General features: G+C 70.6%; 54 protein-coding genes, 4 tRNA genes, 1 pseudogene and 1 riboswitch (2 of these 60 cut by a window edge). Of the genes and pseudogenes, 26 read left to right on the top strand and 33 right to left on the bottom strand.

What is annotated here, in order from left to right; genetic code table 11:
* The 5 genes from QMK30_RS05350 to QMK30_RS05330 all read left to right on the top strand — a co-directional run.
* A protein-coding gene (locus QMK30_RS05350) for a 2-aminoethylphosphonate ABC transporter substrate-binding protein (protein WP_283515975.1) crosses the window boundary here: on the top strand, positions 1 to 106 show its end. Its footprint begins 956 nt before the window's first position; 106 of the gene's 1,062 nt are visible here — the last part of the coding sequence; its start codon lies off the left edge, out of view; the stop codon is at positions 104 to 106.
* A gap of 134 nt (positions 107 to 240) precedes the next feature.
* A complete protein-coding gene (locus tag QMK30_RS05345) occupies positions 241 to 1,776 on the top strand; it encodes an alkaline phosphatase family protein (RefSeq protein ID WP_283515974.1) in 1,536 nt (511 codons plus the stop codon).
* A 76-nt stretch (positions 1,777 to 1,852) separates the two neighbouring features.
* On the top strand, positions 1,853 to 2,632 hold the full coding sequence (locus tag QMK30_RS05340; RefSeq protein WP_283515973.1) for an HAD-IIA family hydrolase: 780 nt from the start codon (positions 1,853 to 1,855) through the stop codon (positions 2,630 to 2,632).
* Positions 2,633 to 2,777: 145 nt separating this feature from the next.
* Positions 2,778 to 3,329: a hypothetical protein gene (locus QMK30_RS05335; RefSeq protein WP_283515972.1), complete on the top strand. Its 552-nt coding sequence runs from the start codon at positions 2,778 to 2,780 to the stop codon at positions 3,327 to 3,329.
* A gap of 73 nt (positions 3,330 to 3,402) precedes the next feature.
* Positions 3,403 to 4,020: a class F sortase gene (locus QMK30_RS05330; RefSeq protein ID WP_283516115.1), complete on the top strand. Its 618-nt coding sequence runs from the start codon at positions 3,403 to 3,405 to the stop codon at positions 4,018 to 4,020.
* A 49-nt stretch (positions 4,021 to 4,069) separates the two neighbouring features.
* On the opposite strand, the gene QMK30_RS05325 is transcribed toward QMK30_RS05330, so the two are convergent.
* Positions 4,070 to 4,843, bottom strand: coding sequence for a CbtA family protein (locus QMK30_RS05325; RefSeq protein ID WP_283515971.1), 774 nt, complete (start codon positions 4,841 to 4,843; stop codon positions 4,070 to 4,072).
* A 17-nt stretch (positions 4,844 to 4,860) separates the two neighbouring features.
* Positions 4,861 to 5,079 (bottom strand): CbtB domain-containing protein, encoded by a 219-nt coding sequence (locus QMK30_RS05320; protein WP_283515970.1) that lies wholly within the window; start codon positions 5,077 to 5,079, stop codon positions 4,861 to 4,863.
* Between the two features lie 33 nt (positions 5,080 to 5,112).
* Positions 5,113 to 5,240: riboswitch (cobalamin riboswitch) on the bottom strand.
* 482 nt (positions 5,241 to 5,722) lie between these two features.
* Here QMK30_RS05320 and QMK30_RS05315 point away from each other — a divergent pair.
* On the top strand, positions 5,723 to 6,745 hold the full coding sequence (locus tag QMK30_RS05315; protein ID WP_283515969.1) for a glycoside hydrolase family 6 protein: 1,023 nt from the start codon (positions 5,723 to 5,725) through the stop codon (positions 6,743 to 6,745).
* A 71-nt stretch (positions 6,746 to 6,816) separates the two neighbouring features.
* On the opposite strand, the gene glxA is transcribed toward QMK30_RS05315, so the two are convergent.
* The 3 genes from glxA to QMK30_RS05300 form a co-directional block, all read right to left on the bottom strand.
* Positions 6,817 to 8,751, bottom strand: a complete 1,935-nt coding sequence (gene glxA, locus QMK30_RS05310) for a radical copper oxidase GlxA (protein WP_283515968.1) — start codon at positions 8,749 to 8,751, stop codon at positions 6,817 to 6,819.
* Positions 8,748 to 10,691, bottom strand: coding sequence for a glycosyltransferase family 2 protein (locus tag QMK30_RS05305; RefSeq protein ID WP_283515967.1), 1,944 nt, complete (start codon positions 10,689 to 10,691; stop codon positions 8,748 to 8,750). Before QMK30_RS05305 ends, glxA begins: the two co-directional genes overlap by 4 nt.
* A 436-nt stretch (positions 10,692 to 11,127) precedes the next feature.
* Positions 11,128 to 11,201 (bottom strand) — tRNA-Lys (locus tag QMK30_RS05300).
* A gap of 167 nt (positions 11,202 to 11,368) precedes the next feature.
* Here QMK30_RS05300 and QMK30_RS05295 point away from each other — a divergent pair.
* The 5 genes and pseudogenes from QMK30_RS05295 (at position 11,369) to QMK30_RS38695 (ending at position 15,415) form a co-directional block, all read left to right on the top strand.
* Positions 11,369 to 12,661: a peptidoglycan-binding protein gene (locus QMK30_RS05295; RefSeq protein ID WP_283516114.1), complete on the top strand. Its 1,293-nt coding sequence runs from the start codon at positions 11,369 to 11,371 to the stop codon at positions 12,659 to 12,661.
* 11 nt (positions 12,662 to 12,672) lie between these two features.
* Positions 12,673 to 13,968 (top strand): SPFH domain-containing protein, encoded by a 1,296-nt coding sequence (locus QMK30_RS05290; RefSeq protein ID WP_502963068.1) that lies wholly within the window; start codon positions 12,673 to 12,675, stop codon positions 13,966 to 13,968.
* A 136-nt stretch (positions 13,969 to 14,104) separates the two neighbouring features.
* On the top strand, positions 14,105 to 14,695 hold the full coding sequence (locus QMK30_RS05285) for a lytic polysaccharide monooxygenase auxiliary activity family 9 protein (protein WP_283515966.1): 591 nt from the start codon (positions 14,105 to 14,107) through the stop codon (positions 14,693 to 14,695).
* A gap of 26 nt (positions 14,696 to 14,721) precedes the next feature.
* Positions 14,722 to 14,904 (top strand): annotated as a pseudogene (locus tag QMK30_RS05280) (acyl-CoA synthetase); the annotation flags it as partial.
* A 43-nt stretch (positions 14,905 to 14,947) separates the two neighbouring features.
* Entirely contained in the window at positions 14,948 to 15,415 is a 468-nt protein-coding gene (locus QMK30_RS38695; protein ID WP_502963074.1) for a sensor domain-containing protein, read from the top strand.
* On the opposite strand, the gene QMK30_RS05270 is transcribed toward QMK30_RS38695, so the two are convergent.
* The 6 genes from QMK30_RS05270 to ehuB form a co-directional block, all read right to left on the bottom strand.
* Positions 15,377 to 15,450: transfer RNA gene (locus QMK30_RS05270), tRNA-Lys, on the bottom strand. The genes QMK30_RS38695 and QMK30_RS05270 overlap by 39 nt on opposite strands.
* A gap of 56 nt (positions 15,451 to 15,506) precedes the next feature.
* On the bottom strand, positions 15,507 to 16,265 hold the full coding sequence (locus QMK30_RS05265) for an IclR family transcriptional regulator domain-containing protein (RefSeq protein WP_283516113.1): 759 nt from the start codon (positions 16,263 to 16,265) through the stop codon (positions 15,507 to 15,509).
* A gap of 170 nt (positions 16,266 to 16,435) precedes the next feature.
* Entirely contained in the window at positions 16,436 to 17,260 is an 825-nt protein-coding gene (ehuA, locus tag QMK30_RS05260; protein WP_283515965.1) for an ectoine/hydroxyectoine ABC transporter ATP-binding protein EhuA, read from the bottom strand.
* Positions 17,250 to 17,900, bottom strand: coding sequence for an ectoine/hydroxyectoine ABC transporter permease subunit EhuD (gene ehuD / locus QMK30_RS05255; RefSeq protein WP_283515964.1), 651 nt, complete (start codon positions 17,898 to 17,900; stop codon positions 17,250 to 17,252). Before ehuD ends, ehuA begins: the two co-directional genes overlap by 11 nt.
* Positions 17,900 to 18,640: an ectoine/hydroxyectoine ABC transporter permease subunit EhuC gene (gene ehuC / locus QMK30_RS05250; protein WP_283515963.1), complete on the bottom strand. Its 741-nt coding sequence runs from the start codon at positions 18,638 to 18,640 to the stop codon at positions 17,900 to 17,902. Before ehuC ends, ehuD begins: the two co-directional genes overlap by 1 nt.
* Positions 18,637 to 19,560 carry an ectoine/hydroxyectoine ABC transporter substrate-binding protein EhuB gene (ehuB, locus tag QMK30_RS05245; protein WP_502963067.1) on the bottom strand — a complete coding sequence of 308 codons (924 nt, stop codon included), beginning with the start codon at positions 19,558 to 19,560 and terminating at the stop codon, positions 18,637 to 18,639. The genes ehuC and ehuB overlap by 4 nt, the downstream gene beginning before the upstream one ends.
* 150 nt (positions 19,561 to 19,710) lie before the next feature.
* Between ehuB and QMK30_RS05240 the strand changes: the two genes are divergently transcribed.
* Positions 19,711 to 20,223, top strand: a complete 513-nt coding sequence (locus QMK30_RS05240; protein ID WP_283515961.1) for a DUF3830 family protein — start codon at positions 19,711 to 19,713, stop codon at positions 20,221 to 20,223.
* On the opposite strand, the gene QMK30_RS05235 is transcribed toward QMK30_RS05240, so the two are convergent.
* Together QMK30_RS05235 and QMK30_RS05230 are read right to left on the bottom strand one after the other, a co-directional pair.
* The gene (locus QMK30_RS05235) at positions 20,198 to 21,607 is read right to left on the bottom strand and encodes an amidase (protein WP_283515960.1); all 1,410 of its coding nucleotides are present in this window, start codon (positions 21,605 to 21,607) and stop codon (positions 20,198 to 20,200) included. The genes QMK30_RS05240 and QMK30_RS05235 overlap by 26 nt on opposite strands.
* Positions 21,600 to 22,550, bottom strand: coding sequence for a D-2-hydroxyacid dehydrogenase (locus tag QMK30_RS05230; RefSeq protein WP_283515959.1), 951 nt, complete (start codon positions 22,548 to 22,550; stop codon positions 21,600 to 21,602). The genes QMK30_RS05235 and QMK30_RS05230 overlap by 8 nt, the downstream gene beginning before the upstream one ends.
* Before the next feature lie 98 nt (positions 22,551 to 22,648).
* Here QMK30_RS05230 and QMK30_RS05225 point away from each other — a divergent pair, with 98 nt between their 5' ends.
* The 3 genes from QMK30_RS05225 (at position 22,649) to QMK30_RS05215 (ending at position 25,347) form a co-directional block, all read left to right on the top strand.
* Entirely contained in the window at positions 22,649 to 23,476 is an 828-nt protein-coding gene (locus QMK30_RS05225; RefSeq protein ID WP_283515958.1) for a maleate cis-trans isomerase family protein, read from the top strand.
* Positions 23,473 to 24,192, top strand: a complete 720-nt coding sequence (locus tag QMK30_RS05220; RefSeq protein ID WP_283515957.1) for a maleate cis-trans isomerase family protein — start codon at positions 23,473 to 23,475, stop codon at positions 24,190 to 24,192. Before QMK30_RS05225 ends, QMK30_RS05220 begins: the two co-directional genes overlap by 4 nt.
* A gap of 84 nt (positions 24,193 to 24,276) precedes the next feature.
* Positions 24,277 to 25,347, top strand: a complete 1,071-nt coding sequence (locus tag QMK30_RS05215; protein ID WP_283515956.1) for an LLM class flavin-dependent oxidoreductase — start codon at positions 24,277 to 24,279, stop codon at positions 25,345 to 25,347.
* 57 nt (positions 25,348 to 25,404) lie between these two features.
* Here QMK30_RS05215 and QMK30_RS05210 read toward each other — a convergent pair whose 3' ends face one another.
* Positions 25,405 to 27,219 carry a putative bifunctional diguanylate cyclase/phosphodiesterase gene (locus QMK30_RS05210; RefSeq protein WP_283515955.1) on the bottom strand — a complete coding sequence of 605 codons (1,815 nt, stop codon included), beginning with the start codon at positions 27,217 to 27,219 and terminating at the stop codon, positions 25,405 to 25,407.
* A gap of 315 nt (positions 27,220 to 27,534) precedes the next feature.
* On the opposite strand from QMK30_RS05210, the gene QMK30_RS05205 reads away from it, so the two are divergent.
* Complete coding sequence (locus tag QMK30_RS05205) at positions 27,535 to 28,815, top strand: M6 family metalloprotease domain-containing protein (protein WP_283515954.1); 1,281 nt, start codon at positions 27,535 to 27,537, stop codon at positions 28,813 to 28,815.
* A 76-nt stretch (positions 28,816 to 28,891) separates the two neighbouring features.
* On the opposite strand, the gene QMK30_RS05200 is transcribed toward QMK30_RS05205, so the two are convergent.
* The 6 genes from QMK30_RS05200 to QMK30_RS05175 all read right to left on the bottom strand — a co-directional run bounded on the left by QMK30_RS05200 (position 28,892) and on the right by QMK30_RS05175 (position 34,557).
* Positions 28,892 to 28,965, bottom strand: a tRNA-Lys gene (locus QMK30_RS05200).
* Positions 28,956 to 29,648: a hypothetical protein gene (locus tag QMK30_RS05195; RefSeq protein ID WP_283515953.1), complete on the bottom strand. Its 693-nt coding sequence runs from the start codon at positions 29,646 to 29,648 to the stop codon at positions 28,956 to 28,958. The genes QMK30_RS05200 and QMK30_RS05195 overlap by 10 nt, the downstream gene beginning before the upstream one ends.
* A gap of 214 nt (positions 29,649 to 29,862) precedes the next feature.
* On the bottom strand, positions 29,863 to 30,204 hold the full coding sequence (locus QMK30_RS05190; RefSeq protein WP_283515952.1) for a DUF8844 domain-containing protein: 342 nt from the start codon (positions 30,202 to 30,204) through the stop codon (positions 29,863 to 29,865).
* Positions 30,205 to 30,362: 158 nt separating this feature from the next.
* On the bottom strand, positions 30,363 to 31,721 hold the full coding sequence (locus QMK30_RS05185) for an AAA domain-containing protein (RefSeq protein WP_283516112.1): 1,359 nt from the start codon (positions 31,719 to 31,721) through the stop codon (positions 30,363 to 30,365).
* Positions 31,721 to 33,310, bottom strand: a complete 1,590-nt coding sequence (locus QMK30_RS05180) for a hypothetical protein (protein ID WP_283515951.1) — start codon at positions 33,308 to 33,310, stop codon at positions 31,721 to 31,723. Before QMK30_RS05180 ends, QMK30_RS05185 begins: the two co-directional genes overlap by 1 nt.
* Entirely contained in the window at positions 33,301 to 34,557 is a 1,257-nt protein-coding gene (locus QMK30_RS05175; RefSeq protein ID WP_502963066.1) for a hypothetical protein, read from the bottom strand. The genes QMK30_RS05180 and QMK30_RS05175 overlap by 10 nt, the downstream gene beginning before the upstream one ends.
* Before the next feature lie 351 nt (positions 34,558 to 34,908).
* Between QMK30_RS05175 and QMK30_RS05170 the strand changes: the two genes are divergently transcribed.
* Positions 34,909 to 35,505 carry a histidine phosphatase family protein gene (locus QMK30_RS05170; RefSeq protein ID WP_283515950.1) on the top strand — a complete coding sequence of 199 codons (597 nt, stop codon included), beginning with the start codon at positions 34,909 to 34,911 and terminating at the stop codon, positions 35,503 to 35,505.
* A 70-nt stretch (positions 35,506 to 35,575) separates the two neighbouring features.
* Here QMK30_RS05170 and QMK30_RS05165 read toward each other — a convergent pair whose 3' ends face one another.
* A complete protein-coding gene (locus QMK30_RS05165; protein ID WP_502963065.1) occupies positions 35,576 to 36,955 on the bottom strand; it encodes an NsdA family TPR-like regulatory protein in 1,380 nt (459 codons plus the stop codon).
* Between the two features lie 280 nt (positions 36,956 to 37,235).
* Here QMK30_RS05165 and QMK30_RS05160 point away from each other — a divergent pair, with 280 nt between their 5' ends.
* Complete coding sequence (locus QMK30_RS05160; protein ID WP_283516110.1) at positions 37,236 to 37,733, top strand: hypothetical protein; 498 nt, start codon at positions 37,236 to 37,238, stop codon at positions 37,731 to 37,733.
* Between the two features lie 15 nt (positions 37,734 to 37,748).
* Positions 37,749 to 38,618 carry a spermidine synthase gene (locus QMK30_RS05155; RefSeq protein ID WP_283515948.1) on the top strand — a complete coding sequence of 290 codons (870 nt, stop codon included), beginning with the start codon at positions 37,749 to 37,751 and terminating at the stop codon, positions 38,616 to 38,618.
* 25 nt (positions 38,619 to 38,643) lie between these two features.
* On the opposite strand, the gene QMK30_RS05150 is transcribed toward QMK30_RS05155, so the two are convergent.
* Positions 38,644 to 39,201 carry an RAD23 family protein gene (locus QMK30_RS05150; protein WP_283515947.1) on the bottom strand — a complete coding sequence of 186 codons (558 nt, stop codon included), beginning with the start codon at positions 39,199 to 39,201 and terminating at the stop codon, positions 38,644 to 38,646.
* A gap of 78 nt (positions 39,202 to 39,279) precedes the next feature.
* Here QMK30_RS05150 and QMK30_RS05145 point away from each other — a divergent pair, with 78 nt between their 5' ends.
* The 3 genes from QMK30_RS05145 to QMK30_RS05135 all read left to right on the top strand — a co-directional run bounded on the left by QMK30_RS05145 (position 39,280) and on the right by QMK30_RS05135 (position 41,817).
* A complete protein-coding gene (locus tag QMK30_RS05145; RefSeq protein WP_283515946.1) occupies positions 39,280 to 39,969 on the top strand; it encodes a response regulator transcription factor in 690 nt (229 codons plus the stop codon).
* The gene (locus QMK30_RS05140) at positions 39,966 to 41,390 is read left to right on the top strand and encodes a sensor histidine kinase (protein ID WP_283515945.1); all 1,425 of its coding nucleotides are present in this window, start codon (positions 39,966 to 39,968) and stop codon (positions 41,388 to 41,390) included. The genes QMK30_RS05145 and QMK30_RS05140 overlap by 4 nt, the downstream gene beginning before the upstream one ends.
* Before the next feature lie 133 nt (positions 41,391 to 41,523).
* Positions 41,524 to 41,817 (top strand): DUF3303 family protein, encoded by a 294-nt coding sequence (locus QMK30_RS05135; RefSeq protein WP_283515944.1) that lies wholly within the window; start codon positions 41,524 to 41,526, stop codon positions 41,815 to 41,817.
* Positions 41,818 to 41,891: 74 nt separating this feature from the next.
* Here QMK30_RS05135 and QMK30_RS05130 read toward each other — a convergent pair whose 3' ends face one another.
* The 6 genes from QMK30_RS05130 to QMK30_RS05105 form a co-directional block, all read right to left on the bottom strand.
* A complete protein-coding gene (locus QMK30_RS05130; protein WP_283515943.1) occupies positions 41,892 to 42,338 on the bottom strand; it encodes a CBS domain-containing protein in 447 nt (148 codons plus the stop codon).
* A gap of 92 nt (positions 42,339 to 42,430) precedes the next feature.
* The gene (locus QMK30_RS05125; protein ID WP_283515942.1) at positions 42,431 to 42,799 is read right to left on the bottom strand and encodes a cupin domain-containing protein; all 369 of its coding nucleotides are present in this window, start codon (positions 42,797 to 42,799) and stop codon (positions 42,431 to 42,433) included.
* Between the two features lie 578 nt (positions 42,800 to 43,377).
* Entirely contained in the window at positions 43,378 to 44,796 is a 1,419-nt protein-coding gene (locus QMK30_RS05120; protein WP_283515941.1) for a glycoside hydrolase family 1 protein, read from the bottom strand.
* 32 nt (positions 44,797 to 44,828) lie between these two features.
* Entirely contained in the window at positions 44,829 to 45,641 is an 813-nt protein-coding gene (locus QMK30_RS05115; protein WP_283516109.1) for a carbohydrate ABC transporter permease, read from the bottom strand.
* Positions 45,642 to 45,745: 104 nt separating this feature from the next.
* Positions 45,746 to 46,765 carry a carbohydrate ABC transporter permease gene (locus QMK30_RS05110; RefSeq protein ID WP_283515940.1) on the bottom strand — a complete coding sequence of 340 codons (1,020 nt, stop codon included), beginning with the start codon at positions 46,763 to 46,765 and terminating at the stop codon, positions 45,746 to 45,748.
* Positions 46,765 to 48,096, bottom strand: coding sequence for an ABC transporter substrate-binding protein (locus QMK30_RS05105; RefSeq protein WP_283515939.1), 1,332 nt, complete (start codon positions 48,094 to 48,096; stop codon positions 46,765 to 46,767). Before QMK30_RS05105 ends, QMK30_RS05110 begins: the two co-directional genes overlap by 1 nt.
* Before the next feature lie 260 nt (positions 48,097 to 48,356).
* On the opposite strand from QMK30_RS05105, the gene QMK30_RS05100 reads away from it, so the two are divergent.
* Positions 48,357 to 49,412, top strand: coding sequence for a LacI family DNA-binding transcriptional regulator (locus tag QMK30_RS05100; protein WP_283515938.1), 1,056 nt, complete (start codon positions 48,357 to 48,359; stop codon positions 49,410 to 49,412).
* 114 nt (positions 49,413 to 49,526) lie between these two features.
* A complete protein-coding gene (locus tag QMK30_RS05095; protein ID WP_283515937.1) occupies positions 49,527 to 49,739 on the top strand; it encodes a hypothetical protein in 213 nt (70 codons plus the stop codon).
* A 90-nt stretch (positions 49,740 to 49,829) separates the two neighbouring features.
* On the opposite strand, the gene QMK30_RS05090 is transcribed toward QMK30_RS05095, so the two are convergent.
* The 4 genes from QMK30_RS05090 to QMK30_RS05075 all read right to left on the bottom strand — a co-directional run bounded on the left by QMK30_RS05090 (position 49,830) and on the right by QMK30_RS05075 (position 52,669).
* Positions 49,830 to 49,902 (bottom strand) — tRNA-His (locus QMK30_RS05090).
* A 93-nt stretch (positions 49,903 to 49,995) separates the two neighbouring features.
* Positions 49,996 to 50,598: an oligoribonuclease gene (gene orn / locus QMK30_RS05085; protein WP_283515936.1), complete on the bottom strand. Its 603-nt coding sequence runs from the start codon at positions 50,596 to 50,598 to the stop codon at positions 49,996 to 49,998.
* A gap of 5 nt (positions 50,599 to 50,603) precedes the next feature.
* Positions 50,604 to 51,839: a helix-turn-helix domain-containing protein gene (locus QMK30_RS05080; RefSeq protein WP_283515935.1), complete on the bottom strand. Its 1,236-nt coding sequence runs from the start codon at positions 51,837 to 51,839 to the stop codon at positions 50,604 to 50,606.
* Positions 51,840 to 52,207: 368 nt separating this feature from the next.
* Positions 52,208 to 52,669 (bottom strand): hypothetical protein, encoded by a 462-nt coding sequence (locus QMK30_RS05075; protein WP_502963064.1) that lies wholly within the window; start codon positions 52,667 to 52,669, stop codon positions 52,208 to 52,210.
* Positions 52,670 to 52,988: 319 nt separating this feature from the next.
* Here QMK30_RS05075 and QMK30_RS05070 point away from each other — a divergent pair, with 319 nt between their 5' ends.
* Complete coding sequence (locus QMK30_RS05070) at positions 52,989 to 53,510, top strand: universal stress protein (protein ID WP_283515934.1); 522 nt, start codon at positions 52,989 to 52,991, stop codon at positions 53,508 to 53,510.
* Positions 53,511 to 53,682: 172 nt separating this feature from the next.
* On the top strand, positions 53,683 to 54,264 hold the full coding sequence (locus QMK30_RS05065; protein ID WP_283515933.1) for an acetate uptake transporter: 582 nt from the start codon (positions 53,683 to 53,685) through the stop codon (positions 54,262 to 54,264).
* A 124-nt stretch (positions 54,265 to 54,388) separates the two neighbouring features.
* Here QMK30_RS05065 and glmS read toward each other — a convergent pair whose 3' ends face one another.
* Positions 54,389 to 54,719, bottom strand: the 3' portion of a protein-coding gene (gene glmS / locus QMK30_RS05060; protein WP_283515932.1) for a glutamine--fructose-6-phosphate transaminase (isomerizing). It continues 1,487 nt past the right edge of the window; only the last 331 of its 1,818 coding nucleotides appear in the window; its start codon lies off the right edge, out of view — the gene reads right to left on this strand; the stop codon is at positions 54,389 to 54,391.

Here is a 54,719-nt window from a genome sequence, read left to right as displayed (position 1 = left end):
GGCCAAGCTCATCAAGGGTGTTGAGGTCTTCGAGCCGGACTGGAAGGACGTCGGTACCAACCTCGACGACTACATCGATGCCTGGAAGTCCGCGACAGGCAGCTAAGAGTTCACCGCTGCGGCGTATCCGTCGAGGATCTGTTGCGGAAGGATAACGAGTATGGACCAACGCCCCTGAGTAGTCAGGGGCGTTGGCCGTGTCCAGCCCCTCGCCCATCTCCCCTCGACGGAGGAATCCCGATGCCGCTCAACGGCATATCCCGACGCACCGTGCTCGCCGCCGGCGCTGCGACAGCCGCGATCACCGCGACCGGTGCCCTCGCCGCCCCCGCCCAGGCCGCCCCCACCCTGCCGAACGGCACCAGCAACGACAAAGTCCTGGTCATCGGGATGGACGGGCTGCGCCACGACAGAATCGACGCGGCGAGCGCGCCCCACCTCAAGTCACTGATGACGAACGGGACGTTCGGCGTCTCGCTGCTGTACGCGCTCCCGATGGCCGCCACTTCCTCCGGCCCCGGCTGGTCCACGATCTCCACCGGTGTCTGGCCCGACAAGCACGGCGTCAAGGACAACTCCTTCGCCGGCAAGGACTACGCCAAGTACCCCGGCTTCCTCGCCCGTCTCGCCCAGGTGCGGCCCGACCTGTCGACGTACGCCGCCCTCGACTGGAAGCCCCTGGACACCCAGGGCACTGTCACCCCCGGCGCCGACGCCAAGCTTGTCCTCGACGGCGACGCGGACGGCTACACCGGCCACGACGCGACCATCGCCACCGAGACCGAGGCGATCCTGCGTCACCAGAACCCGGATGTCGTCTTCGCCTACTTCGGCAACACGGACATCGTGGCGCACAGTTCCGGCACCGGGCAGAAGTACCTCGACGCCATCGCCGTGCAGGACGGTTACGTCGGCCGGCTCCAGGCGGCCATCAAGGCCCGCCCCACCTACTCGGGCGAGCGCTGGACGGTGATCGTGACCACCGACCACGGGCACGTCGACGCGGGCGGCCACGGTGGCAGCGCCATCGAGGAGCGGCGTACGTTCGTCCTCGCCCAGGGCCCCGGCATCGCGGCCGGCGCACGCCCCACCGACACCCGGCTCGTCGATGTCGCCGCCACCGTTTTCCACCAGCTCGGGATCACCCCCGACCCCGCCTGGGGACTGGACGGCAAGCCCGTCCAGCAGCGCTCCACCGACCCCTTCGACAGCCTGCAGTCCTCCCTCGGCGCGCGGGTCGACGAGACCGGCATCCCGGCCGGGATTCTCGGCTTCACCCACACCGCGCCCAGCGGCTGGTCCGTCATCAACAGCGCGATGGGCACCGGCGGCATGACGGAGTGGCGCGGCTGGGCCTTCGCCACCGACGAGTTCTGGAGCCGCACGCAGCGGGACCAGTCCCGTGAGGTCAATGTCCGCTCCCGCGGAGTCTTCGCGGTCGCCGACTCCGACGAATGGGCCGACCGGGCCACCTCGGGAACGTACGACTCGACGCTGGTCACCCCGGCGTACGGCGTCAGCGGCAGGACGAAGACGCGGCTCGACTTCACGACCCTGTACCGCCAGGAGGGCAGCCAGAGCGCCGAGGTGCTCGCCTCCTTCAACGGGCAGACACCCGTCGTCGTCAAGCGCTACACGGCCGACGTCATCTCCCAGCCGCAGTCGCTGACCGTGGATGTCCCGCCCGGGGCCTCCAGCGTCAGCTTCCGTTTCCGCTACACCGGCTCGAACAACTGGTACTGGACCATCGACGGGGTCAAGATCACCGCAAGCTGATTAGGGTAGGGGCGCACGGACGGTGTGGTTCGGGCGCCCCTACTCAGCGTTATCGCGTACGGCAGGAGTCCGGCACATGGCAGAGCGCAAGCCGATCGAATCATGGCTCACCGACATGGACGGTGTTCTCATCCACGAGGGCACGCCCATTCCTGGCGCCGATGCCTTCATCAAGCGGCTGCGCGAGTCCGGCAGGCCGTTCCTGGTGCTCACCAACAATTCCATCTACACGGCCCGCGACCTGCACGCCCGGCTCGCCAGGATGGGTCTGGACGTGCCCGTCGAGAACATCTGGACCTCGGCGCTCGCCACCGCGCGGTTCCTGGACGACCAGCGGCCCGGCGGCACGGCGTACGTCATCGGTGAGGCCGGTCTGACGACCGCGCTGCACGACATCGGTTACGTCCTGACCGACCACGACCCGGACTACGTCGTCCTGGGCGAGACCCGTACGTACAGCTTCGAGGCCCTCACGAAGGCGATCCGGCTGATCAACGCCGGTGCGCGCTTCATCTGCACCAACCCGGACGAGACGGGCCCCAGCGCCGAGGGTCCGCTGCCCGCCACCGGCTCGGTCGCCGCGCTGATCACCAAGGCGACCGGCCGTGACCCGTACTTCGCGGGCAAGCCCAACCCGCTGATGATGCGGACTGGCCTCAACGCCATCGGCGCGCACTCCGAGACCAGCGCGATGATCGGCGACCGGATGGACACCGACGTGCTGGCCGGTCTGGAGGCGGGCATGGAGACCTTCCTGGTCCTCACCGGCCTGACCGGGCCCGCCGACGTCGACCGCTACCCGTTCAGGCCCTCCACGATCGTCGACTCGATCGCGGACCTCGTCGAACGGATCTGAGCCCCGTACGGCACCCCCGGGGGGCCCGCGCAGCACCCCGGGGTGCCCGCAAGCACCCCGGGGTGCCCGTACGGCTCAGTGGCGGGCCCCTGGGGATGCGGAAATGACCGTGTCCGTGGATCTTCGGAGTACCAGGAGGTTCACGATGCGTTCAGCTCTGCTCGCTCTGCGTGCCGCAGGAGTGGCCGCCGTACTGGTGGCCGCCCCGGCCACCGCGGCGTACGCCCACGATTCCGTCTCGATCCAGGTCACCCCGTCGACCATCGCACCCGGTGGCGAGGTGGAGCTGCGCGTATCGGACTGCAAGGGCACCACCGGCGTCGCCCGTTCCAGCGCCTTCAGTCGGGGTGAGACCAACCTCAACGGCAAGGACGGACGCGAGAACCCGCTCTACGGGGAGGCGAGGATCAACTCGTCGATCGGCGCCGGCACCTACGAGATCAGCGTCGACTGCGACGGCCACAACCACCACAAGGTGGGCACGGTCAGGGTCGTCCACCACCAGCCCACCCACCACGCCACGCCCGTCTCGCCCGTGCACGCGGGCGGCGGCGGTACGGCGCAGCTCGCTTCGGAGTCCGCCGGGGGCGGGGGTCCGGGCACCCGGCACACCGTGATCGGCCTGGTGCTCGCCGGCGTGGCCGCGGTCGCCGTGGCGTTCCGCAGCGTCCGCCGCCGCCGTACGGACGCTGACTGACGTGTCTGCCGAGGATGCTCCCGCGAGCCGTCCCGGCGGCTCCGGGCGGCTGCTGACCGGGGTCGCGTGGGCGATGCTGCTGCTCGGCCTGTCGCTGTGGGGGCGTGGGCTCACCGAAGGATCCGGCGGCAGCTCCGCCCCGACCACCGGCGACGTGGCCGCGGTCGGCCGTCCGCCGGGGGTCCCGCTGCCGCCCGCGCACGAGCCGCAGAAGGGCACGCGACCGCAGCGCGTCGACGTGCCCTCGATGGGTGTGACGGCGCCCGTCGTGGAGAGAGGCCTCGACGCGTCCGGCGCGGTCGCCCCCCCGCCGTACGACCGGCCGTCCACCGTCGGCTGGTACGGCAGCGGAACCCGGCCGGGCGCGGCCGGCGTGGCCCTGCTCGTCGGCCATGTCGACACGGAGAGCAAACCGGCCGTCTTCTACGGCCTGAGCGCCACCCGCCCCGGGGAGCGGATCCGCGTGACGGGCACGGACGGCTCGGATTTGGAGTTCACCGTCGACGACGTCCAGGTCTTCACCCGCGAACGCTTCGACCCCCAGAAGGTGTACGGCCCCCGCGAGAGCGACCGGGCGGAGCTGCGCCTGATCACCTGCGGGGGCACGTACGACAAGAAGGCCCGCACCTACACGGCGAACGTAGTGGTTTCGGCCTACCTGACGGGGACGGGGAACTCGGGAAAGACCTGACCTGGGCCGCGCCCCACAGCCGAGGGGGACCTCGGGGGAGAGCCGGCCGTTACGCCGTCACTCCCGCGGTCGGGGCCGTCGCCGCGGGCGCGCCGCGGGCCACCGCACGCAGACCGAGCGCGCCGAACACTCCGGCGAACACCGCCCACAGCAGCGCGTGCGAGGCCAGCGAGAGCACCCGGAAGTCCCACAGCAGCGTCGCCGCCACCGGAACCTCGTCCGGGTTGCCCGGCAGCGCGAAGAGGATCGCCAGCGTCGCGACCGCGGTGACGGCCACCGCGACCTGGCGCACGGGCACCGACCGGTCGGCGAGGCGTACGTACACCTGCCAGGCCAGGAGCATGCCGAGGATGCCGATCACGACGGCGGCCAGCCACAACGACTGGCGGTCGGTGACCGTGCCGGAGTCGCCGACACCCGGCGGGTTGGCGGGGTAGCGCAGACCGGGCAGCAGGGAGACGGCCACGAAGGCCGCCGAGCAGAAGACCAGGGCGCGTGACCACGGGCGGTCGCCCGGGGCGGTGCGGCGGTTGATCAGGGCGTAGGCGACGGCGAAGAGCACGCCGAGCGCGAGGCCGGCGACCACCGCGGTGACCACCAGACCGAAGTGCTGGGTGGTGCGGGTGAACAGTTCCTCGTGGTGCGCGACGGCCGTGCCGGCCGCGTCGTGCGCGTGCTCCTTGGCGGAGCGTGCCTCTTCGAGGCGTATCGCGCGGTCCATCAGCGGCTCGGCGAGGAGCAGCGAGAAGAGCCCGGCGGCAAGGCCGGCCACCCCGCCCGCCGCGAGAGAGCGTCCGAGCAGGGGGAGTACGGGTGTCGACATGGTGCTTACGGCCCCGATCAGTGGCAAGGGGCACCGAAAAGGTGCCGGCCGTCGTGCGAGAACTCGTGCAGGTAGTCGCCGGTCGCGGAGACAACGGTCCCGTTGTCCATGAAGACGGCGTAGAGCGCGACCAGGGCGATGATCGCCGCGGCGGCCAGAATCAGCCAGTCGCGGGTGCTGGTCGCGGCGGACGCTCCCGCTGCGGTGTCGGTGTGCGGCGCGATGTGCGAGGACATGCCGGTGGACCTCCTTCTGGGGTTTCCACGCCCCATGGCAGGAGAACGACGGGTCAGTTCCTGGCTTCCGTGCGGGCGTCGAGCCTGCCCGTACGGTCACAGTGGCGGGACCGCCCCGGAATGGCACCGGGTTCCTGTCCACCGTCGTCTCGTTGTGTGGAGTTGTCATCGGAGAGTCCCAGGCCTGGCCGGACACTGTCAACAGGGTCGACGGGCGGCGGAGTCGCCGGACGTCACCTGGACACCGGCTACCTGGCCCGGTCGACGGCCCGCTCCCCCCGGAGCCGCCGACCGGGCTGATCCTCGACCGTCGGTGCGCGGACTGCGGGAGAAGTCCGGCGCCGATGCGGGAGGCACGGATGTGTCGGGGGAGACTGGGGCCCGGGGACTTGGGCCTGTACTTGCCACTCTAGAACGGGCACACGGATGTTCCTAGGGGCACTTTGACGTCAAGTCACGGCTCTGTAGCCCACAGTGCACCGTATGTACACGCGGTACGTACCTACGCGCCGTAACAGCTCACCCACGAAGCGCGGAGAGCTCCTGGCGCTGTGTACGTGTGTGTCACGATGGTTTCGACCGGTTGTGTCCGGGGAGGCGCCGGGGGGTCCTCACACATTTCAGGTGCACCAAGGGGGAGTGGATGTACGGCAGTTACAGCGGCCGTCGGCGTGTGGGTGTCCGGATGGCCGCGGCGGCGGCGGGGACCGCGCTGCTGTTGACGGGCTGTTCCTCGTCGGACGGTGACGGCGGGTCGAAGCAGGACCCCGTGAAGCAGCAGCCCAAGGACGCCGATCCGTACTGGGTCAATCCGGAAGGAAACGCGGCCAAGCAGGTCTCCACGTACGCCAAGGACCGCGACGACGACAAGGCCGACCAGATCAGGAAGATCGCCGAACAGCCCGTCGGCGAGTGGATCGGGCCGGAGAACGCCGAGGCGGAGGCCAAGGGCTTCACCGAGGCGGCGGCCAAGGCCGACCGGGACGCGCTGCTGGTCCTCTACAACATTCCGCACCGCGACTGCGGGCAGTTCTCCAAGGGCGGCGCCGCCGACGGCAACGCCTACCGCGGCTGGGTCGATCAAGTGGCCAAGGGTATCGGTGACCGCCGCGCCACGGTGATCCTGGAGCCGGACGCGCTGCTGCACCTGGTGGACGGCTGCACGCCCGAGGAGTTCCACGAGGAGCGCTTCGACCTGCTCAAGGGCGCCGTCGAGAGGCTGAAGCAGCAGCCCGCGACCAAGGTGTACCTGGACGCGGGCAACGCGGGGTGGCAGTCGCCCGACGCGCTCTACGATCCGCTCCAGCGGGCGGGCGTAGGGCAGGCCGACGGGTTCTCGGTGAACGTCTCCAACTTCCAGACCACGAGGACGAGCACGGACTTCGGCAAGAAGCTCTCGCAGAAGATCGGCAACAAGCCCTTCGTGATCGACACCAGCCGCAACGGCAACGGGCCGTACACCGCGGGTGATCCCAAGGAGAACTGGTGCAACCCGCCCGGCCGCGCGCTCGGTGAGCCGCCGACCACGAAGACGGGCGACGACCTGGTCGACGCCTATCTGTGGGTGAAGCGCCCCGGCGAGTCGGACGGCGACTGCAAGGGCGCGCCGACGGCGGGCAAGTGGTACCCGGAGTACGCGCTCGAACTGGCCCGCAACACGAAGTAGCGGACCGCGTACGTACGAGGTGGGGGCGCCAGGCCGGGCGCCCCCACCTCGTGTCTCAGCCGGTCACGGGGCTACGGGACCTCGATCCAAGTGCCCTTGGACGGCGTGCCCTGGTCGTCCGTGACGAACAGCATGTAGTAGCCGGACGGCACCAGCGCCCGGTTCTTCGGCACGGTGACCGAGATGCCGCCCTTCGTCTTCTTCAGGTCCAGCGCGACGGTGCGCTGGTCGGTGTCGGTGACATGGGTGACCGCGCTCGGCCGCATCAGCTTGGCGTCCTTGATGGCCGTGGAATGCTCGGACTTGAACGTCGCCGTCCCGCCGCGCCTGACGCTCTTGGGCCCACCGGTGAGCGTCGGCCGCGCGTCCCTGAACAGGTACGGCGGGGTGTAGATCTCGACGCGCTGCTCGAAGACGCCGGGCCTGGTGTTGGCCTTGTCGGAGTACAGCGAGTCGGAGCCGAAGATCATCACGCGTCCGTCGGGCAGCAGCAGCGAGCCCGAGTGGTAGTTGCGGCCCACCGCCGGGTCGGCCACCCTGCGGTACTTGTCGGCCTTGGGGTCGTACATCCGCGCTTCGAGTACGTCGGAGCCGCCGCGGCCCCGGTAGTCGTGCGAGCCGCCGGTGACCAGAACGCTGTCGTCGGGCAGCAGCGAGGCACTCGGGTAGCGGGTGCCCTCGGCGAGCGAATCGCCGTCCTTGAAGCGCGGGTTGGGCTGCTTCAGGTCGACCAGCCGGGACTTCTCGCTGGACTTCTCGGACTCGCCGACCCCGCCGCCGCCGATGACCATGTACTTCTCGTCCTGGGCGGGAGGCAGCCGGACGGTGGCCGAGGTCTCCATCCTGTCCGGGTCGCTCAGGCCGGGGATCTTCTTGAACTTATTGGTGGCCAGGTCCCACACGCCGGGCTTTCGGCCCTCGTCGGCGGGCCCGTAACCGGCGTTGGAGCCCGAGTAGAAGAGCTTGCCGTTGTTCATCAGGAAGATCGCCGGGTACGTCGGGAACTTCCGGATGACGCCGGTGTACTCCCACTTCTTGGTCTCGGGGTCGTAGACCTCGTCCTTGCCGGGGACGATCTGCCCGATCTCGTCCAGGCCGGACAGCGAGAGGACCTTGCCGTCCTTGAGCGTGGTCAGTGTCGGATACCAGCGGGCCTCGTTCATCGGGTCGACGGTGATGTACTTCTCCGCGACCGGATCGAACTCGTAGGCCTCCTTGATGCCCTGGAAGTCCTTCTTGTCGAGCGCGAGCTTCTGGGCGATGCCGTAGACGTTCTTGGCGTCGGTGCCCTGGAGGCCGTGGATCCGGTAGTTGTCCTCGGTGCCCGACTCGAACTTCTTGCCCGAGGCCTTGGCCTCGACATAGATCCGGCCGAGCCCCGCCTCCGTGCGCAGGAATCTGCCGGTCTGCTTGTCGAAGATCTTCTTGGCCTTCTCCACCAGGACCGGGTCCTTGGAGACGTACGTCTTCCCGTTCTTCTTGCCCGTGAAGATCGTGCCCGCGGGCAGCGTCTTGGGGGCGTCCGGGTCCTCGTTGTGGATGACCATCAGGCCGCCGGCCTTGGAGACGTCACCCTGGAGCTTCTCGTAGCGCTTGGTGCCGCCCGCCACCAGGAGTTTGCCGTCGGGCAGTTGGGTGTGCCCGGCGCAGAACATGTCCTTGGGGGTGGGGATCATCTTGTACTTGTTGGTCTCGGGGTCCCACAGCACCGACTCGAACTTCTTGGCGTCGAAGTTCTTCTGGTTGTTGCCCGAGCCCGCGATCAGCAGCACCTTGCCGGTGTGCAGCAGGGCGGCATGGATCGTGTTGATCCGGAACTCGGCCGGTATGTCGAGGAAGTCCCAGTGGCCGTTGTCGGCCTTGTACTCGGGCCTGTTGATCTTGTAGTCGTGGTACTGGTCGGAGCCGAAGCGGTAGAGCGCGGGCCCGTTCATCCCCGCCAGAGCTACCACCACCGCCGCACCGATCGCCAGGCGACGGGTGCGGCGGCTCGGTCGGTAATTCATTTCTTACGTCCCCCAAGGGCGATCTGCATGGTCTGGTCGTTCGCTGCCCAACTGGGCTTGTGCTGCGGTGGGTGGGCCTCCGGCGGGGGGGCGGCCGGGGGCTGCGCGGAGGGAGATGCCGAGGACGGCGGCGCGTCGCGCCTGCGCTTCTTGTCCTGACGCATGCTGAGGCGCCAGACGATGATCGGCGCCGCGGTGATCAGCAGAGCCAGTGAGGCCCAGGTGATCATCGCGGGGTGGTTGTGCCCGAAGTAGAAGGAGGAGCCGAGGGATCCGCCGAAGATCAGGATGAAGAACAGGTGGATGCGGAAGGTGCCGAACAGCGTGTCCGGGCTGGACGAGTCGCCCTTGGGCGTGACCACGAAGCTCGACTTGCGGCGCAGGGCGGCGTCGAGCAGCGAGCGCGCGTAGATCGGCGCGGAGAGCGCGGACATCGCCATGCCGGCCAGACCGCCGGAGCCCTCGGGCTCGTGCGGGGAGACATTGTGGCGGCGGTTCCAGATGTAGAGGCCGATCTGGAGCGCGGAGGCGTTGCCGTAGAGCATCATCCAGATCGCCGGGTCGATCTGCACACCCGATGCGCCCATGCCCAGGAACAGGGCGCAGCTGAGCGCCGCGAGGATCCAGTTCATGGCGGACATCGGGTAGAAGATGATCATCATCGTGTAGTTGAAGAGCTTGCCCGCGGGGAGCGTGCCGAAGCCTCGCCAGTACTGCTTGAGTATCGTCTCGTACGTACCGCGCGACCAGCGCAGCTGCTGGGTGAAGAAGTCGGTCCAGGCGGTCGGGCCCTCGCCGACGGCCAGCACGTCCGGGGTGTAGACCGAGCGCCACTTATTGCCCGTCGCCGGGTTCTTGGCGCGGTGGATCTCGAAGCCCGTCGCCATGTCCTCGGTGATCGAGTCGTACAGGCCGCCGATCTGTTTGAGCGTCCTGATGCGTACGGCGTTGCTGGTGCCGACGAACATCGGGGCGCCGTAGCGGTTGCCCGCGCGCTGGATCAAGGCGTGGAAGAGGAACTGCTGCGACTCGGCGGCCTTGGTCACGAAGGTGTCGTAGTTGCCGTAGACCTGCGGGCCTATCACGAAGCCGATGTCCGGGTCGCGGAAGTAGCCGAGCATCCGCTCCAGGTAGTTCGGCAGGGGCACGTGGTCGGTGTCCACCGAGGCGAAGATGTCGTAGTCGTCACCGTGCGCGTCGAGCCAGGCGTTGTAGTTGCCGTGCTTCGTCTTGGCGCGGTGCGGGCCCTTGGGCTGGTTCCACCTCGCGACGCCCTTGCGGGAGAAATGGTGCACCCCGAGGCGCGCGCAGACCTCCTTGACGGCGGGGTCGTTGCCCTCGTCGAGCAGCCAGACGTGCATCAGCCCGCGGTGGCGGATCCTGATCGCGGCCTCCAGCGTCTTCGTCACCATCTCCAGCGGTTCCTTGCCGGGCACGAAGGAGGTGAGGAAGGCGACCTTGGTGCCGGACTCGGGCACCACGGGAACGGGGTCGCGGGCGACCAGGGTCGCGTGTGCGTTCGACAGGACGTTCATCGTGCGGAAGAGCTCGATCAGACCGATCGAGACCAGCATGACGATGTCGAGGATCAGCAGCGTGTCGTTCTTCAGGTTCGGGTCGCGCTCGGTCCAGTGCGCGGGCTGCATCAGCCAGACGAAGAGCCCCAGCGAGAGCAGCGGCGCCGCGCCCAGGAGCAGGGCGGCGCGGATGCGGTGCGGCTCCTGGGAGAGCAGCGAGCGGTACTGGACCTTGTACGGCTTGGTGGCGTCCGGCTGGGTCAGCGGACCCGCGAGTCTGCTGTAGTGCTCGTAGTCGTATCGCGGCAGCGCCTTCTTGGCACGCGTACGAGATCCCGGGGGCTTGAGCTGCGGGGGTATCCGAAGCTGAGCCGTCCGGGAAGGGTCGTTGTTGTGCCGGGCGCCGGATGGCGTCGCCGTCATGAGTCATCCCCCCGCACGCATGCTGGCTGCGTGTTTCGTCGGTCGCTTCGCCCGACGCCGGTCCCCCTCGACCAACTCGGACGCGTGATTGGTCTGCCGTCATCCCTACAGACACAGGACGACAACCTTCCGGTTGCATGATGCCCGTCTCTACATCTGTTGATCAAAGGGGGGCTCCCACCCCTGTGTATTGACGGCCCGCGCGGCTCCCCGAGTCCCCGGTCGCGTCCCCAACCGCTCGAACCGCGCGTCTCATTGGAGCCATTGGCTTCAGGACAGGTTCCATGACCCCTGCCATGATCGCAAGGGTGATACAAGCTGTTTACCGGTCAAACGAGAGCTTTGGGACCGGTCTGTGACCTGGGCCTCGTGAGTGCGCAGTGGCCGGAAATGACTGGAGTCCCCTCACGCGAGGTGAGGGGACTCCAGTGCCGCGTGCGCCGTCAGGGACTCGAACCCCGGACCCGCTGATTAAGAGTCAGCTGCTCTAACCAACTGAGCTAACGGCGCGTGCCGACCTGCGGAACTTTACCCGAAGGGAGGCGATGCCCCGAACCAGCCACGCCGTTTATGTCCTTTTAATTATCATTCAGACCGTCAACATGCGTTTTGCCCCGACAGTTGAAACACTTACGCCCGTGCACATGTGCAGGAATGACCCACGGGAGGGCAACCGCATGCAGACGCCGGTCTTCGAGGAGTACGAGCCCGCCGGCGACTGCGGCTGTGCGGGGTGCGCCCAGCAGCGCCGCGCGGCGGCCCTCGGCCTGCCGGTCGGCGAGGGCGGACACCCGGCCGCCCACGGTGCCCGCCGCGCCCTGGTGCTCGCCACCGCCGCGGGTGTGGTTCTCGGTGGTGGCGGAGCGGGCGCGGCGCACGCCAAGGCCCCCGGGCACGCCCCCACCCGTACGGACGCCGATCACGACCCGGCCGGCCCGCAGGGCGGGTCGGGCCCGCTGCACGGCAGCCCGTCCCGTCCCGTGCTGCCGGTCCCCGCGCCCACCCCGCAGGCCGTCACCCGGGCCGACATCATCAACCGGGCCAAGCGGTGGGTGACCGCGAAGGTCCCGTACAGCATGGAGAAGTACTGGTCCGACGGGTATCGGCAGGACTGCTCGGGCTTCGTCTCGATGGCCTGGAACCTCGGCGGCAACGAGTGGACAGGAAGCCTGGCCCAGTTCGGGACGCGGGTAACTCGTGACGAGCTCGAACCCGGCGACATGCTGCTGTTCCACAACCCGGCGAACCCGAACAACGGCTCGCACGTCACGATCTTCGGCGGCTGGACCGACTACGCGCACACCTCCTACACAGCGTACGAGCAGGCCAGGCCGCACACCCGCAAGCAGGCCACGCCGTACGCCTACTGGAACAACTCCTCGCGCTATGTCGCGTACCGCTACAAGGGCCTGTCGGCCGGCTCGGGCGGCGCGTCGAGCTCCACCTCCTACCCGGGCGCGCAGTCCTTCGGGCCCGGCGCGAACAACAAGCACGTCACCCGCCTCGGGCAGCTGCTATCCGAGCGGGGCGCCGCGCGCCTCTACAAGCAGGGGCCAGGACCGCGCTGGGGTCAGGCGGACCGCGGCGCCACGGCCGCGTTCCAGCGCGCGCAGGGCTGGCGCGGCAAGGAGGCGGACGGGCTGCCGGGGCCGCGGACCTGGGGCCTGCTGGTCAGCGACCAGGGCCGGGACATCCCGAAGGCGGGCGCCGGCGGTACGCCCGCCCCGGCTGCCGGGGCCTTTCCCGGCAAGGGGTACTTCAAGCCCGGCCAGTCGAACGCGTACGTCGAGAAGCTCGGCAAGCGGCTGGTGAAGAAGGGCTTCGGCAAGCACTACGGGTCGGGACCCGGCCCGCGCTGGACCGAGGCGGACCGGCGCAATGTCGAGGCGTTCCAGCGCGCGCAGGGCTGGCGGGCCGCGGCGGCCGACGGCTACCCCGGACCTCAGACCTGGAAGCGGCTCTTCGCATGACGGAGGCAAGGATGACATCCACCACTTCGCAGCAGCCGGAGGAGCCTCGGGCCCCGGAGCCGGGCGAGCGGGGCGATCGGACCGGGCAGGGGGTGCGGGCCGATCGGGAGGCGCCGGTCGAGCAGAACGCTCGGGCTGAGCAGAGTGTCCAGGGCGTCCAGGGCGTCCCGGGCGAGGCCGCGCGTCGGGCGCCCGTCATCCGGAACGAGTCCACCACCGAGATCCCGGTGCACCTGCTTTTCCGGGACGACACCGGCCCCACCGCCGTGACCCTGGCGCCCGGCGGCGCCGTGCTCAGCAGTGGTCCCGGCACGGGGGGCCAGCCCCGCACCGTGCGTCGCGCCGCCGCCCCCAGGCGCCCCGGGCCGGCCCTCGCGGCCGCCCGCTCGGCCCGGCCGGCCGCGCCCGCCGACCCCGGTCTTGCCGAGCGGCCCGGCGCCGCGCTGCCCGGCTGGGGCGCGGTCGTCGTGGGGACGGTCGCTCTCGCGGCGGGCGCGGCGGTGGTGTGGTGGACGGGGGTCGTGCCGCCGCCGGCCGCCATCCTCTTCGGGCTGCCGGCGCGCCCGTACAACGGGATCGTGCTCGGCATCTGGGCGGTGCTCGCCGCTCTGGTGATCGTCGTGGTCTTCGCCTTCGGCGGCCTCGGCCGCGGGCGCGTCGGCTACGCCTGGGTGCTGTCGCTGTTCGGCGACTACCGCGGGACCGTGCGGCGCACCGGCCTGGTCTGGGTGAGCCCGCTGCTGCTGCGCCGCCGGATCGACGTACGGCTGCGGCACTGGCGCAGCGAGCCGATGCCGTCGGTGGACGCGAACGGGGTCGCGCTGCGGGTCGTGGTCCTCGTGGTGTGGCGGATCAGGGACACCGCGCGGGCGATGCTCGCCGTCGAGGACCACACGACGTATCTGCGCGAACAGGTGGAGGCGGCGATGGCGCGGGTGCTCTCGCAGCTGCCTGCCGACGCCTTCCACAACGACATGCCGACCCTGCGCGACGCGGAGGCGGTCGGCGACGCGCTGACCCGGATGCTGGCGGCGGAGGCGGCGCCGGTGGGCATCGATGTCTTCTCGGCGCAGCCGACCCGGATCGAGTACGCCCCCGAGGTCGCCGCCGCGATGCAGCGCAGGCGGGTCGCGGCGCTCGACGCGCAGCACCGGGACAGTGTGCTGACGTCGGTGGTGGACGCGGTGGACGACACGGTGACACGGCTGACCTCGCGCGGACTCGTCGAGCTGGACGACTACGAGCGCAAGGCGCTGGTGAAGGATCTGACGGTCGCCTTCTATACGGGACGTGCGGAAGGTTCGTGAACGTATCTGTTATCGGTCTGGACGCGCATTGGTCTAGACACGGCCAAGTGCCGTTAATACATTGGGGCTTGGTCTAGACCGCACAACACGCGCGCAGCACAGCTCACGGAACTGCCCCCACGTTCAGGAGCCCAGCATGCGAATCAAGATAGGTGCGGCCGTGGTCGGCCTCGCGGTAGCCGGTGTGTCCTTCCTCGCCACCGGCAGCGCAACCAGCCATGGCTACACCGATTCACCCATCAGCCGGCAGAAGCTCTGTGCCAACGGCACAGTGACCGGCTGCGGCAACATCCAATGGGAACCGCAGAGCGTCGAGGGCCCCAAGGGGTTCCCCGGCGCCGGACCCGCCGACGGCAAGATCTGCTCCGGCGGAAACGGTACGTTCGCCCAGCTCGACGACCCGCGCAACGGAGCCTGGCCCGCCACCAAGCTCACCGCCGGGCAGGGCTACGGCTTCCGCTGGCAGTTCACCGCCCGTCATGCGACGAGCGACTTCCGCTACTACATCACCAAGAACGGATGGGACTCCAAGAAGCCGCTCACCCGCGCGGCCCTGGAATCGCAGCCGTTCATGACCGTGCCGTACGGGAACCAGCAGCCGCCGGCCACGCTGACCCACCAGGGCACGATCCCCACCCAGAAGAGCGGGCGGCACATCATCCTGGCCGTCTGGAACGTCGCGGACACGACCAACGCCTTCTACGCGTGCTCGGACGTTCAGTTCTGACGGTGTGTCAACCATGGTGCGGCGCCATGGAGAGCGCAGGCACCGTCGCGGAGCTCGTACAGCGCCAATGGGGCGACCACCGGCCGGGGGTGAGGTCCGAGGACCTCACCCTCAGCCACCACCTGGTGGCCGCCGGCGCTGCCGCGCGGGCCGCGCTTCTCGTGGAGCTGCTGCCGCGGGGCGCCGAGCCGCACGTCGCTGTGCTGCTCGTACCTGTTCGGCAGTGCGCTCACCGGACTCCCGGCGCTGCTGGTGCTGTTCGTGCTCGCCGTGTTCTCGCTGGCGCTCGCCGGGCTGCCTCTGCCGCTGCTCGCGGGGCTGCCGCTGGCCGCCGTCGAGCGGCGTCGGCTGCTGTTCGTCGACCGTGACCCCGCAGCCGATCCGCACCGCACCCCCGCCGAGCCCGGCCTCGGCGCCTGGGCGCGGCTGCGGCTGCGGGAGCAGGCGACTTGGCGCGAGCTCGCGTACGCCCTGCTGCACGCCTTCGTGCTGTGGCCGCTCGACCTGCTGGCCGTGGCGGTCACCGTGGGCCTGCCCGTCATGATGATGGCCGCACGGAGAGACCCACCGCAGGGTCCTCGCGGTCCTCGCCTATCTGCGGGCGTGAGACCCGGGGCGGGCACACCGGCCCGGGGCGGGTATGCGAAAGACCCCACGCTCTCGCGTGGGGCCTTTCGTCGGTGCGCCGTCAGGGACTCGAACCCCGGACCCGCTGATTAAGAGTCAGCTGCTCTAACCAACTGAGCTAACGGCGCGCGACTCGTAAATAGTACCTGGTCCCAGGGGGTGGTTTCGACCGCCTTCGGTCGCCTCAGAGCGCCAGCGAGAGGACCACGGGCGCCGCCCTGCGGTTGAGGGTGGCCGCCGCCGCCCGCAGCCGGTGGGCGTGCTCGACCGGCAGGGAAAGGGCCAGGCAGCCCACCGTGGACCCGGCCGTCAGCGGCACGGCCGCGCAGACCGTGCCCACCGCGTACTCCTGGAGGTCGAGCATCGGCACCGTCGCGGGCTGGCTGTCCAGGGCGGAGAACAGCACGCGCTCGTTGGTGATCGTCCTGGAGGTGAGCCGGGCCGTCTTGTGCCGGGAGACATGGTCGCGGCGGCCGTTCTGGTCGAGCTGGGTCAGCAGGCACTTGCCGATCGCGCTGGCGTGCGCCGCGGACCTGAAGTCGACCCACTCGTTCACCGCGGGGGTCAGCGGGCCGTCGGCGATCTCGGTGACCCGGATCTCGCCGTCGATGTAGCGGCTGATGTAGATCGCCGCGCCCACCGAGTCGCGAAGGTGGTCGAGGGTCTGCCGGAGCTTCCCCTGGAGCGCCTCGCGGCGGGTGGCGCCCGAGCCGAGCAGCACCAGGGAGTCGCCGACGACGTACGCGCCGCCGGTGACCTGCTCGACGTACCCCTCGCGGCGGAGCATCAGCAGCAGGGACGACAGGTGGGCGGTGGGGAGCCCGGTCTCACGGGTGATCTGCGCATCGGAGACACCACCCCCGTGCTTGGAGACGGTCTCCAGCACACGCAGGGCGTACTGCACCGAGTGGAACGGCGCGGTGGGCTCCGGCTTCAGCGCCACGGTTTCCCCCCAGCAGGTTGTGACCGCTTGCATCCCCTCCACGATAGCCGCCAAGGCGCGCCTCAGGGGCCGGTGTTGACAAGGTTGGTGGCGCGCCCCGTGCCCGTAAGCTGGGGCGCGCCACCCTGGCATATGCCAGAGGCAGAGTTACCGATCAGTGGGTCGGGGGATCAGAGCACCGCGCTCAGGAACTCGCGGGTGCGCTCGTGGTCCGGGTCGCTGAAGATCTTCTCCGGCGGCCCCGACTCGATGACGCGGCCCGCGTCGAACATCAGCACGTCGTCCGAGATGTCCCGGGCGAAATTCATCTCGTGGGTGACGCACAGCATCGTGATGTCGGTGGTGTGCGCGATGTCCCGCAGTACGTCGAGCACGCCGGTCACCAGCTCGGGGTCGAGCGCCGACGTGACCTCGTCGAGCAGCAGCACCTGTGGGCGCATGGCGAGCGCGCGGGCGATCGCCACGCGCTGCTGCTGACCGCCGGAGAGCTGGGAGGGGTAGGAGTCGACCCGGTCCCCGAGCCCGACCAGGTCGAGCAGCCCCTTTGCCCGCTCCACGGCCTCGTCCTCGGACAGTCCCAGGACGTGCACCGGGGCCTCGGTGATGTTGCGCAGGACCTTCATGTTGGGGAAGAGGTTGAACTGCTGGAACACCATGCCGATGTTCTTGCGGACCTCTCGCACGTGCTTCTCGCCGGCCGGCACGAGCTTGCCGTCCTTCTCCTCGTGCGTGAGGTACTGGCCGCCGACCTTGATGTGGCCCTCGTCCGGCTTCAGCAGCGTCATCAGCAGCCGCAGGATCGTGGTCTTGCCCGATCCGGAAGGGCCGATCAGGGTCACGTGCTTGCCGGAGGAGACCGTGAAGTCCAGTGAGTCCAGCACGGTGTTGGTGCCGAAGCGCTTGGTGACCTTGTCGAAGCGGATCAGCTCACTGCCGTCCGCCGCGGGGTTGGCCGTCTCTTTCGACGTGTTCGGGGGATTGCTGTCAGCGGACAAGGCGACGCTCCAGTGCTCGCATGAGAAGGGATGCCGGGTAGGAGATGACGATGAAGGCGACACCGACGACGGTGAAGACCTCGACCGTCAGGAAGGTCTCGGAGGCGAACTGGCGCGCCTCGCCGAGCATTTCCATCACTCCGATCACAAAGATCATCGGAGTGTCCTTGAGCATCGCGATGACGTAGTTGCCGAGCGCCGGGATGACGCGGCGGATCGCCTGCGGCAGGATGACCGCGCCCCAGGTGCGGATCCGCGGCAGGCTGAGCGCGGTGGCCGCCTCCCACTGTCCGGCGGGGACGCCGTCGATACCGGCCCGGTAGACCTCGGCGGTGTACGTCGAGTAGTGCAGGCCGAGGCCGATGACGCCGGTGACCATCGCGCTGAGCGTGATGCCCCACTCCGGCAGGACGTAATAGAGGAAGAACAGCTGCACCAGCAGCGGGGTGTTGCGCACGAACTCGGTGAGGATGTTCACCGGCCAGCGCACCACCGCCAGGCTGGAGCGCTGCGCCATCGCCCACACCAGGCCGAGCGTGAACGCGACCAGCGCGCCCAGCACCAGAGCCTGCAGGGTGACGAGCAGACCGTCGAAGAACCTCGGCATGAAATCGCCGACCGCGGACCAGTCCCATGCCATCAGGCGTCACCTCCCGCGCTGATCGAGGTCTCGTTCTGACGGCGGATGCCGAGCTTGCGGGTGAGGCCGCCGGTCTTCTCGGGCCGTTGGCCGATGCCGGCCTTCGCCTGGCGCTCCAGGACGCGCATGCCGCGGGTGAGGACGAAGGCGAGCACGAAGTACATGACCAGGATGATCGTGTAGACGGGCGCGCTCTGGCCGGTCGCGTTGCGCACCAGCGAGGCGGCGAAGGCGATGTCGCCGACACCCATGATCGAGACCAGGGCGGTGCCCTTGAGCAGCTCGATCAGGAGGTTGTTGAAGGGCGGGATCATCTCGGGCCAGGCCTGCGGCAGGATGATCTTCCGCAGCTGCTGCGCGGGGGTGAAGCTCAGCGCGACCCCCGCCTCGCGCTGGGCGGGCGCCACCGCGTTGATGCCGCCGCGCACGACCTCCGAGCCGTACGCGCCGTAGGTGAGCCCCAGGGCCAGCACGGCGGCCCACATGGGTACGAGCTGCCAGCCGAAGCCCAGCGGCAGCACGAAGAAGATCCAGAACATCAGAATCAGCGCGGACGTACCGCGGAAAATCTCGAAGTAGGCACCGGACAGAAAGCGCACGATCCACAGCCGGTGGGCGCGGGCGAGGCCGATGAAGAAGGCCACCGCCGCGGCGAGGGCGGCGCTGAGCACGGTCAGCTGGACCGTGATCCATACGCCTTTGAGGAGGAGTTCCCACAAACCAGCGCTGATTTCGCTCATGGCTTGCACTTCTCCTTGGCCGTGATGGTCGTCATCTGGTCCTTCCCGAATCCGAAGGGCCGCATGATCTCCAGCAGTTCACCGCTTTTCTTCAGCTTGTGCAGCTCACGGTTGAACGCGTCGCGGAGGTTGCTCTCCGGGGTGCGGAACGCGAAGGCGCCGACGTCAATGACGGGCTTGCCGTCGACCATGGGCGTGACCTCGTCGGTCGCCTCCGCCTTCGAGGTCTCGGTCTCCTCCACGACATTGCGCACGGTGACCGCCGTGCCGACGAAGACGTCGACGCGGCCCTGCTCGACGGCGAGCAGGCCCGCGAGCTGGTCGGGCAGGGTCGTCACGTTCTTGACCCCGGCCTCCTCGGCGTACGCGATCTCCGCGTAGCCCACGCCGGTCGCCATCCTCGCCCCGGACTCGGCGATGTCCTTGTAGGTGCGGAGGTTCTTGGGGTTCCCCTTGGGTACGAGGAACGCGTCGAGCATCTGGTACTCGGGATCGGCGAAAATTACCTGCTCGCAGCGCTCGGGATTGATGTACATCCCGGCGGCGACCACATCGAACTGGAGCGAATTCAAGCCGGTGATCAGTGAACCGAACTCGGTGGCGAACGGCTGTACGTTCTCGACCCCGAGCGCCTTGAAGATGCGCTTGGCGATGGTCGGGGCGGAGCCCGTCATCTCGCCGTCCTTGCCGATGTAGCTGTAGGGCTGCTCGCCCGCCAGCCCCAGCCGCACGGTCTTCTTCGCGCGCAACTGGTCCAGCAGCGTTCCCCCGTCCCCTATGTCGGCGGTGGCCACCCGGCTGCACGCGCTCGTCGCACCCATGGCGCCGACGGCGCCGAGCGCCGCAGCTCCTGCGAGCAGCGAGCGGCGCCGTAGCCCGCGACCTGTGCTTCTTGGATTGTTCCCCTGTGGTGGAGCCATGGGCGCGCTACTACCCGAGGCGGGTAAAGGTATGCCGATCATTTCCGGCCCCGGACCGCGCAATGGGGACACAACGGTACGTACCCGATGAGGTGTTGCGTCGATACCGGGGTGCCCTAACGTGCAGGAACAGGACTGTGAGGAGAGCGCATGAATGACCGCTTCATCGAAGTCTCGCTCGACAAGCGCGGTGTGCGCTGCACCGCGAAACTCCTCGACGACCGCGCGCCGCTGACCTGCGCGGCGGTGTGGGAGGCGCTCCCGCTGGGCGGGGACGTGTACCACGCGAAGTACGCGCGCAACGAGATCTACGCGCTGCTGGCGCCCTTCGCCGCACAGGAGCCGCCGCTGGAGAATCCGACCGTCACCCCCATTCCCGGCGACCTCTGCTATTTCGCCTTCTCCGACACCCAGCTGGGCACCGCGTCGCACGGTTACGGGCCGAAGGCCGCCCTCAAGGACGGCCACGGCGTCGTCGACCTCGCGCTCTTCTACGAACGCAATAATCTGCTGCTCAACGGCGATACGGGCTGGGTCCCCGGCATCGTCTGGGGCACCGTCGTCGACGGCCTCGACCGGATGGCCGAGGCCTGCCAGGACCTCTGGCGCTCGGGGGCACTGGGCGAGACCCTCAGCTTCAGGCGGGCCGGCGAATCTCCGTGACCCCGCTCCCGTAGAGCGCGTGCGCCGCGCGCAGCACCAGCACGTCCCGGTGGCGCGCGGCCACCAGCTGCACCCCGATCGGCAGCCCGTCCACATCCGTGCCGCAAGGCACGGTCGCGGCGGGCTGCTGGGTCAGATTGAAGGGGTACGTGAACGGGGTCCACCCCGTCCACCGCCGGTGCCCCGACCCCCTCGGCACCTCGACGCCCGCCTCGAAGGCGGTGATCGGCAGGGTCGGGGTGATCAGCAGGTCGTACGTCGAGTGGAAGCGGCCCATGCGCCGGCCCAGATCCATCCGGGCGTCCACGGCCGCGAGGTAGTCCAGCGCGCTGAGCCGGGCCCCCGCCTCGCACACCTCGCGCAGCCCCGGGTCGAGCAGCTCCCGCTGCTCGGGGCCGAAGTCCTGCACCAGCCGGGCGGCGCCGCTGAACCACAGCGCGTGGAAGGCCTCCACCGGGTCGGCGCCGTGCTCGATTCCCATGGCGGGATCGGCCTCCTCGACGTACGCCCCGAGGTCGGCCAGCTTCTCCACGGCCCGGCGCACCGCCGCCGCAACCTCGGGCCGCACCGCGACCTGCCCGCCGAACGACGCAGAGTACGCCACCCGCAGCCCCTTGACCCCGCCGTCCAACGCCCCGCTGAGACTCTCGCCGGGGCCCAGCTGCGACCAGTCGCGCCAGTCCGCGCCGCTGATGACATCCATCAGCAGCGCCGCGTCCGCCGCGTCCCTGGTCATCGGGCCCGCGTGCGCGAGCGTGCCGAAGGGGCTGGACGGGTAGAGCGGCACCCGCCCGTACGTCGGCTTCAGCGCGAAGATGCCGCAGAAGGAGGCCGGGATGCGCACCGAGCCGCCGCCGTCCGTGCCGAGCGAGAGCGGGCCCGCGCCGAGCGCCACGGCCGCCGCGCTGCCGCCGCTGGAGCCGCCCGCCGTGCGCGCGGGGGCGTGCGGATTGCGGGTCACGCCGGCCGCCGGGGAGTCGGTGACGCCCTTCCAGCCGAACTCGGGCGTGGTCGTCTTGCCGAGGAGGACCGCGCCGTGCTCACGCAGCCGCGCCACCGCGGGCGCGTCCTCGTCCCACGGCCCCTCGGTACGCACGGTCCTGGAGCCCCGCAGGGTCGGGCCGCCGCGCATCAGGAAGATGTCCTTCACCGAAACCGGCACCCCGTCGAGCAGCCCCTGCGGCTCCTTCGCACGCCAGCGCCCCGCGGCGGCCTCCGCCTGCGCCAGCGCCTCCTCGGTGTCCACCCGGACGAAGGCGTTGACCAGCGGCTCGACCGCCTCGATCCGGTCCAGCGCGGCGCGGGTCGCGTCGACGGGGGTGAACTCGCCCTTCTCGTAACCTGCCAGGAGTTGGCGGGCGGTCAATGCGCTCAGTTCAGTCATGCGTGGGGACGTACCCACGTTTCTTGTCGACCACGTTCGGCAGGGGGCTTCCGGCCGCCCACAACTCGTACAGCTCAACGAATTGCGTGCCCAGCTGGTCGCGCCAGCCGACGATGTCCCCGCTCATGTGCGGGGAGACGATCAGGCCGGGAACATCCCACAGCGGGCTCTGCGGCGGCAGCGGTTCCTGGCTGAAGACATCCAGCGCCGCGCCCGCGATCCACCGCTTCGTCAGCGCAGCGACGAGATCGTCCTCGACGACGAGCTGCCCGCGCCCCACATTGATGAACCTGGCCGACGACTGCATGACGTCGAAGACCGCCGAGTTGAACATGCCGCGGGTGGAGTCCGTCAGCGGTGCCGCGCACACCACCCAGTCGGCGCGTGCGAGCAGTGCGGGTAGCTCGTCGGTGCCGTGCACGCCGGGGCGAGCGGTGCGCCCGACCAGCGCGGTGGTGATACCGAGCGCCGTCAGCAACCGGGCGCTCTCCCGGCCGATCGGCCCGGAGCCGACGACCACCGCGCGGCTGCCCGCCACCCGTACCGTCTCGCGGTGCCGCCAGCGCCGCTGACGCTGGAGTTCCAGGCTGCCGGGAAAGTCCTTGGCCATGGCCAGGACCAGCCCCGCCACGTACTCAGCGATGGGCAGCTCGAAGATCCCACGGGCGTTGGTCACCACCGTGTCGGAGGCCACCAGCTCGGGGCACAGGAGATGGTCCACACCCGCGCTGGCGGTGTGCACCCAGCGCGGTCTCGGGCCGTCCCCGGGCCACGCGCGACACACCGCGTCCGAGGTGAAGTCCCAGACCAGAAGCACGTCTGCCCGCGGTAGTTGACTCGCGAGCGTCCGCTCGTCACCGTGCAGGATGTGGGCCCGTCCGGCCAGCCGGCCGAGACGTGGCGGTGGATCGGCGTCCAGGACGAGAAGAGTTGCTTCAGACATGGAGTGGAAACCGTTTCGCAACGTCTGAGATGTACGGATTGACCACGCTCGCACCAGAAACTAACGTCGTCAATACCCGCACCTCCTAGGGGGTCGCATTGGACATCTCTTTCCTGGGCGGACCGAGGCCACAACGTGGAGTAGGCGTTGTGGCCCCTTTCGACTTCGCACTCGACCGGGAATTGTGGCGCTGGACCCCGGACGGGGTTTCGCTGCATCTCACCCGTACCCCCTTCGTGCCCGTCGAGGTCAGTCTTGACCTCGCCAGGCTGGTCAGCGAACACGAGACGCTGCGCGATGCGGTACGGGCACTGATCGCGGTTGCCCCCGAAGTCGTCGCCTACGCCTGCACATCGGGAAGTTTCGTCGGCGGTGTCGCCGGGGAGCGTGCCATGTGCGAGGCCATGTCTCAGGCCGGGGAACTTCCCTCGGTCACCACATCGGGAGCGTTGCTCGACGCACTCGGAGAGATCGGTGCCCGGCGCATCGCGCTGGTCACGCCCTACACGGAATCGGTGACCAGCTCCCTGGAGGAGTACCTGGCGGAGGCCGGAATCACGGTGACGGGACGGGCTTTTCTCGGCCTTACCCGGCACATCTGGAAAGTCCCCTACCGGGACGTGGTGGACATGGCACGCCAGGCGGTTGTGGGAGCCGCCGACTGCCTGTTCATCAGCTGTACCAATCTTCCGACGTACGACGTGATCCCTCAGCTGGAGGCGGAACTGCGCATGCCGGTGATTTCGGCGAATCAGGTCACCATGTGGTCGGCGCTGCGGCGAATCGGTTCGCATGCCGTCGGTCCGTACCAGCGACTGTTGTTCGAACGCACGGCGCCGGTCGAAACGGATCCCCAGGAACAGCCCCGCGCGCAATCACCGGTGCAGGCGCAGGGGCAGCCCGAAGGACAGGAAGGGTGGGCATGACAGCGGTCGGACTTCTCTATCCCGGACACTCCGCGGAGGACGATTACCCGCGCATCGAAATGCTCCTCGACAGCGATGTGAGACTGCCCCTGGTCCACACCGACATCGGCGAGGACGCGCATCGCCTCGACGCCCTGATCGAGATGGGCTCGGCACCCCGTCTCGCGGCCGGGGTCGAGGAGCTGCGGCTGGCGGGCGCGGAGGCGGTGGTCTGGGCCTGTACGAGCGGGAGCTTCGTCCTCGGCTGGGACGGCGCCCACGAGCAGGTGCGCACGCTGGCGCTGACGGCGGGCCTGCCGGCGTCCAGTACGTCCTTCGCCTTCGCCCACGCCGTACGGGAGCTGGGCGCCACCCGGGTCGCGATCGCGGCGACCTACCCGCAGGACGTGGCGGCGTACTTCACCGACTTCCTCAAGTCCTCGGACATCGAGGTGGTCGCGGCGCGGGGCAGCGGCATCATCACCGCCGCCGAGGTGGGCACCTGGGGCCGGGACGAGGTAATGGCGCTGGCCCGCGCGGGCGACCATCCTGACGCGGAGGTGGTGCTGCTGCCCGACACGGCGCTGCACACCGCCCAGCACATCCCGGAGCTGGAGGAAGTGCTCGGCAAACCGGTACTCACCGCGAACCAGGTGACGGTGTGGGAGGGACTGCGGCTGGTGGAGCGGCGAGTGCGGGGACCGAAACTCGGCACGCTGTTCTCCCGGCGGGCCTGAGGCCCACCCGGAAGGAAGGGAATAACCGGAGAGTCCCTCCTGTTCGGTCTGGTGTTGTACGTACCGAACTAGGAGGGGCCAGCGGTGAACGCGATTCGAGGCACGGCGAGCGGAAGCGCGCCCGTACCCCTGTCCGTACTCGATCTCGCGACGGTCGGCAGTGGGCACACGGCGACCGAGGCGCTGCGCACCAGCGTCGACATCGCCAAGCTCGCGGAAAACCGCGGCTTCCATCGCTACTGGGTCGCCGAGCACCACTCGATGCCCGGCGTCGCCAGCTCGTCCCCGGCGGTGATCCTGGCCCACCTCGCCGCCCACACCGAGCGCATCAGGCTCGGCTCGGGTGGTGTCATGCTGCCCAATCACGCGCCGCTGGTCATCGCCGAGCAGTTCGGCACGCTGGAGGCGCTCGCGCCCGGCCGCATCGACCTGGGTCTCGGGCGCGCGCCCGGCACGGACGGCGGGACGGCGGCGGCGCTGCGGCGCAGCGACCGGCTGCGCGAGGGCGCGGACGACTTCCCGCAGCAGCTCGCCGAGCTGACGCGATTCCTCGACGACGACTTCCCCGACGGCCACCCGTACTCCCGCATCCACGCGGTGCCCGGACCCGTCCAGGGCCCGCCGGGACGCCCGTCGGTGTGGCTGCTCGGCTCCTCCGGCTTCAGCGCGCGCCTGGCCGGGTCGCTCGGCCTGCCGTTCGCCTTCGCCCATCACTTCTCGGCGCAGAACACGATCCCGGCGCTCGACCTCTACCGCGAGTCCTTCCGCCCGTCCGCGGTCCTCGACGCCCCGTACGCCGTCATCGGCGTCTCGGCGCTGGCGACCGAGGACAAGAAGGAGGCCCGCCGCCAGGTCCTCACCGGAGCCCTGTCGATGCTCCGGCTGCGCACCGGGAACCCGGGGCTGATTCCCACCCCGGAGGAGGCGGAGGCGTACGAATTCAGCGCGATGGAGCGGGACTTCGTCGACAGCTGGCTGGGCAACGTCATCCACGGCACGCCCGACGAGGTGCGTGCCGGGCTCGACGACCTGACCAAGCGGACCGGTGCGGACGAGCTGATGATCACGGCCAACGCGCACGGGGGCGAGGCGCGGCTGCGGAGCTATGAGCTGATCGCGGACGGGTATGGGTTGCCGGTGGGTGCGGCGGGCTGAGCCGCTGCGCGGGGCTTGTCCCCGCGCGGCGGCACCCGCGCCCTCGCGCCCCGCCCCCTACATCCGCAGAGCCATCGCTTCGATCATCTCCGCGATCCGCTCCGGCGCCACCGCCCGTGAGTACAGCCACCCCTGCCCCGTGTCGCACCCGATCCGCCGCAGCCGGGCCGCCTGCCCGGACGTCTCCACGCACTCCGCGGTGACGGTGAGCCCCAGTCGGTGTGCGAGTTGGACCATCGCTTCGACGATCATCTCGTCGGCCGGGTTGGGATGCGCGCCCTCGTCGTACCGGAAGCCGCGTACGAACGAGCCGTCCAGCTTCAGCACGGACACCGGCAACCGGCTCAGATAGGCGAGGTTGGAGTACCCGGTCCCAAAGTCGTCGATGGCGATGTGGACGCCCATGTCGCTCAGCGCCTGCAGGGCCTCCAGCGGGCGGCCCGCCGAGCCCATCACCGCCGACTCGGTGAGCTCCAGCTGAAGCAGCTCCGGCGCGAGCCCCGTCTCGGCGAGGATCGCCGCGACGTCGGCGACCAGGTCGGAGTCCCAGACCTGGCGTACCGCCACATTGACGCTGACGAACAGCGCCGGCGCCTCGGGGTGCTCGGTCTGCCACTGCCTGGCCTGCCGGCAGGCGGTACGCAGGACCCACCGGCCGAGCTGGACGATCGAGCCGTCCTCCTCGGCGATGGAGATGAACCGATTCGGCCCGAGCATGCCGAACTGCGGGTGTGCCCAGCGGACCAGCGCCTCCACGCCTCGCACCCGGCCGCCCTCCAGGTCGACGAGCGGCTGGTACTCCAGCGTGAACTCCCCGCGCTCGACGGCCGGCCGCAGTGTGCTGGACAGCGCCTGACGGGTCATCCGGTTCGCGTTGCGCTCCGGGTCGAAGAGCGTCCAGCGCGCCCGGCCGTCCTCCTTCGCCCAGAACAACGTCGTGTCCGCCGCCTGCATCAGACCGGTCGCCGTGGTGCCGGCGGCCGCCCGCTCGACGACCCCGATGGACGCGGAGACCGAGAGCCGCTGACCGGCCAGGTCGAAGGGGAGCTGGAGCGCGGTCAGTACGGCCTGGGCGAGATCGGCGAGCTGTTCGGTGCCGGTGGAGTCCTCGACGAGCAGGGCGAATTCGTCGCCGCCGAGCCGGGCGACCAGGTGGACGCCGCTGCTGGCGTGGCCGTACTGGTCGGCGCACCGGGACAGCCGGGAGGCCACGGCGGTCAGCAGCCGGTCGCCGACCGGGTGGCCGAGGGTGTCGTTGACCGCCTTGAAGCCGTCGAGGTCCAGATAGCAGAGCCCGACCCGGCCCGTGCCCCCGTTGTCGTACGTCGAATTCTCCAGCGCCGACGTCAGCCGCTCGAAGAAGAGCGTGCGGTTGGGCAGACGGGTCACCGGGTCGTGCATCCGCAGGTGGCGCAGCCGGGCCTGGAGCTCGCGCCGGTCGCTGATGTCCGAGACCAGGAGCAGCGCACTGCTGCTGTCCGCCATGGGCGTGAGGGTGACCTCGGCCCACCGGGACCGCCCGTCGGGGTGCTTGAGCCTGCGGGTGCAGCGGAAGCGGGCGCGCCGGCCGGCGAGGACCTCCCGATAGGCGCGCAGGCTGCGGGCGTCGGCGTTGAGGTCCACCAGATCGGCCGCGTCCCGGTCGTGCAGCAGAGCGGGCTCGGTGCCGAAGAGGTCGGCGAGCGAGTGGTTGGCTGAGACGACGAGACCCTCGCGGTCGATGAGGGCCATCGCGGGCCGTGCGGCCTGGAAGGCGGCCCGGTAGTCACGCAGTTCGGACGCGGTACGACCGACCGGCAGTGCATGACGCTCAGTGACGGCCGGGCAGAGTGTGTCGGGGACTGATCCCGGCCCTTCGGAGGTTCGGCTCACTGCTCGCTCCCGCAGTGCATTGACGCGTACAGGTTTCGTCAGGTGGTCGGCCGGTGGAGGGCCGCCGTACGGGGGACGGGCTCCACGCAGGAAAGTGTGCCGATCATAGAGGCTGGCGCCTCGGCCGATCCAGCTACGCCGCCGCGGGACCGGGTGGCGCACGCCCACGGACGATCGTTTCTGCACGGGTGTGCCTTGAGGTGTTCCATTGTGACCATTTGTGACTTCCCGTGATCTCGCCGGAGTGTCGGCCGGTCACCCGAGTGGGGCAGTGGAACAGGGCGTTTATTACCAGATCGGCACAAGGTGGGTGGGGTGTCCCGCATTCCGCACCCGGAGGTCGATGTGGATCGTCAGCTGACACCCGGGGGAGTCGACCGGCCCCGCCTGCGCCTGCGCAGTACGGCGGCCGTGCTCACCTCCCTCACGGCGCTCGCCGCCACCTCGCTCGCCGCGGGGCCCGCGGTGGCCGCCAGGGCGGGCGTGCCCTGCATGCTGCCCCGCACCCCCGCGCACCACTCACTCGGGCTGGACACCTGGAACGTGTCCTACCCCCGCCCCGAACGCGACCTCGACGCCGTCATGATCTTCCTTTCGTTTCCGGACTCGCCACCGACGATCCGTACGGACGAGCTCGCTGCCGACCACTTCCCGGCCACCAGCCGCTTCTTCGAGCGTGCCTCGTACGGGAAGTTCACCCTGCGCCCGCACCCGCAGCGCGAGTGGGTGCAGATGCCGGAGACCTCCACCGCGTACGGGATACAGCGCGACTGGAGCGCGGAGCGGCGCTCCGCCTATCTGCGCGACGCGGTCGCCGCCTCCGACGGCCGGGTGGACTTCTCGAAGTACGACGTCGTCTATTTCGTCGCAGACCCGGACGCGCCGGGCGTCGACTCCGACGCGACCAAGGTGGTCAACTTCGACCGGCCGCTGCGCGCCGACGGCCGGGACATCAGGCGCATCGTCACGGTCTTCGAGCAGCACCCGCCGGACCGCAATGTGCTGGCGCACGAGACCGGCCACGTCTTCGACCTGCCGGACCTCTACCACCGGCCGGTGGACGGCAAGGGCGACTGGGACACGCACGTCGGGGACTGGGACGTGATGGGCAGCCAGTTCGGGCTCGCTCCCGAACTCTTCGGCTGGCACAAGTGGAAGCTGGGCTGGCTGGACCGGCGGCAGGTGGCATGCGTGTCGGACGCGGGCGGGACCCTGCTCACCCTGGACCCGCTGGCGACCGCCCCGGTGCGGGCGGGTGCGGGCGGGACCCGGCTCGCGGTCGTCAGGACCGGGGACGGCAGCGCGATCGCCGTCGAGGCGCGGGGCGCGGCCGGCAACGACCGGTCCACCTGCACGGAGGGCGTGCTCATCTACCGGGTGCGCAACGAGACGGCATCGGGCGGCGGGCCGATCGAGGTGGTGGACGCCCACCCGGACACCGAGGCGTGCTGGGGCAGCTCCGTCTACCCGCCGCTGGCGGACGCGCCGCTGGGGGTCGGGGAGACGTTCACCGTGCCGGGGGACGGGACGCGGGTGGAAGTGGCGGACCGTACGCCGTCGGGCGCCTGGACGGTGCGGATCACGCCGGGCGCCTGACCGGCCGCGATCCGGCCCGGAGCCCGCTCGGGCAACGAAAAGGCCCCCCGCTTTCGCGAGGGGCTTTTCCCGTCGGTGCGCCGTCAGGGACTCGAACCCCGGACCCGCTGATTAAGAGTCAGCTGCTCTAACCAACTGAGCTAACGGCGCCTGGTGACGTCGTAGACCTTAGCATCCTGATCGGCGGGAGGAAAAATCGATAGCCGCGCGGTGGGGACCGGCCCGGACCTGGCCGCCCGTACGCAGGCCCAGAGCATCACCTCGGGCCCCGGCAGCCACGGATGCCGGACGTCGGGGGCGACCACCCAGCGCGGCCCCGAGGTGGCGGAGGGGGTGGGCGGGGAGGTGAGCGGGGGGACGGTCACGGCGTCGCCCGTGCCGTGGCACAGCATCGGCGGTACGGGGCTCTCGCCGCTCGCGGTGCCCCACTCCTCCCAGTTCAGCAGCGAAGGCAGCCGCTGGGCGGTGCCGGGGCAGGCGAAGAGCAGCATCCGGCCGCGGTGGATGGCGACGGGGCCCGAACCGGGGCCCTCGGTCCATAACCGGTCGAGCATCCGGCGGCCGAAGATGGTGGGCACGTTCACCACGTCGAAGACGGAGCCGCAGGGCAGGACGCCGGGGGCGGCGGGCCGAGTGTCCCAGAGCGAGAGCGTGGAGCGGGGGTAGACGGCGGCGGAAGCGAGCCAGGCGGCGCCCGCGGCGGTGACCTGCGCGGTGTGCGGGGGCCCCTGGTCCCGCAGGAGGCTGAAGATGTCCGCCTCTTCGGCGCGGTGGTCTTCACTGCCGGGAGAGCGGCCGGACAGGGGCGCGGTGTCTCGCTTCCATGCGGTCATGACTCAGGTGTACCGGGAGTGACGATTCTGTTTCTGACGGTTGGCGGAAATCAGGACAGGACGGGGCGGCGGGGAGTATCTTGCGGTCCGGCATATGCCAAGAGCGAAGCCGGGTCGCCCCATCTGCCCCATGCGGCACGCCCGCCCCCGGGGGCTGGGCGGGACACCGGACTCGCGCCGGGGGCGGGGTGGTGCCCCTGCGGACGCCCCCGCCTCAGCGCGGCGGCGCGTTGCGCAGCAGGTCACGGCCGAACTCCACCATCTTCTGCGCGTAGTCCTCGGTCCACTGCGCCCGCTCGGCGATGTCCGCCGCCGACAGCCGGTCGAACCGCTTGGGGTCGGCGAGCTGCGCCGCCGCGACCGCCTGGAACTCCACGGCGCGGTCGGTGGCCGCCCGGAACGCCAGCGCCAGCTCCGTGGCGCGCTCCAGCAGCTCTCCGGGATCCTCCGTCGACTCCAGATCGAAGAAGTGCTCGGGATCGGTGGCCGCCTCCGAAGGCTCGAAGAGCAGTGGTGCGGGGCGCAGCCGCCGCTCGGTGCGCTCGGGTTCCGCCATGTGTCGTTCCTCCCTCTTACAAGCCACCAGGGCTCGATGGCCACCCTCCATTGTCCGGGTCGGTGCAAGTGCGCCTCAGGGCCGGTAGGAGACCCGGGGTCTCGCGAGGCGGGCCGGTCGGACGCCCTCCGGCGCTCCGGGGCGTCCGGCGTTCGTGGTCACGGGGTCCACGCGACCCGGTGCTCCGACAGATGGGCCAGCACCGCGTGGTTCGCCTCCCAGCCGTCCGGGAATTTCACCGTCACGCCCAACTGGACCGGCTCCGTCGACGGGTGTTCGTCGAGGAGGTCCGCGACGCCCTCGCGGCACACCACGATGCACGCGTGGCGGTGGCGTGAGGTCAGGACGCACAGGCGGCCCGTCTCCAGGTGGAACGCCGTCGCGTCGGGCCGCCCCGACAGCGGATGCAGCACCACCGTCACGTCGAACTCGCGGCCCTGGAGCCGGTTCGCGGTGTCGACGGCGACGCCCGTGACGCCCAGTTCCGCCAGCGCCGCCCGGACCGCCGCCGCCTGGTCGCGGTGGGCCGTGCCGACCGCGACGCGGTCCGCCGTCAGCGGGACCGGGTCCTCGGAGCGCTCGCTGACCGCCGCGCCGCCGCGGTCCAGCAGGCGGCGTACGACCTGGGCGATCGCCCGGACCGCCTCCGGGTCCGTGCGCGGGGTGTGCCGGGCGGGCAGCTCAAGCAGGCCCCAGCCCGCCTCGGCCGCCTCGTCGAGCACCCGGTCGGCGCCGGAGCCGTCGGACGGGACGCCGAAGGACAGCCGCCGGTCCCCGTGGCCCGTACCGCTGCGGAAAGGCGTGTACGGGTAGAACGCGTCGGAGACCAGGGGCGCCGCGGACGCCGGGAGGCGCCAGGAGACGGGCAGGCGGTGCTGCGGGAGCTCCGGGTTGTGCGCGAGGAGCGTGGAGACCGCGCTGGCCGAAGGGTCGTACGACAAGCCGGCCCACTGGTCGGCGCCGACGATGGAGAACGGGTCGAGCTGGCCCGGGTCGCCGACGAACAGCGCGCGCTGGAAGAGCCCGGCGACGGCGAGCAGCGCGTCCGAACGCATCTGGTACGCCTCGTCGACGATCGCGTGCGTCCACGGCTCGACACTCTTGACGTGCGCCCACTTCGCGGCCGTGGAGATGACGATGTCCAGCCCCGCCAGATCGGCGGCCTTCGCGGACTTGCGTACGTTCGCCAGGTCGTCGAGTGCCTTGTCGTACGGGTTGGTGTCGTTGCTGTGCAGTCGGCCGACCGGCAGCTCGGGTTCCTTCTCGGCGAGCCGCATGACCAGGTCGTCCACCTGCGCGTTGGTCTGCGCGATCACCATCAACGGGGAGCCCGCCGCGGCCAGTTCGAGCGCGGCGCGCACCACCAGCGTCGACTTGCCCGCGCCGGGCGGTGAGTCCACCACGACACCGCGGTGCGCGCCGTGCAGCGTGTCGTGCAGGATCGCCGCGGTCGCGCGGCCGGCCGCGGCGCCGGGATCGAAGGCCGCGGCGGCGGACCCGGCGGGGGCGGGGCGGATCACAGCAGGTCCTCCGGGGTCACGGGGTCGGGGCTTTCGGCGCTCGTGGTGGGCGGGCCGCCGTGGGTCCACGGGGTTTCCTCCGGGTCCGGCAACTGCGGCCCGCCGCGCTGGTCGTGCTCGAAGAGGGTCCAGCACACCTGCTCGCCCTTCTCCGGCACGGACCCGGGCGCAGGCTCCTTGCCGCGGCCCATCTTGTCCGTCACACGCAGCACCAGGACGCCCGTCTCCTCCTCGCACCGTACGAACTCGGCGCTCTGCGCCTTGCCGTCCAGCGAGCGGTAGACCTTGACGCGCCCGGCGAGGTGCGGTTGGTCGTCGGTGCGGACGGTGAGCAGCGGGCGGGGGCTCGGCCGCTTGCCCTCGCTCATCGCCATCACCACATCGAGAACCTCGCTGGTGAACGCCTCGCCCGCGAGCCGCCGGCCCGCCATCACCAGCGGGTCGTCCAGTGCCTCCTGCGCCTCCAACTGCGCCTGCGCGCTCTCGCGGGACGCCAGCTTCTGCGCGGCGGACACCGCGCCGTCACGGCGGGGCTGCGGCGGCTCACCCGCCCTGACCCGGTCGCGGTGCCCGGTGAACGACCAGCGGTCGCGCGTCCAGCGGTCGGTGGCCCTGGGGCCCTCGGGCAGCGCCCGCACCAGGTCGAGGCCGCGCCACACCGCGTCCCAGGTCGGCAGCGTCTGCCGGGCGAGCAGTGCGCGTATGGCGCCCTCGGCCGCGGTCAGTTCGCCCAGCCGGGCGTCGGCCGCGAGCCCGTCCTCGGCGGCGGCGAGCGCCCTGCGCGCCAGGTCGTAGCGGTCGATGGCGGGGGCCAGGAGCCTGTTGTCGAAGGCCGGGTCGGTGGCCGGCCCGGCCGGCGGGCACTCCAACTGCCCCTGCGCGTCACGCGCAAGCTCCGCACGCAGGGCGCGCTCGGCGCCCGACTCGCCCTCGGGCGGGTCGATCCAGGCGAGCAACGCGCCCAGGTGCTGGTCCTCCAGCTGGGACTGCCCGGTCGCCCAGTGCCGGCCGAGCAGGTCGGTCGCCGACAGCAGGAGCGAGGACCCGGGCACCCGGGCCCGCTCGGCGTAGTGCGTCAGCCAGCGGCCCAGCAGCGGGATGTGCGGGGGCGCGGGATAGGGCGTGTCCGGGTCCTGCTCGGCGGTACGCCGAAAACGCGTCGAGCGCCCGAGCAGGCGTACGTACTCGACACCGGCCCGGCTGGGCACGATCAACTGCGGTGCGTCCGCGCACAGTTCGACCTCGACCTTGACGCGCTTGCCGGTCTCGGGGTCGGTCTCGTTGCGCTCGGCCGTCTCGATGTCGTCGGCGTACCCGTCGAAGTACGGCAGGACGGACTCGGCCAGCTCCGCGAGGAACGCGAAGCGCAGGTCGCGGTCGCGCGGCTGCGCCACCGCGAGCAGCCGGGGTGCCTGCCGGTCGGTGCCGACGAGCGCCCCCAGGGGCGCGCCCGCCTCACCCGCCGTGGTGAGCGGCACGAACACCATGGGGTGCTCGGACAGATGCCGGTGCCGGACGGTGGCCATGGGCTGCGCCCGTCCGGTCCGCACGGCGTCCAGCCGTGCGAGCGTGCCGATCAGCGACATGCGGCGGCCTTCCCGGCGGTGGCCAGTGCCTCGGACCGCAGGTCCGCCGCGCGGCGCAGGGCCACGACGGTCGGATCCAGCGGGTCGCCCGCGGCGCCCTCGGCGGCGGCGAGCACTTCGCCGATCGTGGTCAGGCCGCCGAGGTCGCCGCGCACACCGCGGCCCAGCGCCTCCACGGCGCCCGCCGCGCGTGCCTTCTGGCGGCAGTGGAAGGCCAGCTCGCACGCGGCCAGGCACTCCGGCGCGTACGCCGCGTCGACCGACTCGACGGCCGCGGTCAGCTCCTGCGCAGGGCGCTCCAGGTCGAAGGTGGTGCCTTCGGGGAGCGAGGCGGCGAGATCCTCGATTCGGGTCAGCCGCTCCAGCTGACGCCGGGTCACCGAGCGCTGCTTGCGTACGTCGACGACGCAGGCGGTCGGCAGGTTGGAGAAGTCCTTGGGGCAGACCAGCAGGACCGAGTGACCCACGTCCACGGTGGCGACAGGAGCAGCGGCCGCACTGCTGTGCGCGGCCGTGCGAGCCACCATCGCCGCGACCCGCTCCAGCGCCAGGACGTACACCGCGGCTTGGCGGGCCGCCGCGCCCACCTTCGCCGCGTCGGCCGAGTCGTCGATCATCGGGAAGGACTTGATCTCGACGACCGTCCAGCGCCCGTCGGGGTGCACCACCACCGCGTCCGGCTCCAGATAGGCGGGGGAGCCCGCCACATCCAGGGCCAGCATCGGGTGGTCGAGCAGGGTCCAGGCCCCGGCCGCCGTCGCCTCGCGCAGCGCCAGTGCCGTGCGGGCGGCACGGCCCTCGGGGCCGGCCGCCGTCAGATCCGGAAGGCGCGTCTCACCGGGGGCCGGAGGCTCGCTGCCCGCGCCCATCCGCTCGTACAGCAACTGCATCAGCACCGCGGCGCCGTCCGCCTTGACCTTGGCCTCGAACGCATTGCCCCGCATGAAGGCGAACTGGGACTGGCCGAACGCGGAGGGGGCGCCCAGCGCGGCGGCCAGCGCCGTCTTGTCCACCCCCGCGCCGTCGAGCAGGGCGCGGCGTTTGCAGCCCGGGTTGGCGGCGAGGGCGGCCAGCGCGCGGGCATCGAGCGGCAGCGGCGGGACCGCGGGGCCGCGCAGCTCGGCGAGCCGCTGCCGGAGCGCCGTGGTCGATGTCGCCGGCGTCTTCTGCGCCAGCACCCGCGAAGGTGCGTGCGGGGGTGCCTGCGGAGGTGTTGGCGCGGGTCCGCCGCCCAGGGAATCGCTCACCCGGCGAAGTCTCGCATCCACCACTGACAACGCCACCGACTCCACCGAGAACTACCGAGGATTACCGAGAACTACTGAGAACAGCCGAGAACGACCGGGAGCAGTGGGCTTCGCGGCGCGCGAGCCGAGTACGAACGGCATGGGTGCGGCGATGCCGGGATCGCCCCGGGGGTTGCCCTCGGATCAGGTGCGCGATGATGGTGGGGCGGAGCGATCTGCCCGTAAATGCGCCACCGGCGCGCCACAACGCACCGCCGACGTTCCACAACGCTCCAACGACACACACCGCCTCACGCACAGGCACCACGACACGCACTTCGTGCACCACCGCTACCCCAGGGAGACACCGTCATGGCATCGCGCATCCTGCTGGCCCGGCACGGACAGACCGAGTGGTCGCTGTCCGGGAAGCACACCGGCAGGACCGACATCCCCCTGCTCGACGAGGGCCGCCGCGGCGCCAAGCTGCTCGGCGAGCGGCTGCACCGGGCGCCGTTCGACGGGCTCCCGGACGTCGAGGTGCGCACCAGCCCGCTCGTGCGGGCGAGCGAGACCTGTGAGCTCGCCGGGTTCGGGGAGCGGGCGCAGCCGTGGGACGCGCTGATGGAGTGGGACTACGGCGCGTACGAGGGAATGGCCCCGCCCGAGATCAAGGCGCTGCAGAGCGACTGGTTCATCTGGCGCGACGGGGTGCCGGACGGGGAGACGCTCGCCGAGCTTTCGGCCCGCGCGGACGAGGTCGTCGCCTGGGCGCGGTCGGCCGACCGGGACGTGCTGATCTTCGCCCACGGCCACATCCTGCGTGCGATCGGTGCCCGCTGGCTGGGTGAGGACGTGTCCTTCGCGGCCCGCGTCAAGCTGGACCCGACGTCCCTCTCCGTCCTGGGCTGGGCGTACGACGCCCCCGCGATCGAGCGTTGGAACGACACGGGGCACCTGTCCACCTGACCGACCGGGCCGGACGTGCCCCCGGACGTGCCCCCGGCCGGATACCGGTCGGCCCCGCGCGCCCACCCGGTCAGGCGCTGATCCGCGCCGCCGCGTGGCGGGCCAGGAACGGGGCCACCGAGGGCGACCTGTGGTGGGGGAGCAGCGTGCGGGCCGTGCCGGTGAGCATCGTCTGGACGCGCGAGGACTGGACCTCCGCGAGCAGATCGAGGACCTGGAGCCCCACCGCCGCCGCCTCGTCCGGCGCCCCCGCGTGCGCCAGGTCGTCGGCGAGCTCCGCGCTGTAGAGAGCCAGGTTCCGTACGAAGTGGGGGTCCTGGAGGTCCGCGGCCCGCCGGGCGTGCCGCACCGCGCGGGGCCAGTCGCCCAGCGCCGACCAGCACTGCGCCTCCAGGCCCTCCAGCTCGGCCTCGCCGAAGAAGCTCATCCACTCCGGGTCGGCGTGCGCGGGGCCGCGCGCGAAGAGGGACTGGGCGCGGGCGAGCGCCTGCTCGCAGCCCGCACGGTCACCGGACCCGGCCCAGCCGCCCGCCTCGCGCAGCGTGAGCAGCGAGAGCAGCCGCGGCGATGCCGCCTGCGCCGCCGCCCGCTGCCCCGCCTGGGCCGCCCGCACCGCCTCGCGCGGCCGGCCGGTGTCCCGCGCCAGGAACGCCGAGTTGCTGAACGCGTGCGCCTCCAGCGCCGGGTCGCCGCACACCCGGGCCGTCGCCAGCGCCTCCGTGTAGTGCGAGCGGGCATCGTCGAAGCGGCCCGAGTCGTGCGCGAGCCAGCCCACCGACAGGGCGAGTTCACCGGCGCCGGCGTGCAGCCGCTCGGCCATTGATCTGCGGGCCGTGGTGCCCGTGTCGAGCAGGGCGTACGCGGTGCGCAGCGGCTGCGCGGCCCGTTGGTAGAGGCCGTCGGCGCCGTGCCGGTCGTCGAGCAGCCGGATGGAGCGCACCGCGTCCTCGACGGCGCCGACCTCGGCCTCGCCGATCCGGCGGGGCGATGGCACCGACGCGGACGGGGACGCGGCGAAGGGCCGCCGCAGGTCGTACGTGATCCCGTACGTACTCGGTGTGCCGGAAGCACTCGGCGCACTGCCGAGTCCCAGGGATGCGGCCGCCACCGTGGCGGTGCCGCTCGTCATGAACGCGCGACGCAGCACGTCGCTCTCCTCGTCGCTATGGATCGTGGTGTGCGCCGGGGGCGTGACGCCCTCGACGCGCGCCCCCCTGCCGCGTACCGTTTCGCGGGCCGAGAAGCCCAGGTCCGCCAGCGCGAGGCCGGGGAACATGTGCAGGAAGACCCGTTCGTACGCGTAGTTGGGACAGCGGATCTCGCCGGCCTCGACGCGCCCGATGTACCGGGCGTCGCACGCGACCTGCTCGCCGATCTCCCGCGCCGCCCTGCGTACGGCGGCGGCGAATTCCCCCGGTGAACGCGGCCCTCGCAGTCGGCGGAAGCGCATGTTCGGATCTGTCGACCGACGGTGCGCTGATGGCGACGTCATGGGTCGGCCCTCCCGCAAGGTTCGCGTGCTTCGGCGGAGCAAAAACGTACCGTCTGTGACGACCCATACACACGGAGTTTGCCTACAAAGCGGATATCTCACCCGGGATCTGCCATGAACTGCCATCCTTTGCGGCGGCTTGCCGCCGTAGCTGTTGACAATTCCGCGCGTTGAACCATGTGGAGTGGGAGTCTCGCTCCCACTTGAGCGAGGAGGGGTTCCCTTGTTGGACGCCGGCATGGAGATCAGCGGCTCACGAACGACTGCTCAGCACAGGCCCACGCCCGAGTTCAGCGCCGTCCCCACGGGGTCGTGCGCGGTGGCCGAGCCGGTCGGACCGCCCGGACCGACCTCGATCGGCGTCAACGTCGCGGAGCCGTGCGACCTGGTGACGGTGCCTGTACGACAGGGCCTGGAGGCCGTGGACATCCTGCGCCGCGGTGCCGTCTCCGCCCCCGCGGTCGGCCCCGTCCTGCACGACGGCCCCTGCGACACCCTCGGTTTCCTGGTGCCCCCGGGTACCGCCGACGCCTGGGACCTGCCGGGCAGCGCCTGTACGCAGACCTCCGGGCGCGGTCTGCGGATCTCCGCCGCCGACATCCCGGAGCCGCCGGTTTCCGGTACCGGGTGGCTGCTGCCGCCCACCGACGCGGGCCCGGTCACCGACCCGGCCGCGCTGCGGGCGGCCCTCGGCGAGGCCACCCGGCTCATCGAGGCGGCCGACCGCTGCCGCTGAGCCGATACTGGCCCCGTGGCAAAGAACAAAGGACGGCGCGAACGCGCCGCACCCGAGACCGTCGCCGAGCAGGTCGACGCCGGGCTCGCCGAGCTGATACCCGACCGGGACCGTCCGCGCGGCTGGACGCTGCGGCTCGACGGCGCCCCGCAGTCCCATGTCGACCTCGACGACCCGGCGTACCTCGACTTCGCGTACCAGCGCAGGCTCGGCCATGTCGTCGACCTCACCGCCCCGCCGGGACAGCCGGTCCATGTCCTGCACCTGGGCGGCGGCGCCTTCACGATGGCCCGCTATGTCGCGGCCACCCGCTCCCGCTCGACCCAGCAGATCGTCGAACTGGACGCGGCTCTCGTCCAACTGGTCCGCAAGCACCTCCCGTTGGACACCAACGCCCGCATCCGGGTCCGCTCGGCCGACGCCCGCGCCGGGCTCGGCAGGATCGCGGACGACTGGGCGGACCTGGTGATCGCGGACGTGTTCAGCGGCGCCCGCACCCCGGCCCACCTGACCAGCGCCGAGTTCCTCACCGACGTACGCAGGGCGCTCAAGTCCGGTGGTTTCTACGCCGCCAACCTCGCCGACGGGCCGCCGCTCGCGCATCTGCGCGGCCAGATCGCCACCGCGGCCGCCGTCTTCCCCGAGCTGGCCCTGGCCGCCGACCCGGCGGTGCTGCGCGGCCGGCGCTTCGGCAACGCGGTGCTGCTGGCCTCCGACCGGGCGCTGCCGGTCGCCGACCTGACCCGCCGCATCGCGAGCGACCCGCACCCCGGGCGGGTGGAGCACGGTCGGGAACTGATCGCCTTCGCGGGCGGCGCGGCAGTGGTCACCGACGCGAGGGCCCGGCCGTCGCCCATGCCGCCGGAGTCCGCCTTCAGAAAGTGACGAAACGTCACCGGCGGCTCGGAGGTCAGGAGTTGATGATCTCGACCGACGGCGCGTGGTCGTGCCAGGTGGTGAAGACCGTGACGGTCGCCGTACCCCCGGTGAACTGCACCCGGATCCAGGACGGGTCCTTCCAGACCTGGATCGACCAGCCCGTCGCGGGCGTCGCGGAGACCAGGGTGGCGGACTTCTCGCCCATGTCGAGGACGACCCGGCCCCCCGCGGTGTTGTAGTTCTTCACCGTGCCGGCCGACCCCGAAGGGCCCGCGCCGGAGCCGGCCGGTGCGTCGGGTGTGGTGCTCGGAGCGGTCGGTGTCTCCTTGTCCTGCGGAGCGCCGGTCGAAGCGGCGGGGCGTTCCGGCTTCTTCGTGGACGGTTTGTCGTCGGGCCGCCGGGTGGAGGACGACCGCGGCATCGCGCCCTGCGCGGTGCTGCTCTGCACCACGTCGGAGGGGATCGGCAGGGCCTGCGGCGGGTCGTACGCCGTATCCGTCATCACCGTGTGCACGCCCCACCACGACAGCGTGACCGCCGCGCCGGTGGCGAACGACCACGCTACGCCGTGTACGAGTCCTCGTTGCATCCGGGCCATACTGCACCACCCGTCCCACGGCTGTCCCTCATGGGCCCGAGCTCCCCCACATGGCGTACGGTGCCGCGCATGGCAAGTGTGCTCGTGGTCGAGGACGACCAGTTCGTACGTTCCGCCCTCATCCGGCACCTGACCGAGGCCTCCCACACGGTGCGCAGTGTCGGTACGGCCCTTGAGGCGCTGCGCGAGGTCGCGCATCTCAGTTTCGACGTGGTCATTCTCGACCTCGGTCTGCCGGACCTGGACGGGTCGGAGGCGCTGAAGATGCTGCGCGGCATCACCGACGTACCCGTGATCATCGCCACAGCGCGCGACGACGAGGCGGAGATCGTCCGGCTGCTCAACGACGGCGCCGACGACTACCTCGTCAAGCCCTTCTCGGTCGAGCACCTGTCGGCCCGGATGGCCGCCGTGCTGCGCCGCTCCCGCGCGCTGGCGGGCGCCGAGCCGCCGTCACGCCTCATCCAGGTCGGCGGCCTGTCCATCGACCCGCTGCGCAGGCAGGCCGAGCTGGACGGCGGGCAGCTGGACCTGACCCGCCGCGAATTCGACCTGCTGGCGTTTCTCGCCGGGCGGCCCGGTGTCGTCGTTCCGCGCAAGGAACTGCTCGCCGAGGTCTGGCAGCAGAGTTACGGCGACGACCAGACCATCGACGTGCATCTGTCCTGGCTGCGCCGCAAGCTCGGCGAGACGGCGGCCAGCCCGCGCTATCTGCACACCCTGCGTGGAGTGGGCGTGAAGCTGGAACCGCCCCGATGAGGTGGGCGCTGGTCAGGGTGAGCCTGGCCGTGACCGTGATGGTCGTGCTGGCCTTCGCCGTGCCGCTCGGCCTCGTCATCAAGGAAATGGCCAAGGACCGGGCCTTCTCCAACGCGGAGCGCTGGGCCGCCACCATCGGGCCCACCCTGTCCATCGCCACCGACCGGGCCTCGCTGGAGAAGGCGGTGATGTCCACCGACGTCGGCTCCGCCGGACGGATGGCCGTGCACATCCCCGCCGAGGACAAGGCGGGCAAGTCCGACAAAACGGCTGAGGCGGGCAAGGTGGCCGGTGTTCCGCTGGAGATCGGGCAGCGTCGGGCCTCGCAGCGGGACCTGGAGACCACCCGGCGACTCGGCCGCGCCTCCATCTCGGAGGTGCCCGGCGGCTCCGCGCTGCTCCAGCCCACCGCGCTGGCCAGCGGCCAGATCGCGGTCGTGGAGGTCTTCGTGCCCGAGGAGGACGTCTCCAACGGGGTCGCCACCGCCTGGCTCGTCCTCGCGGGCGTCGGCGTCGCGCTGATCGTCGGCTCGGTGGCGGTCGCCGACCGGCTCGGCGTACGGATGGTCCAGCCCGCGCGGCGGCTCGCGGGCGCCGCGCACGACCTGGGCGAGGGCAAGCTCGGGGCGCGGGTGCCCGAGGAAGGGCCGACCGAACTGCGGTCCGCCGCCGTCGCGTTCAACTCCATGGCCGACCAGGTCGTTCAACTCCTCGCCAACGAGAGGGAGCTGGCGGCCGACCTGTCGCACCGGCTGCGCACCCCCCTCACCGTGCTGCGCCTCAACGCCGCCTCGCTGGGCGAGGGGCCGGCCGCCGAGCAGACCAGGGCAGCGGTCCAGCAACTGGAACGCGAGGTGGACACGATCATCCGTACCGCGCGCGACCAGCGCCCGCAGACCCAGGGCCCGCTCGGCGCCGGGACGGGCTGTGACGCCTCCGAGGTCGTACGCGAACGGATGGCCTTCTGGTCGGCGCTCGCGGAGGACGAGGGCAGGAAGGTCCGGCTCGCGGGCGTCGACCGCCCGGTGCGCATCCCGGTCGGTCGGCCCGAACTGGCTGCCGTACTCGACGCGTTGCTCGGCAATGTCTTCCGGCACACCCCCGAAGGCACGGCGTTCTCGGTCGATGTGCACAACGGCGACGACGCCGTCATCGTGCTGGTCTCGGACGCGGGCCCCGGCATCACCGACCCCGAGGCGGCGATGACGCGCGGCAACGGCGGGGAACGGGCCGGGTCCACCGGCCTCGGCCTGGACATCGTGCGCCGTGTCGCCGAGTCGACTGGCGGCGACGTACGCATCGGGCACTCCGTGCTCGGTGGCACGGAGGTCCGGATCTGGATCGGCCTCGACGGGCGACGCGCCACCGACGGCCGACACGGACACCGGCTGGGACGGCGCAAGCGGGGGGCGTACAGGTAGTTCCCTCTTGCCCGGACGGGCTAGGAGATGTTGTTGGACCGGTTGCCTGCGGTGAGGCTGAGTGGGACGCCCCGGGGCTTCAGCGTGCGCGGCTGTGACTGCGCCGGCCGTGGAGCGCGAAGGAGCGAGTGCGATGAGGGTCATGCTGCGGGCGTACATGGACACCCAGATCTCGAATGAGGCGATCAAGGACGGCAGACTGCCGAGGCTCATGGAGGCGATGACGCAACAGCTCAAGCCCGAGGCGGCCTACTTCGGCCCCGGCGAGGGCGGCCGGTCCTGCACGTTCGTCTTCGACATGAAGGACAGCTCCGAGATGCCCAGCATCGCGGAGCCGCTCTTCTCGGAACTCGGCGCGAGGATCGAGCTGCATCCGGTGATGAACGCCGACGACCTCCGGAAGGGCCTGGCGGCCCTCCCGGGGTAGGCGAGGCGCGCTGCCGAGCCCCGCGAGCCCAGCCTGATCCAAACGGCACCCCCTTGCGGAGACGGACCCAGGGTTCAGGCGGTGGACACCGCGTACACGCGCGTCGCGAACTCCGCGATCTGTTCGTCGCTGAGGTTCTTGGCGAGATTGGCTTCCGTGATCATTCCGACGAGGCGGTGGCCTCCCGCCACGTCGATGACCGGGAGGCGCTTGATCTGGTGCGTCTCCATGGTCTCCAGGGCCGCGGTGGCCTGTGCGTCGGCGTCGATCCAGTGCACGTGTCCGGCCAGGGTTCCGGCCTGCACCGTCGCCGGGTCGATGCCTTCGGCGCAGCACTTGAGGACGATGTCACGGTCGGTGATCAAGCCTGTGATCCTGTTGTCGTCGCCGCAGATGGGCACGCAGCCCACGCCCAGGTCGCGCATCATCTGCGCGGCCTCGAAGAGCGACTGGTGCGCGCCTACGCACTGAACCCCGCGGGTCATGATGTCGCGGGCCTTGAGCTGCTTGTTCGTTGCCATGATTCGTGGATCCTCCCGCGCTGGGTGCGTTGCTGTTTCCTCCATCGATCACAACACGGATGGCTCATCGCCGCCCCTCGGCGGGCGGAGGATCACTTCCCGGGTTCGGCGTAGTCCCCGAAGCCGACCCAGTCGAGCATCACGCAGGGCTCGTCGCCGAGCACCCACGCGTCGTGGCCTGGAGCGATGGAGACGAAGTCGCCCGGCGCCGCCTCCCCGCTCTCGCCGTCGTCCATGACGACCTTCATCCGGCCGCTCACGACATAGCCGGTGTGGGGTGCCTGGCAGCTGTCCGTTCCGGCGATGGGCTTGACGTGCTTGGACCACTGCCAGCCCGGCTCGAAGACCGCGCGGCCCACCGGACCGCGGTCCGTGGTGAGCAGATCGAGTCTGCCCTTGCCGTCCTCGAAGGGACGGGTCTCATCTGCGGAATCGAAGTTCTTGCGTACGATCGCGGCCATGGTCGTCGGCCTCCCGGCGAGAAGCGAGCGATCCCCGAGTCCGTTTCCAGGCTACACCGCGTGCCTGATCGGAACGGGTTGAGAGCACTCGTTGCCACGTCAAGCACTGAACTGAACGGCCTTCACGGAAAGCGGGTTGCGTGTTCCGGTTCGCTGCCGGCCTGAAAACTGGAGCCATCGGCGCAGCGGGAGCGATCCGGTGTCCCGCTGGTGGCTCGCGGAGGCGGCACCTCGGACTCGGACGACGCCCAAAACCGGGAAGAGGGCGGCACCGACACGACCCGCTACCGGGTCACCGCCGACGTCGACAAGCTCGCCGCCGGCGGCTCAGCCCGTCCCGCTCACCCGGTCCGGCTTGCGACCTCGGGGGCAATGGAGCGTGGGTCAGCGACCGACGACAACGCCGGAGGCGGAGTCGCAGGGCGTCGGGAGCCCGCTCCGCATCGCGAGGGAGGTCGTCAGGGCTCGCAGAGGAATAACTCGCGTGTTCCGGGATTGACAGTCCAGCTCACGGCCGCGCGGACCAACACGTTGTTTCTCTGCGAGCCCTGACTCCGGCACCGCTCAACGGGCGCGGCTCACCCGGCGGGAATCCCGGGCAGCTCACCCGTCCGGGCGAGCTGCGCGTACCACCGGGCGCTCGACTTCGGCGTACGGGCCTGCGTCTCGTAGTCGACGTACACCGCGCCGAACCGCTTGCTGTACCCGTAGGACCACTCGAAGTTGTCCATCAGCGACCAGAGGAAGTAGCCGCGGACATCGGCCCCGTCCTCGATCGCCCGGTGCACGGCGGCCAGGTGGCCGTGCAGATACCGGATGCGGTCCGGATCGTGCACCGCGCCCTCGGGGTCCGGCTTGTCGTCGTACGCGGCGCCGTTCTCGGTGATCAGCAAAGCCGTCGCGGGCGCCTCCCGGGCGTAGCGCATCAGCAGGTCGTAGAGCCCGCTCGGGTCGACGGACCACTCCATGGCGGTCAGCTCACCGGGCGGCTGGTGGAAGCAGACGGACTCCGAGCCCGGCCAGGGGGAGTGCTCGCTCGCGGCGTGACCGTCGTTGCGCGGGCTCCCTTCGGCGGCGTTCTCCGGCGCGGCCGAGACCACGGCCGGCGCGTAGTAGTTGATGCCCAGCATGTCCAGCGGCTGCTTGACCGCGGCCGTGTCCCCGTCCTGCACGAACGACCAGTCCGTCAGGTGCGCGGTGTCCGCCAGCAGATCGGCCGGGTACGCGCCCTTGAACATCGGCCCCGTGAAGACCCGGTTGGCGAGCGCGTCGATCCGGCGCTGCGCGTCCGCGTCCTCGGGGGAAGCGCTGAGCGGCCTGACCGCGCTCGGGTTGAGGCTGAGCCCCAGGCGGGCACGGGCCGGCAGGGCCGTGCGCAGCGCCTGGACGGCCAGGCCGTGACCCAGGTTCAGATGGTGGGCGGCGCGCAGGGCGGCCACCGGGTCGGTGCGGCCCGGCGCGTGCACCCCCGACCCGTACCCCAGGAAGGCGCTGCACCAGGGCTCGTTGAGGGTGGTCCACATCTCGACCCGGTCGCCGAGCGCCCCGGCGACGATCTGCGCGTACTCGGCGAAACGGTAGGCGGTGTCGCGCTCGGGCCAGCCGCCCGAGGTCTCCAGCTCCTGCGGCAGGTCCCAGTGGTAGAGCGTCAGGCTGGGCGCGATGCCCTGTTCGAGGAGCTCGTCGACGAGCCCCCGGTAGAAGTCCAGACCACGCTGGACGCCCGGACCGCGACCGGTGGGCTGCACCCGCGACCAGGACACCGAGAAGCGGTACGCGGTCAGGTCCAGGTCGGCCATCAGCCGGACGTCCTGGCCGCGGCGGTGGTAGTGCTCCACGGCGTCGTCGCCGGTGTCGCCGCCGAGCACCTTGCCCGGCGTATGGCTGAACGTGTCCCAGATCGACGGAGTACGGCCGTCCTCGCGGACCGCGCCCTCGATCTGGTACGCGGCGGTGGCGGCGCCCCACAGGAAGCCGGGCGGAAAGCTCTCAGGCATGGAAGTGCTCCCGGTAGAAGAAAGGGGTGGCGTCAGCCCTTGACCGCGCCCTGCATGATCCCGCCGACGATGTGCTTGCCGAAGAGTACGAAGGCGATCAGCAGCGGCAGGGTGCCGAGCAGTGCGCCGGCCATGACGACCGACTGGTCGGGGACAAAACCCTGGCCGAGGTTGGCGAGCGCCACCTGCACGGTCGGGTTGTCCTGGGTCAGGGCGATGATCGGCCAGAAGAAGTCGTTCCAGGCGGCCACGAAGGTCAGCATGCCGAGGACCGCCATCGCCGGCCGGGCGGCCGGGAAGACGATGTGCCAGATGATCCGCAGGCTGCTCGCACCGTCCACCCGCGCGGCCTCCACCAGCTCACTGGGCAGCGCCTGCACGAGGTACTGGCGCATGAAGAACACCCCGAAGGCGCTCACCAGCGTGGGCAGGATGACGGCCTGCAGCTGGTCGGTCCACTCCAGCTCGGCGATGGTCATGAACAGCGGTACGACGCTGAGCTGCGGCGGCACCATCATCGTGCCGATGACCAGCAGCATCAGCAGATTCTTGAAGCGGAAGCGCAGCTTGGCGAAGGCGAATCCGGCGAGCGTCGAGAAGAGGACCGTGCCCAGCGCGATGGTGCCCGCCACCACCGCCGTATTGAGCAGCGCCAGCCCCATGTTGGCGTCGGTCCAGGCGGTCTGGAGATTCTTGAAGAGGCTCCCGCCGAACCAGAAGGGCGGCGGGGTCTGGGACAGCCGGGTGTTGTTGCGGGAGGCCGCGATCGCCGTCCACACCAGCGGGAAGAGCGACCCGACGGTGAAGATGATCAGTACGGCGTAGGTGACAGGCCCGCCGTGCATCGTGCGCCCGGCCTTTGAACCCTTCGGACCCTTTGCGCTCTTCCGGTCCTCTGCGCTCTTCGGGTCCTTGCGAACCTTGGAATCCTGGGTAGGCGAAGGCATATTCATTGGCTCTTCCTCAGCCGGCGGACGATCAGCAGATTGACGGCCGCGATGACCAGCAGCAGCAGGAACATCGTCCAGGCGATGGCGGAGGCCCGGCCCAGGTGGAAGTTGAACCAGCCCTGCTCGTACAGATAGAGGCCCAGCGTCTGGAACTGGTGGGACGCGCCGCCCTTCTGCCCGCCGGCGCCGCCGAACAGCAGCGGCTCACCGAAGAGCTGGGTCGCGCCGATCGTCGAGACGACGACGGTGAACAGGATCGTCGGCCGCAGCGAGGGGATCGTGACATGGATGAACTGCTGCCACCTGGTGGCCCCGTCCAGCGCCGCCGACTCGTACAGATCGTTCGGTACGGCCTGCATCGCCGCCAGATAGATCAGCGCGTTGTAGCCGGTCCACCGCCAGATGACGATCGAGGAGACCGCGATCTGTGAGGACAGCGTGCCGCTCTGCCAGTCGACCTTGCCGAACCCCACCGATTCGAGCAGCCAGTTGATCATCCCGTAGTCGCGTCCGAAGAGCAGCACGAACACCAGCGTCGCGGCCGCCACCGAGGTGGCGTACGGAGTGAGGATGGCGACCCGGAAGAACCCCGACGCGCGCAGCCGGTAGTTGAGCAGATGCGCGATGCCCAGCGCCATCAGCAGCTGCGGCACCGTCGAGATGATCCCGATGGTGAAGGTGTTGCGCAGCGCGTTCCAGAAGAACTCGTCCTCCAGGAGGCGGGTGAAGTTGTCGAGCCCGACCCATTCCATGTCGGTGGGCGCGGTCAGCGACACCCGGTGCAGCGAGGTCCAGCCCGTGTAGAGCAGCGGGAAGACCCCGAAGGCCGCGAAGAAGACGAAGAAGGGGGCGACGAAGCCGTACGGGCTGTACTTGATGTCCCAGCGGTAGCGCCGGCTGCGCCAGGCCTTGCCGCGGGCGCTCTCCCGTGGTTCCTGCGGAGGCTCCTTCGACGGGCTGTCGGGGACCGCGTCCCCCGTACCTGCGGGGGACGCGGTCTGCGGGGTGAAGGGACGCATCAGCCGTCCACCGCGTTCTCGATCTCCTTCATGGCCGCGTCCCAGCCCTGCTGGGGGCTCTTGCCCTGCTGCTCCACCTGGAGGATGCCGACATCGTTGATGGCGGTGCCGATCTGCTGGTCCTTCGGGCCGATCACCAGGGTCGGGATGCCCTTGGCCGCGGTGGCGTACAGCTGGCCGGTCGGTGCGTCACCGAAGTACGGGTTCTTTGCACCGGCGACGGCCTTCATGTCGTACGCCGACGGGGTGGAGGGGAAGCTCGCCTGCTTGTCGAAGAGCTTCGCCTGCTGTTCGGGTGCGGTCAGCCAGGCGGCCAGTTTGACGGCCTCGGCCTTGTTCTTGCCGGCCTTGGGCACTCCGATGAAGGAGCCGCCCCAGTTGGCGGGCTTGGGCGCCGAGGCGACGTCCCACTGGTCCTCGCCCGCCTTGCCTGCCTTCTCCTTGATGTAGCCGAGCATCCACGGCGGGCAGGCGACGCTGGCGAAGGTCCCGTTGGCGTACGCCTGGTCCCAGGATTTGTCGAACTGCTTGAGCTTGCCGGTCAGCCCGCCCTCGGCGGCCTGCATGGCCAGGTCCCACGAAGTCTTCACGGCCGGGCTGTCCTGGTAGATCAGCTCGCCCTGCTCGTCGTAGAAGCGCTGCGCGAAGCCGTTGTTGACGGCGGAGAACAGACCGGCGGCCGAGTCGGTGAAGGTGGTGCCCTTGGGCGCCTTCGCCTTGTACTTCTTACCCGTGTCGACGTACTTCTGCCAGTCGCCCGCCCACAGCTTGCCGACGGCCGCCCGGTCGGTCGGCAGACCGGCCTTCTTGAAGAGGTCCTTGCGGTAGCACATGGCCATCGGCCCGATGTCCGTACCGAGCGCGATGGTCTTGCCGTCCTTGGCGGACCCCTGCGCCCACTTCCAGTCCAGCCAGTTCGCCTTGTCGACGCCCTCGGCCTTGGACAGGTCCTCGAACTTGTCGGCCTGTGTGGTGACGACCTCGTTGATGTTGCCGACCTCAATGGCCTGGATGTCCTGCAGGCCGCTGTTGGCCGCGAGGTGCGTGAGCAGCTCCGGGTAGTACGTGTCGTTGCGCTCGGTGACGTCTTCCTTGATCATGATCTTCGGGTTCAGCTTCATGTATTCGTCGTAGAGCCCGGCCTGCTTGTAACCGAAGACGCCGAAGGTCCCGATCTCGATCGTGGTTTTGCCGGCGGTGTCCTTCTTGCCGCCTCCGGCGCCACCACCTCCGTCGCTGTCCTCGGCGCAGCCGCCGAGCAGACCGGCGCCGAGTGCGACGACGGCGGCAACGACCACCACCCGACGGGACGAACGGGTGCGGTTTGGCATGGCGTCCTCCTTGAGCCCGAGGTGCGTTCCGCCCATCAACTGCATGGATGTACCAGCGAGTTGCGGCCACGAAGGTGGGCGGAGCGCATGCGGGGTATTTATGAGTCAGGTACCGTGGGAGCGCTCCCACCTGTGATGTGTTGAAGGGTCGCGGCTCCCCGCGGGGGTGTCAAGGCACCGGACGGCGAGAGTTGAGGTCCGAGACCTCTATGAGATATTGCGCAGCGCCGGACAGGCGCACAGTGTGGGGAGGTCGGGACATGGTGACTCGTGGAATCAGGGGCCGCAGCGGTGGGCGGCCGACCCTGGAAGAAGTGGCCGCCCACGCGGGTGTCGGGCGTGGCACCGTCTCCCGGGTGGTGAACGGTTCGCCGAGTGTCAGCGCGGAGACCAGGGCCGTCGTCGAAGCCGCCGTCGCCGAGCTGGGATACGTACCGAACCGTGCGGCCCGCGCGCTCGCGGCCAACCGGACCGATGCCATCGCCCTCGTCGTTCCCGAGGTCGAGGCCCGCTTCTTCGCCGAGCCGTACTTCTCCGAGATCGTCCGCGGGGTCGGCGCGGCCCTCGACGACACCGAGATGCAGCTGCTGCTGACCATCGTCGGCAACGACCGCGAGCGCAGCCGCCTCGCCCGCTACCTGGCGGGACACCGCGTCGACGGCGTGCTGCTCGTCTCCGTGCACGCCGACGACCCGCTGCCCGAGCTGCTGGTCCAGCTGGGCATCCCGGCCGTCCTCAGCGGCCGGCGCTCCGAGGAGGAGCCGCTCGCCTGGGTCGACGCGGACAATGTGGCGGGCGCGCGCAGCGCCGTCGACCACCTCATATCCCGTGGCCGCCGCACCATAGCCACCATCACCGGACGACTCGACGTGTACGGCGCCCAGTGCCGCCTCGACGGATACCGGCTGGCCCTGGCCGAGGCCGGACTCGACGGGGACGAGGACCTGATCGCCCCCGCCGACTTCACTGAGGAGGGCGGCCGTCGCGCCATGGCCGACCTGCTGGAGCGCCGCCCCCAGCTGGACGCCGTCTTCGCCGCGTCCGACGTGATGGCGGCGGGCGCCCGCCAGGTGCTGCGCGAGCGTGGCCGCAGCGTGCCGGGCGACGTGGCGCTGGTCGGCTTCGACGACTCGTCCATCGCCCACCACATGGACCCGCCGCTCACCAGCGTCCACTGGTCCATCGAGGAGATGGGCCGGGAGATGGCCCGCGTCCTGCTCAAGGAGATCGCCGAGGCGCGCCCGGCGGGCCCCCGCAGGGCCCAGCACCGACAGATCATGCTCCCCACCCGGCTCATCGCCCGCGCCTCGTCCTGACGCCGGGCGGGGGCCGGAAGGAGCGCGGGCGACGAGGCTCGCGGAGGGGGCGCGGCCGAGGAGGGGGCCGCCCGCCGATGTGCGCCGCCGCCGACCGCGCCGCACGCTGGGACCATGGACGGACAGCCCGTGACCGTGTATCCGCCGGAGCCGGACGGCGGGCGCCGGGTCGTGGTCGGCGGCGAACCGCTCGGCCGCGCGCACCGCGTCGAGGACGTGGTCGAGTTCCTGCGCCGGGCCGGCCTGGACCAGATCGAGGTCGAGGAGACGGACCTCATCGACTGGCGCGGCGTCGGCCCGGAGCAGTGGGCCACCCCGGCCGACTAGGGGGTGCCGTTCGGATCAGGCCGGGCTCGCGGCCTGCGCGAACACGAAGAAGCCCCGGCCTGTTTCAACAGACCGGGGCTTCTTCTTCAGGGTGAGTGACGGGACTTGAACCCGCGGCCACCTGGACCACAACCAGGTGCTCTACCAACTGAGCTACACCCACCATGACCGGTCGTTTCCCGTGACCGGCTGAGAAAAAGTGTACAGGGTTCCCGAGGGTGCTCGCGCCCGGGTTCAGCAGGGGCCTGGCGTGCGCTTATTCCGCGGGCAGGACGTACTTCGCCGCGATGGTCCGCGCCGTCTCGGAGTCGGGTCCGGGCTGCGGCACGAACACCGCTTCCCGGTAGTAGCGCAGCTCGGCGATGGACTCCCGGATGTCGGCGAGCGCCCGGTGGTTGCCGTTCTTCTCGGGGCTGTTGAAGTACGCCCGCGGGTACCAGCGGCGGGCCAGCTCCTTGACCGACGACACATCGACGATCCGGTAGTGGAGGTAGGCCTCCAGCGTCGACATGTCGCGCAGCAGGAAACCGCGGTCGGTGCCGACCGTGTTGCCGCACAGCGGCGCCTTGCCGGGCTCCTTGACGTGCTGGCGTACGTACGCCAGGACCTGCTCCTCGGCGTCGGCCAGGGTGGTGCCCCCCGCCAGTTCGTCGAGGAGCCCCGAGGTGGTGTGCATCTGTCGCACCACCTCGGGCATGGTCTCCAGGGCCGCGTCCGGCGGACGGACGACAATGTCCACCCCGTCGCCGAGCACGTTGAGCTCCGAGTCGGTGACCAGTGCGGCCACCTCGATGAGTGCGTCGTCCGTCAACGAGAGCCCGGTCATCTCGCAGTCGATCCACACCATGCGATCGTTCATGCGCCTCACCCTACGGGGCGTTCCCGCTGGCCGGGCAGTGCGGGGCGGCCGTGGGTGTAGACGTCGGAGTTCGGCTTGCCCGGTTCGTGCGCCGCCGAGCTGGTCGCGGCGGGCCCCGACGGCATGCTCGCCGCCGCCGTCCGCCTGGCCTGTTGCGGCACGGCCTCCGCCGCCTGGGCGGCGATCTGGGACACATGCACCTGGGCGGACTGCACCTCGCCCGACGACGGCCTGCGGGCCCGGTAGGCGGCCCGGTAGGCGGCGGGGGAGGACCCCAGCTGACGCCGGAAATGCCCGCGCAGCGCGACCGGTGAGCGGAAGCCGCAGCGGCCCGCGACCTCGTCGACCGAGTAGTCGGACGTCTCCAGGAGCCGCTGCGCCTGGAGCACCCGCTGTGTGATCAGCCACTGCAGGGGAGCGCTCCCGGTGAGCGAGCGGAACCGCCGGTCGAAGGTCCGCCGGCTCATGTAGGCGCGCGCGGCCAGCGTCTCCACGTCGAACTGCTCGTGGAGATGTTCCAGCGCCCAGGCGACGACCTCGGCCAGCGGGTCGGCGCCGATCTCCTCGGGCAGGGATCTGTCGAGGTAGCGCTCCTGCCCGCCACTGCGGCGCGGCGGTACGACGAGCCGGCGCGCCAGGGCGCCCGCGGCCTCGGTACCGTGATCCGTACGCACGATGTGCAGGCACAGATCGATTCCGGCCGCCGTGCCGGCCGAGGTGAGCACGTCGCCGTCGTCGACGAAGAGCTCCCGCGGGTCGACATGCACGGACGGATAGCGTTTCGCCAGCGTCGGTGCGTACATCCAGTGCGTGGTGGCGGGCCGGCCGTCCAGCAGCCCGGCCGCGGCCAGCACGAAGGCTCCCGTGCACAGGCCGACGATCCGGGCCCCCTCCTCGTGCGCGCGGCGCAGCGCCTCCAGCGCCTCCGGCGGCGGCGGCGAAGTGATCGACCGCCACGCCGGTACGACAACGGTGCCGGCCCTGCTCATCGCTTCCAGCCCATAGGGCGCGGTGAGTTCGAGCCCCCCGGTGGTGCGCAGCGGGCCGTCCTCGCCCGCGCACACCAGAAGTCGGTAACGGGGTACTCCTGCGTCCTGCCGGTCAATGCCGAACACAGAGAGTGGGATGGAGCTTTCGAAGATGGGGCCGCCGCTGAACAACAGCACGGCGACGATCTCCCGGCGTCGGCGCCCGGAGAGCTTTCGTGTGGCCTCCGGTACAGCAGTGGAGTCCTGGCTCATGGCGCTAAGCCCCCCTTGGTGTTCGCGTCCTCTCGGTCCTGCACTTTTCCCCTCGGTCCTGCACGATTCCCCCGCCGTGTATACCCATGATCGAATCTACTGCGTCCCGTGCTGTCGGCGTGACAAGTTCGGTATCCGGCGCTATGTCGACAAGGCAACTTGGCGCGAAGCATTCGATCACGAAGCGTTCCACTCGTCGGCCCCGCAGGGAAGTGCGCCTCTCGCGCATGGCCCGTCCCCGTAGGGTGTGAGAGCCGGATTCGGTCCTTTCATCCCTGGTGGCACGGGGGTTGGGAAGCCATTACGCCAAGGGTGGGGCAGTGGACCGAAGTTGGCTGAAAAGATACGGGAGCGCGTGTTCGATCGCGTCATTCACCCGGCGCACTTCCTCCGGCGTGACGTCCACCCCGGTGCGCCCCCGGCGCGGTCCGGCCACGACCGACGGGATACGGCTCACCGGGTTCGGCCCATTCCGGCCGGTCGTTCTGCCCGGTCTGTCCGGTCTGTTCCAGCCCGGCCCCGGCGGCGGCGCGCTCGGACTGGCGCAGCAGCACCCGGCAGACCGTCGTCACGGCGACCAGCCCCAGCGCGGCCGAGGCGGCGCCGCCGAGTGAGGTCCCGTACGCGACGAGGACCACGGGGACGAGGGCGCGGCTGAACGCCGCCCAGCGGACCACATCGCCCGCCGCGTCCCCGTCGGCCCGCTCCCCGGAGTCGGCATCGGCCGGCGGTGGCCCGTACGGCGCCGGGTGCGGCGTCGGGCGGCCGGGGGGGCGGCGCCGGCCGCGCGGGGCCGGCACGGGCACGGGGGCGGTCGGAATTCCGGACACGGCGGGCTCCCTCACGTGCGTGGGTCGGTGCCCGGCCCAACGGACGGCGGCCCGCAGGGTCACTCGGATCGCCCGGGATCACTCGGGTCGCTCAGCAGACGGCTGTACTGGGCAACCGGCATTGCCTTACGGGCCGGGCTCGGGCATGCTCCCTGAAACGCCGCGTGAAGGGCGGCAGGCTCTGGGCAGGAGAGGAGTGTGGCCGTATCCTCAGGGGTAGGGCATGGGGAAGATGATTCCCGGACACAGCTCCACCACCTCTAGCCACTCCCTCCCTCAGTAAGCGACTCATCCCCAGAGGATCTTCGCCGAGACACCGATGGCCGGTCACGAAATCCCAGAACCCGCAGACCGCAAGCAGGTCGCCGATCCCCTGGACGACCTCCGCGCGGCGGAACAGACGCGCCATTCCTGCGACCCCGTTTTCCAGCACGGTGTCGTCGTCGGCTTCGACGGCTCGACATCCAGTGAGCGGGCGCTCGCGTATGCGATCGGCATGGCCAGGCGGCTCGGTTCCGGCCTGATCATCGTCCATGTCGCCAACCGGCTGCCGACCACGGTCTGGGCGGGCTGTGAGCCGCCGGTCTTCGTCGACGTACCGGATCACCGCACCGAGGTGCTCGGTCTTGAGCTCGCCTGCGCGGACTATCTGGCCGAGGTGCCGTGGATCCTCGTCGAGCGGGGCGGCGACATCTGCCACGAGCTCGAAGAGGTCGGCAAGGAGTACTCGGCCGACGGCATCGTGGTCGGCTCCACGCACGGCATCGTGGGCCGCATCTTCGGCTCGGTGGCCGGCCGCCTCGCGCGCCGCGCGCAGCGCCCGGTCATCGTGATCCCGTAACCCCTTCGCGGGCCCGCTGCCCGGACGCCCTCACCCCCAGGTGGGAGGGCGTGGTCCGGTGTGCGAATGGGGATGAACCTACTCGCGCGTAGGGGGGGGATTGTGTGCTTGTGAAGGGTAAATAACGGGCGCAGAGCAGTACACGCACCAGGCACAGCGAAGGGAGCCCGCCGTGGACACCAACGACGTCTCTGCGGGAAGCACCACCACCGTCCTCGGACATCTCGCACTCGGACTGACTCTGCTGGCCTTCGGTATCGGCCACACCGAGGTCATCGACGGCGTGACGGCGGCGGACGCCGTCCCGTTCGGCCTCTTCGTCGGCGGCATCGCGCTCTTCGTCGCCGGACTGTTCGAGTTCCGCGCGGGCAGCGCCTTCACCGGTACGGCCTTCGCCGGGCTCGCCGCCTTCTGGTTCACCTGGGGCGTGGGGGTGGACGCGGGCGGCGCGGCCGTCTCGGCCGAAGCCGCGGGTCTCTTCCTGCTCCTGTGGGCCCTGCTCGCCCTGAGCCTCACCCTCGGCGCCGCGGGCAGCGGGCTGCTCACGCAGGGCATGTACGGCCTGCTCTGCGTCTCGCTCCTGCTTCTGGGCATCGCGCAGTTCGCCGACAGCGGCGGTCTCGCGAAGGCCGCGGGCTGGGTGGCCGTGGTGGCCGGAGCCGCGTCCTGGTACGCGGCGACGGCGGCCCTCGCCCACTGGCCGAAGGCCCTGCCTGGCCACGCTCGCGGCCACCGGATGACGGCCATCGGATGACCGCGGGCGGCTGACAGCCACACGTCGGCGTTGGGCACGCCGGCACGCGAAAGGGCGGTCTCCGTGCCCATGGTGGCGCGCACGGAGACCGCCCTTGCGTGCGGTTGAGGTGACCGCCCTGCGACTATTCGACCGTGACGGACTTGGCGAGGTTGCGGGGCTTGTCGATGTCCCGGCCCATGGCCAGAGCCGTGTGGTACGCGAACAGCTGGAGCGGGATGCCCAGCAGGATCGGGTCCAGCTCGGTCTCGTTCTTCGGCACCACAATGGTGTGGTCGGCCTTTTCCTGCTCGCGGTGCGCGACCGCCAGGATCCGGCCGCTGCGGGCCTTGATCTCCTCCAGCGCCGCCCGGTTCTTCTCCAGTAGATCGTCGTCGGGGACGATCGCGACCGTCGGCAGCGCGGGCTCGATCAGCGCGAGCGGGCCGTGCTTGAGCTCCGAGGCCGGGTACGCC

Source organism: Streptomyces sp. H27-C3 (assembly GCF_030063415.1).
Taxonomy (GTDB): domain Bacteria; phylum Actinomycetota; class Actinomycetes; order Streptomycetales; family Streptomycetaceae; genus Streptomyces.
This window is presented reverse-complemented; position numbering and strand designations above follow the sequence as displayed.

Bases quoted from the DNA above. Each gene is read 5' to 3' on its own strand.
- QMK30_RS05345 (WP_283515974.1), top strand. From the start codon at position 241: ATGCCGCTCAACGGCATATCCCGACGCACCGTGCTCGCCGCCGGCGCT.
- QMK30_RS05340 (WP_283515973.1), top strand. From the start codon at position 1,853: ATGGCAGAGCGCAAGCCGATCGAATCATGGCTCACCGACATGGACGGT.
- QMK30_RS05335 (WP_283515972.1), top strand. From the start codon at position 2,778: ATGCGTTCAGCTCTGCTCGCTCTGCGTGCCGCAGGAGTGGCCGCCGTA.
- QMK30_RS05330 (WP_283516115.1), top strand. From the start codon at position 3,403: ATGCTGCTGCTCGGCCTGTCGCTGTGGGGGCGTGGGCTCACCGAAGGA.
- QMK30_RS05325 (WP_283515971.1), bottom strand. From the start codon at position 4,843: ATGTCGACACCCGTACTCCCCCTGCTCGGACGCTCTCTCGCGGCGGGC.
- QMK30_RS05320 (WP_283515970.1), bottom strand. From the start codon at position 5,079: ATGTCCTCGCACATCGCGCCGCACACCGACACCGCAGCGGGAGCGTCC.
- QMK30_RS05315 (WP_283515969.1), top strand. From the start codon at position 5,723: ATGTACGGCAGTTACAGCGGCCGTCGGCGTGTGGGTGTCCGGATGGCC.
- glxA (WP_283515968.1), bottom strand. From the start codon at position 8,751: ATGAATTACCGACCGAGCCGCCGCACCCGTCGCCTGGCGATCGGTGCG.
- QMK30_RS05305 (WP_283515967.1), bottom strand. From the start codon at position 10,691: ATGACGGCGACGCCATCCGGCGCCCGGCACAACAACGACCCTTCCCGG.
- QMK30_RS05295 (WP_283516114.1), top strand. From the start codon at position 11,369: ATGCAGACGCCGGTCTTCGAGGAGTACGAGCCCGCCGGCGACTGCGGC.
- QMK30_RS05290 (WP_502963068.1), top strand. From the start codon at position 12,673: ATGACATCCACCACTTCGCAGCAGCCGGAGGAGCCTCGGGCCCCGGAG.
- QMK30_RS05285 (WP_283515966.1), top strand. From the start codon at position 14,105: ATGCGAATCAAGATAGGTGCGGCCGTGGTCGGCCTCGCGGTAGCCGGT.
- ehuD (WP_283515964.1), bottom strand. From the start codon at position 17,900: ATGGCATGGGACTGGTCCGCGGTCGGCGATTTCATGCCGAGGTTCTTC.
- ehuC (WP_283515963.1), bottom strand. From the start codon at position 18,640: ATGAGCGAAATCAGCGCTGGTTTGTGGGAACTCCTCCTCAAAGGCGTA.
- ehuB (WP_502963067.1), bottom strand. From the start codon at position 19,560: ATGGCTCCACCACAGGGGAACAATCCAAGAAGCACAGGTCGCGGGCTA.
- QMK30_RS05240 (WP_283515961.1), top strand. From the start codon at position 19,711: ATGAATGACCGCTTCATCGAAGTCTCGCTCGACAAGCGCGGTGTGCGC.
- QMK30_RS05235 (WP_283515960.1), bottom strand. From the start codon at position 21,607: ATGACTGAACTGAGCGCATTGACCGCCCGCCAACTCCTGGCAGGTTAC.
- QMK30_RS05230 (WP_283515959.1), bottom strand. From the start codon at position 22,550: ATGTCTGAAGCAACTCTTCTCGTCCTGGACGCCGATCCACCGCCACGT.
- QMK30_RS05220 (WP_283515957.1), top strand. From the start codon at position 23,473: ATGACAGCGGTCGGACTTCTCTATCCCGGACACTCCGCGGAGGACGAT.
- QMK30_RS05195 (WP_283515953.1), bottom strand. From the start codon at position 29,648: ATGACCGCATGGAAGCGAGACACCGCGCCCCTGTCCGGCCGCTCTCCC.
- QMK30_RS05190 (WP_283515952.1), bottom strand. From the start codon at position 30,204: ATGGCGGAACCCGAGCGCACCGAGCGGCGGCTGCGCCCCGCACCACTG.
- QMK30_RS05180 (WP_283515951.1), bottom strand. From the start codon at position 33,310: ATGTCGCTGATCGGCACGCTCGCACGGCTGGACGCCGTGCGGACCGGA.
- QMK30_RS05170 (WP_283515950.1), top strand. From the start codon at position 34,909: ATGGCATCGCGCATCCTGCTGGCCCGGCACGGACAGACCGAGTGGTCG.
- QMK30_RS05165 (WP_502963065.1), bottom strand. From the start codon at position 36,955: ATGCGCTTCCGCCGACTGCGAGGGCCGCGTTCACCGGGGGAATTCGCC.
- QMK30_RS05160 (WP_283516110.1), top strand. From the start codon at position 37,236: ATGGAGATCAGCGGCTCACGAACGACTGCTCAGCACAGGCCCACGCCC.
- QMK30_RS05150 (WP_283515947.1), bottom strand. From the start codon at position 39,201: ATGCAACGAGGACTCGTACACGGCGTAGCGTGGTCGTTCGCCACCGGC.
- QMK30_RS05145 (WP_283515946.1), top strand. From the start codon at position 39,280: ATGGCAAGTGTGCTCGTGGTCGAGGACGACCAGTTCGTACGTTCCGCC.
- QMK30_RS05140 (WP_283515945.1), top strand. From the start codon at position 39,966: ATGAGGTGGGCGCTGGTCAGGGTGAGCCTGGCCGTGACCGTGATGGTC.
- QMK30_RS05135 (WP_283515944.1), top strand. From the start codon at position 41,524: ATGAGGGTCATGCTGCGGGCGTACATGGACACCCAGATCTCGAATGAG.
- QMK30_RS05130 (WP_283515943.1), bottom strand. From the start codon at position 42,338: ATGGCAACGAACAAGCAGCTCAAGGCCCGCGACATCATGACCCGCGGG.
- QMK30_RS05125 (WP_283515942.1), bottom strand. From the start codon at position 42,799: ATGGCCGCGATCGTACGCAAGAACTTCGATTCCGCAGATGAGACCCGT.
- QMK30_RS05120 (WP_283515941.1), bottom strand. From the start codon at position 44,796: ATGCCTGAGAGCTTTCCGCCCGGCTTCCTGTGGGGCGCCGCCACCGCC.
- QMK30_RS05115 (WP_283516109.1), bottom strand. From the start codon at position 45,641: ATGCACGGCGGGCCTGTCACCTACGCCGTACTGATCATCTTCACCGTC.
- QMK30_RS05110 (WP_283515940.1), bottom strand. From the start codon at position 46,765: ATGCGTCCCTTCACCCCGCAGACCGCGTCCCCCGCAGGTACGGGGGAC.
- QMK30_RS05105 (WP_283515939.1), bottom strand. From the start codon at position 48,096: ATGCCAAACCGCACCCGTTCGTCCCGTCGGGTGGTGGTCGTTGCCGCC.
- QMK30_RS05100 (WP_283515938.1), top strand. From the start codon at position 48,357: ATGGTGACTCGTGGAATCAGGGGCCGCAGCGGTGGGCGGCCGACCCTG.
- QMK30_RS05095 (WP_283515937.1), top strand. From the start codon at position 49,527: ATGGACGGACAGCCCGTGACCGTGTATCCGCCGGAGCCGGACGGCGGG.
- orn (WP_283515936.1), bottom strand. From the start codon at position 50,598: ATGAACGATCGCATGGTGTGGATCGACTGCGAGATGACCGGGCTCTCG.
- QMK30_RS05080 (WP_283515935.1), bottom strand. From the start codon at position 51,839: ATGAGCCAGGACTCCACTGCTGTACCGGAGGCCACACGAAAGCTCTCC.
- QMK30_RS05070 (WP_283515934.1), top strand. From the start codon at position 52,989: ATGGCCGGTCACGAAATCCCAGAACCCGCAGACCGCAAGCAGGTCGCC.